The sequence below is a fragment of the Streptomyces sp. TRD_SC_5 genome, assembly GCF_056836825.1.
This window is the reverse complement of sequence record NZ_JBWZZS010000002.1, coordinates 285543-339777: the sequence shown is the minus strand read 5'-3', so window position 1 is coordinate 339777 and position 54235 is coordinate 285543. Positions and strand designations below refer to the sequence as shown.

58 protein-coding genes and 3 pseudogenes (1 of these 61 running past the window's edge) are annotated in these 54235 nt (G+C 67.3%); 23 read left to right on the top strand and 38 right to left on the bottom strand.

The genetic code is table 11. The features are described from left to right. Positions 1–783: 783 nt before the first annotated feature. The 8 genes from AC1P0E_RS33760 to AC1P0E_RS33725 all read right to left on the bottom strand — a co-directional run bounded on the left by AC1P0E_RS33760 (position 784) and on the right by AC1P0E_RS33725 (position 7141). Positions 784–1008, bottom strand: coding sequence for a hypothetical protein (locus AC1P0E_RS33760; RefSeq protein ID WP_482746286.1), 225 nt, complete (start codon positions 1006–1008; stop codon positions 784–786). A gap of 187 nt (positions 1009–1195) precedes the next feature. Beyond that, entirely contained in the window at positions 1196–1927 is a 732-nt protein-coding gene (locus AC1P0E_RS33755; RefSeq protein ID WP_482746285.1) for a hypothetical protein, read from the bottom strand. Positions 1928–1961: 34 nt separating this feature from the next. Beyond that, entirely contained in the window at positions 1962–2114 is a 153-nt protein-coding gene (locus AC1P0E_RS33750; protein ID WP_482746284.1) for a hypothetical protein, read from the bottom strand. Then, positions 2107–2544: a hypothetical protein gene (locus AC1P0E_RS33745; RefSeq protein ID WP_482746283.1), complete on the bottom strand. Its 438-nt coding sequence runs from the start codon at positions 2542–2544 to the stop codon at positions 2107–2109. Before AC1P0E_RS33745 ends, AC1P0E_RS33750 begins: the two co-directional genes overlap by 8 nt. Before the next feature lie 105 nt (positions 2545–2649). Beyond that, on the bottom strand, positions 2650–3927 hold the full coding sequence (locus AC1P0E_RS33740; protein WP_482746315.1) for a relaxase domain-containing protein: 1278 nt from the start codon (positions 3925–3927) through the stop codon (positions 2650–2652). Further along, a complete protein-coding gene (mobF, locus tag AC1P0E_RS33735; RefSeq protein ID WP_482746282.1) occupies positions 3819–4535 on the bottom strand; it encodes a MobF family relaxase in 717 nt (238 codons plus the stop codon). The genes AC1P0E_RS33740 and mobF overlap by 109 nt, the downstream gene beginning before the upstream one ends. Positions 4536–5025: 490 nt before the next feature. Further along, positions 5026–6042, bottom strand: coding sequence for an ATP-dependent DNA ligase (locus AC1P0E_RS33730; RefSeq protein WP_482746281.1), 1017 nt, complete (start codon positions 6040–6042; stop codon positions 5026–5028). A 67-nt stretch (positions 6043–6109) separates the two neighbouring features. Continuing rightward, positions 6110–7141, bottom strand: a complete 1032-nt coding sequence (locus tag AC1P0E_RS33725; protein WP_482746280.1) for a hypothetical protein — start codon at positions 7139–7141, stop codon at positions 6110–6112. Between the two features lie 373 nt (positions 7142–7514). Here AC1P0E_RS33725 and AC1P0E_RS33720 point away from each other — a divergent pair, with 373 nt between their 5' ends. Further along, positions 7515–8342: a hypothetical protein gene (locus tag AC1P0E_RS33720; protein WP_482746279.1), complete on the top strand. Its 828-nt coding sequence runs from the start codon at positions 7515–7517 to the stop codon at positions 8340–8342. 169 nt (positions 8343–8511) lie between these two features. Here AC1P0E_RS33720 and AC1P0E_RS33715 read toward each other — a convergent pair whose 3' ends face one another. Then, a complete protein-coding gene (locus AC1P0E_RS33715; protein ID WP_482746278.1) occupies positions 8512–10044 on the bottom strand; it encodes a restriction endonuclease in 1533 nt (510 codons plus the stop codon). A 293-nt stretch (positions 10045–10337) separates the two neighbouring features. Here AC1P0E_RS33715 and AC1P0E_RS33710 point away from each other — a divergent pair, with 293 nt between their 5' ends. The 3 genes from AC1P0E_RS33710 (at position 10338) to AC1P0E_RS33700 (ending at position 14893) form a co-directional block, all read left to right on the top strand. After that, on the top strand, positions 10338–11492 hold the full coding sequence (locus AC1P0E_RS33710; RefSeq protein WP_482746277.1) for a ParA family protein: 1155 nt from the start codon (positions 10338–10340) through the stop codon (positions 11490–11492). Further along, a complete protein-coding gene (locus tag AC1P0E_RS33705; RefSeq protein ID WP_482746276.1) occupies positions 11489–12646 on the top strand; it encodes a ParB/RepB/Spo0J family partition protein in 1158 nt (385 codons plus the stop codon). Before AC1P0E_RS33710 ends, AC1P0E_RS33705 begins: the two co-directional genes overlap by 4 nt. A gap of 276 nt (positions 12647–12922) precedes the next feature. Then, positions 12923–14893, top strand: coding sequence for a hypothetical protein (locus tag AC1P0E_RS33700; protein ID WP_482746275.1), 1971 nt, complete (start codon positions 12923–12925; stop codon positions 14891–14893). Positions 14894–15099: 206 nt separating this feature from the next. On the opposite strand, the gene AC1P0E_RS33695 is transcribed toward AC1P0E_RS33700, so the two are convergent. The 4 genes from AC1P0E_RS33695 to AC1P0E_RS33680 all read right to left on the bottom strand — a co-directional run bounded on the left by AC1P0E_RS33695 (position 15100) and on the right by AC1P0E_RS33680 (position 17146). Then, positions 15100–15291, bottom strand: a complete 192-nt coding sequence (locus tag AC1P0E_RS33695; RefSeq protein WP_482746274.1) for a hypothetical protein — start codon at positions 15289–15291, stop codon at positions 15100–15102. 141 nt (positions 15292–15432) lie between these two features. Next, positions 15433–15678 (bottom strand): type II toxin-antitoxin system RelE family toxin, encoded by a 246-nt coding sequence (locus tag AC1P0E_RS33690; protein WP_482746273.1) that lies wholly within the window; start codon positions 15676–15678, stop codon positions 15433–15435. Next, positions 15675–15950 (bottom strand): hypothetical protein, encoded by a 276-nt coding sequence (locus AC1P0E_RS33685; protein WP_482746272.1) that lies wholly within the window; start codon positions 15948–15950, stop codon positions 15675–15677. The genes AC1P0E_RS33690 and AC1P0E_RS33685 overlap by 4 nt, the downstream gene beginning before the upstream one ends. 530 nt (positions 15951–16480) lie before the next feature. Further along, on the bottom strand, positions 16481–17146 hold the full coding sequence (locus AC1P0E_RS33680; protein ID WP_482746271.1) for a GGDEF domain-containing protein: 666 nt from the start codon (positions 17144–17146) through the stop codon (positions 16481–16483). A 624-nt stretch (positions 17147–17770) separates the two neighbouring features. On the opposite strand from AC1P0E_RS33680, the gene AC1P0E_RS33675 reads away from it, so the two are divergent. Beyond that, positions 17771–18211 (top strand): glycine-rich domain-containing protein, encoded by a 441-nt coding sequence (locus AC1P0E_RS33675; RefSeq protein WP_482746270.1) that lies wholly within the window; start codon positions 17771–17773, stop codon positions 18209–18211. Further along, entirely contained in the window at positions 18208–18858 is a 651-nt protein-coding gene (locus tag AC1P0E_RS33670) for a nucleotidyltransferase domain-containing protein (RefSeq protein ID WP_482746269.1), read from the top strand. The genes AC1P0E_RS33675 and AC1P0E_RS33670 overlap by 4 nt, the downstream gene beginning before the upstream one ends. A gap of 110 nt (positions 18859–18968) precedes the next feature. On the opposite strand, the gene AC1P0E_RS33665 is transcribed toward AC1P0E_RS33670, so the two are convergent. Both AC1P0E_RS33665 and AC1P0E_RS33660 read right to left on the bottom strand, forming a co-directional pair. After that, a complete protein-coding gene (locus AC1P0E_RS33665) occupies positions 18969–19595 on the bottom strand; it encodes a hypothetical protein (protein WP_482746268.1) in 627 nt (208 codons plus the stop codon). Between the two features lie 224 nt (positions 19596–19819). Next, positions 19820–20113, bottom strand: coding sequence for a hypothetical protein (locus AC1P0E_RS33660; RefSeq protein ID WP_482746267.1), 294 nt, complete (start codon positions 20111–20113; stop codon positions 19820–19822). Between the two features lie 25 nt (positions 20114–20138). Here AC1P0E_RS33660 and AC1P0E_RS33655 point away from each other — a divergent pair, with 25 nt between their 5' ends. Next, a complete protein-coding gene (locus AC1P0E_RS33655) occupies positions 20139–20276 on the top strand; it encodes a hypothetical protein (RefSeq protein WP_482746266.1) in 138 nt (45 codons plus the stop codon). 32 nt (positions 20277–20308) lie between these two features. On the opposite strand, the gene AC1P0E_RS33650 is transcribed toward AC1P0E_RS33655, so the two are convergent. The 15 genes from AC1P0E_RS33650 to AC1P0E_RS33580 all read right to left on the bottom strand — a co-directional run bounded on the left by AC1P0E_RS33650 (position 20309) and on the right by AC1P0E_RS33580 (position 33284). Beyond that, entirely contained in the window at positions 20309–20542 is a 234-nt protein-coding gene (locus AC1P0E_RS33650) for a hypothetical protein (protein WP_482746265.1), read from the bottom strand. A 90-nt stretch (positions 20543–20632) separates the two neighbouring features. Beyond that, complete coding sequence (locus tag AC1P0E_RS33645; RefSeq protein WP_482746264.1) at positions 20633–21040, bottom strand: Pycsar system effector family protein; 408 nt, start codon at positions 21038–21040, stop codon at positions 20633–20635. Between the two features lie 241 nt (positions 21041–21281). Next, the gene (locus AC1P0E_RS33640) at positions 21282–23444 is read right to left on the bottom strand and encodes a hypothetical protein (RefSeq protein ID WP_482746263.1); all 2163 of its coding nucleotides are present in this window, start codon (positions 23442–23444) and stop codon (positions 21282–21284) included. After that, positions 23444–24544 carry a hypothetical protein gene (locus AC1P0E_RS33635; RefSeq protein WP_482746262.1) on the bottom strand — a complete coding sequence of 367 codons (1101 nt, stop codon included), beginning with the start codon at positions 24542–24544 and terminating at the stop codon, positions 23444–23446. The genes AC1P0E_RS33640 and AC1P0E_RS33635 overlap by 1 nt, the downstream gene beginning before the upstream one ends. A 125-nt stretch (positions 24545–24669) precedes the next feature. Beyond that, positions 24670–25989, bottom strand: a complete 1320-nt coding sequence (locus AC1P0E_RS33630) for a hypothetical protein (RefSeq protein ID WP_482746261.1) — start codon at positions 25987–25989, stop codon at positions 24670–24672. A 5-nt stretch (positions 25990–25994) separates the two neighbouring features. Then, the gene (locus tag AC1P0E_RS33625; RefSeq protein ID WP_482746260.1) at positions 25995–26270 is read right to left on the bottom strand and encodes a hypothetical protein; all 276 of its coding nucleotides are present in this window, start codon (positions 26268–26270) and stop codon (positions 25995–25997) included. A 1-nt stretch (position 26271) separates the two neighbouring features. Continuing rightward, positions 26272–27327 carry a C40 family peptidase gene (locus tag AC1P0E_RS33620; protein ID WP_482746259.1) on the bottom strand — a complete coding sequence of 352 codons (1056 nt, stop codon included), beginning with the start codon at positions 27325–27327 and terminating at the stop codon, positions 26272–26274. 118 nt (positions 27328–27445) lie between these two features. Then, on the bottom strand, positions 27446–29077 hold the full coding sequence (locus AC1P0E_RS33615; RefSeq protein WP_482746258.1) for an FtsK/SpoIIIE domain-containing protein: 1632 nt from the start codon (positions 29075–29077) through the stop codon (positions 27446–27448). A gap of 236 nt (positions 29078–29313) precedes the next feature. Then, positions 29314–30426, bottom strand: a complete 1113-nt coding sequence (locus AC1P0E_RS33610) for a hypothetical protein (protein WP_482746257.1) — start codon at positions 30424–30426, stop codon at positions 29314–29316. A gap of 36 nt (positions 30427–30462) precedes the next feature. Next, positions 30463–31215, bottom strand: coding sequence for a hypothetical protein (locus AC1P0E_RS33605; protein ID WP_482746256.1), 753 nt, complete (start codon positions 31213–31215; stop codon positions 30463–30465). A gap of 29 nt (positions 31216–31244) precedes the next feature. Then, complete coding sequence (locus AC1P0E_RS33600) at positions 31245–31418, bottom strand: hypothetical protein (RefSeq protein ID WP_482746255.1); 174 nt, start codon at positions 31416–31418, stop codon at positions 31245–31247. Next, positions 31411–31599: a hypothetical protein gene (locus AC1P0E_RS33595; RefSeq protein ID WP_482746254.1), complete on the bottom strand. Its 189-nt coding sequence runs from the start codon at positions 31597–31599 to the stop codon at positions 31411–31413. Before AC1P0E_RS33595 ends, AC1P0E_RS33600 begins: the two co-directional genes overlap by 8 nt. Before the next feature lie 115 nt (positions 31600–31714). Beyond that, the gene (locus AC1P0E_RS33590) at positions 31715–32014 is read right to left on the bottom strand and encodes a hypothetical protein (protein ID WP_482746253.1); all 300 of its coding nucleotides are present in this window, start codon (positions 32012–32014) and stop codon (positions 31715–31717) included. Continuing rightward, the gene (locus tag AC1P0E_RS33585) at positions 32011–32556 is read right to left on the bottom strand and encodes a WhiB family transcriptional regulator (RefSeq protein WP_482746252.1); all 546 of its coding nucleotides are present in this window, start codon (positions 32554–32556) and stop codon (positions 32011–32013) included. The genes AC1P0E_RS33590 and AC1P0E_RS33585 overlap by 4 nt, the downstream gene beginning before the upstream one ends. Before the next feature lie 176 nt (positions 32557–32732). Then, positions 32733–33284: a hypothetical protein gene (locus AC1P0E_RS33580; RefSeq protein WP_482746251.1), complete on the bottom strand. Its 552-nt coding sequence runs from the start codon at positions 33282–33284 to the stop codon at positions 32733–32735. Between the two features lie 433 nt (positions 33285–33717). Here AC1P0E_RS33580 and AC1P0E_RS33575 point away from each other — a divergent pair, with 433 nt between their 5' ends. The 8 genes and pseudogenes from AC1P0E_RS33575 to AC1P0E_RS33540 all read left to right on the top strand — a co-directional run bounded on the left by AC1P0E_RS33575 (position 33718) and on the right by AC1P0E_RS33540 (position 42311). Then, positions 33718–34467, top strand: coding sequence for a GntR family transcriptional regulator (locus AC1P0E_RS33575; protein WP_482746250.1), 750 nt, complete (start codon positions 33718–33720; stop codon positions 34465–34467). A 264-nt stretch (positions 34468–34731) separates the two neighbouring features. Then, entirely contained in the window at positions 34732–36045 is a 1314-nt protein-coding gene (locus tag AC1P0E_RS33570) for an NsdA family TPR-like regulatory protein (RefSeq protein WP_482746249.1), read from the top strand. A gap of 10 nt (positions 36046–36055) precedes the next feature. Next, positions 36056–36604 carry a GNAT family N-acetyltransferase gene (locus tag AC1P0E_RS33565; protein WP_482746248.1) on the top strand — a complete coding sequence of 183 codons (549 nt, stop codon included), beginning with the start codon at positions 36056–36058 and terminating at the stop codon, positions 36602–36604. 92 nt (positions 36605–36696) lie between these two features. Further along, positions 36697–36981, top strand: a complete 285-nt coding sequence (locus AC1P0E_RS33560) for a helix-turn-helix domain-containing protein (protein ID WP_482746247.1) — start codon at positions 36697–36699, stop codon at positions 36979–36981. Positions 36982–37672: 691 nt separating this feature from the next. Further along, positions 37673–38053 carry a hypothetical protein gene (locus AC1P0E_RS33555; RefSeq protein ID WP_482746246.1) on the top strand — a complete coding sequence of 127 codons (381 nt, stop codon included), beginning with the start codon at positions 37673–37675 and terminating at the stop codon, positions 38051–38053. Continuing rightward, entirely contained in the window at positions 38053–39285 is a 1233-nt protein-coding gene (locus AC1P0E_RS33550) for a hypothetical protein (protein ID WP_482746245.1), read from the top strand. Before AC1P0E_RS33555 ends, AC1P0E_RS33550 begins: the two co-directional genes overlap by 1 nt. An 87-nt stretch (positions 39286–39372) precedes the next feature. Beyond that, on the top strand, positions 39373–40779 hold the full coding sequence (gene dnaB / locus AC1P0E_RS33545; protein ID WP_482746244.1) for a replicative DNA helicase: 1407 nt from the start codon (positions 39373–39375) through the stop codon (positions 40777–40779). Positions 40780–41031: 252 nt separating this feature from the next. After that, positions 41032–42311 (top strand): annotated as a pseudogene (locus tag AC1P0E_RS33540) (IS701 family transposase). 318 nt (positions 42312–42629) lie between these two features. Here the strand turns inward: AC1P0E_RS33540 and AC1P0E_RS33535 are convergent. The 3 genes from AC1P0E_RS33535 to AC1P0E_RS33525 all read right to left on the bottom strand — a co-directional run bounded on the left by AC1P0E_RS33535 (position 42630) and on the right by AC1P0E_RS33525 (position 44506). Next, the gene (locus AC1P0E_RS33535; RefSeq protein ID WP_482746243.1) at positions 42630–42842 is read right to left on the bottom strand and encodes a hypothetical protein; all 213 of its coding nucleotides are present in this window, start codon (positions 42840–42842) and stop codon (positions 42630–42632) included. A gap of 72 nt (positions 42843–42914) precedes the next feature. Continuing rightward, positions 42915–43964, bottom strand: a complete 1050-nt coding sequence (locus AC1P0E_RS33530) for a hypothetical protein (RefSeq protein WP_482746242.1) — start codon at positions 43962–43964, stop codon at positions 42915–42917. Between the two features lie 359 nt (positions 43965–44323). Beyond that, complete coding sequence (locus AC1P0E_RS33525; protein WP_482746241.1) at positions 44324–44506, bottom strand: hypothetical protein; 183 nt, start codon at positions 44504–44506, stop codon at positions 44324–44326. Between the two features lie 224 nt (positions 44507–44730). Here AC1P0E_RS33525 and AC1P0E_RS33520 point away from each other — a divergent pair, with 224 nt between their 5' ends. Beyond that, positions 44731–45180 (top strand): hypothetical protein, encoded by a 450-nt coding sequence (locus AC1P0E_RS33520; protein WP_482746240.1) that lies wholly within the window; start codon positions 44731–44733, stop codon positions 45178–45180. A 5-nt stretch (positions 45181–45185) separates the two neighbouring features. Continuing rightward, complete coding sequence (locus AC1P0E_RS33515) at positions 45186–45833, top strand: hypothetical protein (RefSeq protein WP_482746239.1); 648 nt, start codon at positions 45186–45188, stop codon at positions 45831–45833. A gap of 253 nt (positions 45834–46086) precedes the next feature. Here AC1P0E_RS33515 and AC1P0E_RS33510 read toward each other — a convergent pair whose 3' ends face one another. From AC1P0E_RS33510 to AC1P0E_RS33500, 3 genes and pseudogenes are all read right to left on the bottom strand, one after another. Next, positions 46087–46890: a hypothetical protein gene (locus AC1P0E_RS33510; protein WP_482746238.1), complete on the bottom strand. Its 804-nt coding sequence runs from the start codon at positions 46888–46890 to the stop codon at positions 46087–46089. Positions 46891–47016: 126 nt separating this feature from the next. After that, a pseudogene (locus tag AC1P0E_RS33505) lies at positions 47017–47444 on the bottom strand (endonuclease/exonuclease/phosphatase family protein); the annotation flags it as partial. A gap of 293 nt (positions 47445–47737) precedes the next feature. Then, entirely contained in the window at positions 47738–47893 is a 156-nt protein-coding gene (locus tag AC1P0E_RS33500; protein WP_482746237.1) for a hypothetical protein, read from the bottom strand. A 275-nt stretch (positions 47894–48168) separates the two neighbouring features. On the opposite strand from AC1P0E_RS33500, the gene AC1P0E_RS33495 reads away from it, so the two are divergent. From AC1P0E_RS33495 to AC1P0E_RS33480, 4 genes are all read left to right on the top strand, one after another. Then, positions 48169–49341, top strand: coding sequence for a hypothetical protein (locus tag AC1P0E_RS33495; protein ID WP_482746236.1), 1173 nt, complete (start codon positions 48169–48171; stop codon positions 49339–49341). A gap of 186 nt (positions 49342–49527) precedes the next feature. Next, positions 49528–49839 carry a DUF6247 family protein gene (locus AC1P0E_RS33490; RefSeq protein ID WP_482746235.1) on the top strand — a complete coding sequence of 104 codons (312 nt, stop codon included), beginning with the start codon at positions 49528–49530 and terminating at the stop codon, positions 49837–49839. Positions 49840–50065: 226 nt separating this feature from the next. Continuing rightward, on the top strand, positions 50066–51109 hold the full coding sequence (locus AC1P0E_RS33485) for an ISL3 family transposase (protein ID WP_482746234.1): 1044 nt from the start codon (positions 50066–50068) through the stop codon (positions 51107–51109). A 98-nt stretch (positions 51110–51207) separates the two neighbouring features. Further along, positions 51208–51666: an ISL3 family transposase gene (locus AC1P0E_RS33480; RefSeq protein WP_482746233.1), complete on the top strand. Its 459-nt coding sequence runs from the start codon at positions 51208–51210 to the stop codon at positions 51664–51666. Between the two features lie 41 nt (positions 51667–51707). On the opposite strand, the gene AC1P0E_RS33475 is transcribed toward AC1P0E_RS33480, so the two are convergent. Then, complete coding sequence (locus tag AC1P0E_RS33475) at positions 51708–52121, bottom strand: DUF6086 family protein (protein ID WP_482746232.1); 414 nt, start codon at positions 52119–52121, stop codon at positions 51708–51710. A gap of 134 nt (positions 52122–52255) precedes the next feature. Here AC1P0E_RS33475 and AC1P0E_RS33470 point away from each other — a divergent pair, with 134 nt between their 5' ends. Continuing rightward, on the top strand, positions 52256–52738 hold the full coding sequence (locus AC1P0E_RS33470; RefSeq protein ID WP_482746231.1) for a GNAT family N-acetyltransferase: 483 nt from the start codon (positions 52256–52258) through the stop codon (positions 52736–52738). 76 nt (positions 52739–52814) lie between these two features. Then, a pseudogene (locus AC1P0E_RS33465) lies at positions 52815–53581 on the top strand (transposase). Positions 53582–53691: 110 nt separating this feature from the next. Here the strand turns inward: AC1P0E_RS33465 and AC1P0E_RS33460 are convergent. Then, positions 53692–54235, bottom strand: the 3' portion of a protein-coding gene (locus AC1P0E_RS33460) for an FG-GAP repeat domain-containing protein (RefSeq protein ID WP_482746230.1). Its footprint extends 314 nt past the window's final position; the window shows 544 of its 858 coding nt (coding positions 315–858); its start codon lies off the right edge, out of view; the stop codon is at positions 53692–53694.

The window sequence follows — 54235 nt, the reverse complement described above, 5'->3', positions numbered from 1 at the left end:
TGGGGATGGTGCGCGCACCAACCGGCCCGTGGTGCGCATCGCGGCGCGCGGCGCGCTTCTGGGTAGCGCGCGACGGCTCCGTCGCAAGGGCCCGGATCAAGCGAAGTCCTTATATCACACACCCCCTTGACCTCGATCCCTCCGAAGTCCCAAATGCGCGCTATGTAGCGCCTGGCTGTGCGGCAGGTCACACAGAATCGGCGCGAGGGCGGGTCCGGTGCGCGCACTTCGGGGTGGCAGCCGAGCGGTGCGCACCGGCTCGAGCAGACGGTGCGCTGGGTGCGCGCACCGAGCATGTGGTGTGCGCACCAGGGCCCGCCGGTGCGCGCACCACGGTGCGGTGGCCGGCGAGTGCGGCACCCCACGATGCGCACCGGTCCGGTGGCCGGGAGTGGACGACATCGTCGGTGCGCGCACCGGTGCGCACGACGCTGTGCATCGTCATCGCCGGTGCGCATGATGCAGTGCGCCGGTGACATCGAGTGGGTGCACCGGGTGTCGGAATGTTCCACTCTCCCACCGGCCAGTGCTCCCGGGAGTGGAGTCCACTGCCACCCAGTGGACATCGCGGTGGAGTCCACTCCCACCCGGATGCGCGCCACGATGGGCTCCACTCTCCGGGCGGTGCATCGTCGGGCCGCACATGCGGTCGCGGTTTGCGCCGTAAAGATTCAGCTGCCGTAGCCGAGCCCGCCAAAACCACGGGACTTCCCCAATTGGGGAGGTCCCGGTCATCACGAGGGGCAGGCCGCCCGGACGAGCAGTGGGGCCCGCCGTGTCGGCTCACCCTTGGCGACGTCGGCGCAGACGCGCGGACCGCCACGGGTTCGGTCGGCCGCCGGGGTACTGCCGTGAGCGGCGCCGGACGGGCGGCGGCTTCGGCGACGCGTACAGCGCCGCGCGCAGCCGGCTCGCGTCGGCGAGCTCCTCCAGTCGCTCCAGCCGCTCCGGCGAGATGTACGTCGGGATCGGGTTGACCATCGGGGCCTCCGTGCTTGGGCGGGTCATTCCCCCGCACCCTCGCCGGTCTCCGCCGCGCCCAGGGCGTGTGCTCCGGCCGCGTCCCGACGGCTGGCGCGGCGACTTCGCCGTCCGTCCCGCAAGGCGGAGCGCGCGCTGGTCCGGCCTTCCGGGAGGCACACACGCGGACGCCCCACGAACGACTGGTCCGTGGGGCGTCTGGAGGCGGCGTCGGTCAGCTCTGCTGCATGGCCTTGAGGTCGCCCAGACTCAGCTCGTTTGTGCCGCGATCGGCCGCGCCGCTCTGGGTCCAGGCGAGGATCGCGGGGTGAGCCTCCTCGTACGAGGCGCCGGCGGCAGTGTGCCGGCCGTCGGTGTCGGCGAGCTGGGTGAGGTAGGCGGCCAGGGCGCCCGGGCCCCCGCCGTTGTAACCGACGCTGTACCCACGCCCCTCGCGCTGCGGGAGGAGCGACAACACCCCTTTCTCCGTTCGGGCCCAGAACAGGCTGCGGCCAATGTAAAAGCGGCTGAAGACGTCGTCAGGGCGCAGGGCGACCGGAGCGAACGTCCGGTAGCTCCACTGATCGGTGCCGCCCTCGCCTCGGTGCTTGAAGTGCTCGCCGACGACGGGCAGCCCGAACTCGGGGTCGTAGAAGGTACGGCGGCACAGGCAGCCCGAACCGTTGATCGCCGAAGGGCTGCTGGGATCCTCGGTGACGCACGGGTGGAACAGGGCCGGGATCTTCGCGCGCTCCACAAGCATGCAGTGCATGGCGTTCGGCTCGCACCGCACCAGTCTGCCGAGCCACTCCTGGAAGTGCGGTGTCACGGTCTGCTGCGCCTCGATCTTCACCTCCGCATTCAGCGACGACGTAGCAACACTGAAGCGCGGCTCGGCGTAGAGGACGAAGTGCATGAAGCCCTTCGTCGGGTCGGTCAGGTTCAGGTCGACTGGCTGGTAGGTCACGGGGCGCTCCAATGCGGACGTGCTGGAGGTGGTGTCAGGAGACGCGGTGTTCGGGGCGCAGGGTCAGGCCGCGGTCGAGGAACTGCGCGGTGTCGTCCGGTCCGAGACCGAGGGCGCGGGAGACGGCGGTGCCTTCGTCGTCGTGGACGAAGGCGAGCAGGATCTTGCGGCTGGCAGGGTCAGCCATGGTCCGGCGGGCGGCTTCGACGGTGTGGGCAACGCAGCCGGTGGTGCCGTCTTCGACGATGCCGGCGCGTCTTGTCGTCCCAGACGTTGAGCTGGAGGTTGGCGCCCTCGGTGGAGCAGTCCTCCTTGGAGTCCGCACCGAGCACGCACCGCCCGAGCATCGCGGCATGGGCGTGGCGCTGGAGGTAGACGGCCGTGGCCAGGAGCCGGTCGACTTCCTTCTCCGTGTTCTCGCGGGCCTTCTCGGGGCTGACGAGCGAGGTCTTCGGGTCGTGGGGCTGCACCCGGATCTTCAGCGCCGCCAAGCTGCGGGCGAGGTCGTCGGCGACGCTGAGCAGGCCCACCAGGTTCACGTCGCCGCGCCGGCGGGGCGGCGGCAGCTCGTCGGGGTAGCTCTCCAGCGGTTCCAGCGGTTCGTGCAGGTCGGTCAAGGTTCCTCCCGTGCCAGGTGCCAGCGCCCCGATTCTCAGTCCGGTCCGCCGGGGCTCGCGGGCGAAGTCGCCAATCGGCCACGCGCTGGCCGGTTGGCGTCCCCGTCAGTGGTCGCGGCCCGCTCCCCTGCCCTGATCGGGCCGGGGCGTGTGGTGCTGCTGCTGGCTGGCAGGGTCGGCCGCGTCCTTGGTCGGCTGCTTCGGCTGCGGCCCGTCGACGATGGTGCGGCTGCGGGCTTCGGCGGCCTTGGTGAGGGCGGCCAGCCGAGCGAGGTTTTCCGGTGTGTGCAGCCACGTCGCGGGATCGGTCGTGCGGCCCTCCAGGTACTCCTCGGGCATCGCGGCCTGCTGATGGACGTGGACAGCGGCGGCCTGCTGCGCCGGAGTGAGCGCGGCGTCCCGGTCCGGGTGGTCGACGGCGTGCGGCGCCGCCTGGTCGTGGTTCTGGTCGTCACGCGCGGCGGCCGATGCCGTCGCGGCGGGCGCTTCGTCCCGCGCGGAGGAAAGGATCCGGGCGTCGCGGATCGCGTTCTGCAGGGCGAGGCTGGCGACCCGGGCGCGCTCGTACCGGCTCGACTCCCGCGGCGGCTTGCCGCCGGTGCCGGCGATCCACCACCGGTGGGGCCAGGCGAAGTCTGCGGTGTAGGTGAGCTGGTCCGGCGCCGGGGCCCGTCGGCCCTTCTGCGGCACGGTGAGCTGACGGGAGTGCCGGGACAGGGCCGCGTCGGCGATGTAGTCGTCCAGGCCGCGTGTGAACGCACGGCCGCGCAGGGTTTCCAGCAGGTGCCGGCGGGCTTCGGCCAGGACGTGGCGGCGAGCGAAGGAGTTGCGGACGGTGAAGACGATGGCGGCGACGTCGACGGCGGCGAGCGCGGTGTCCACCCTCGGGCCGACCCGGGCCCGGATCGCCTTCCCGGCCGCACGGCATCGCTCCAGCAGCCCGTCGACCATCTCCTTGCCGACGCGCAGGATCGCGGAGGTGCGCCACCACGCGCGCAGCTGCTCCAAGGGCTTGGGGTTCTTCTTCGCCCGGCGGGTGTCCTGCGCCGCCCACCAGCCCAGGCCGTTGCGGCCGCGCTCGCCGGGCAGCCGCTTGTGCTTCTTGACGTACTTATCGGTGATGCGCTCCAGCACCGGCGCCATCTGCTCGCGGTGGGTGGAGGACCAGTCGATGAGCTCCTGGTCGACGCCGGCTATCTCCATGACGGGGCGCAGGCCGGGCGTCACCTCCCGGGGCACGGTCGCCAGCCCGAGTTCCTCGCACACCTCGGTCGTCATCGTGAGGGTGTAGAGCGTCCCGGCCGCCACCACGTGCTGGTAGAGACGGACCGTGTCCAGCGCGTACCAGGAGCCGTCCGGGCGCTGCGCCCGGTTGAGGACCAGACAGTGGTCATGGAGTAGAGGAAAGCGTCGCGGTTGTCCCAGTGCCGCCACTTCGCGACCACCAGGGCGGGTGCCTTCGCGCGCTGACGGCCCGACGACCACCGAGTCTGTGCGACCTCATCCTCGAGCCAGCGCAGTGCGGTGGCGATGGCCCGCTCGTGCGCCCGCTCGATGACCCGCCGGGTGTGGTCGTCTCCCAGCGCCCACAGCACGATCAGGGACGCCTGCGCCCGGAAGGTGTAGTCGAGCGCAAGCAAGGGGGTCGCCTTGCGTCGCTCGATCTCTTCGACCGGCTGCCCCAGGGCGGTCGCCAGCCGGGCCGTCTCCAGGTCAACACCGTCGTCCAGGAGCTCACGCTCGATCCTGTCGGCGTCCGGGTGGCGGAGCTGCCCGAAGACCAGCTCCATCTGGCGCTCGGTCACCGTCTGCCCGGCGGTGAGTCCGAGCGCGGCCAGGCCGCGCCCCATCCACACCCCGGGCGGAAGCCCGGCCTTCTCCAGGGCGCCTTTCAGTGACTGGCCGACCGGACGACGGCCGTCCCCGAAGGCGACCCCGCGCACGTAGTAGCGCCACGCATTTCGCCTCTGAACCTTCGCAACACTGAGCATCCCGGCAGCGAACACCGGCTCTGACCTGCAAAAACAGCCCGATCCCGTGAGGCGGGAGGGTTCACCGAAACTTCACGGCCGATCCCGCCGGGCGGGCATCCGCGGCGACGTCATGCCCGCCAGGCGAACACCGCCTGGTGCCAGGCAAATGCTGCGCGACGACCAGCCCCACGCGCCTGACACGCCCCGAAAACCGCCAACAGACGACTCCACCGTCGAGAAGCGCATACCTACGTACCGCTCCCCCACCGACCGACCAAACACGCACCGCCCAGCACCACGTCACCGACCCTCTTCACCACGAGTAGGCCACCCACCGCCCCCGGCGTCTTCGAGCTGACCGGGGACGGCAACGGACGGGCGACTTGGCAGTACGGGCCCGAGATAGTTCAGGGCGTGCAGCACGTCGTCTGGCGCAGGATCGGCACGCACGACATCCTCACCGGCCCGTGACGCTGCCCGGACCGTATCGGGAGCGGCGGGGGGGCGGTCAGCCGCTGGAGGGCTCGGCGCCCGCGCCGAAGGGCGGGACGTCCGTGACGGCGACGTCCAGCCGGAGCCGGGCGAAGCGCACCGGGTGCCGCCATGATCCGCGCTCCTGCGCCGTGTCCACCATGATCTCGGCGACCAGCGCCGGTTCGACGAGCACGACGTCGAGCGGCGTCCGCGACCCCCAGGAGGTCGTGAACCGTACGCCCTCCCACAGGTGCCGGGGCCCCGCTGGTGTCAGCCACTCAGCCAGGTCGCGAGCCGCGTCAGGCAGCAGCGGCGTACTGCGGCCGACCGGCTGGAGCGCCCCGGCCTCGTTGAGGCGGCCCAGCACGAGCGTCTGCGGTCGGCGCATGGTGCCGGTGATCGCGCCGATCACCGCCTCGGTGGTGTCCCGGCGGCGCACCTTGTAGAGCGCGCGGGCTCCTGGCAGATACCTCTGACCGCTCCCCCGGATCACCAGTCCTTCGACGCCGGGCACCTGCGTCCAAGAGGTCAGCCACTCCTGCGCCGTCGCCACCTCCGTGGTCTCGGGGCAGAGCGTCCACGGGGCATTCAGCCCGCGGTCGGTGAACAGCTGCTCTAGCTGCGCGCGCCGCTCGCCGTACGGGACGTGCAGCAGCTCCTTCCCGTCGAGCTGGAGGAGGTCGAAGGCGATGAAGTGCGCCGGCATCTCCTGGGCGAGCCGCGCGGCGGTCCGGCCGCCGGAGACGGCTCGCCGCTGGAGCGCCTCGAACGACATCTGGCCCTCCACCCACACGATCAGCTCGCCATCGAGGACCAGGCCGTCGGGCAGGTGGGCGGCCGCGTCCACGAGCTCCGGGAAGCGGCTCTGCATGAGGCTGCCCCGGCGGGACTGCACCAGCAGCGGACCCGGCGGTGGCCAGGGCGTGAAGACGAGCGCCCGGTAGCCGTCGAACTTGGGCTGAAAGCGCAGCTCACCGGGCAGCGCGCCCGGCGCGGGCACCGTGTCGCGGGCCTGCGCCAGCATCGGTTCTACCGGCGGCCGAAGCACCATACATCCGGTCTACGGGGTGCCCGGTGGCTCCGCGACCGGGGACGGCCAGCGGTGGTGACCGACTGGCTCAGGCAGCAGACGGTTGGCCTGAACGACCATGATGGGCGGGCAGGGCCCGCTCAAGCCATGCCGGTTCAGCCCCGGCTGCGACCAGCCGTTCGTACACGTCCGAGACGTCGTAACCGGCTCTGGTCCGGCGGAAGTGGATGACGACCTGGCCGCAGTTGCCCTTCGGGTCGAGGGTGAACCAGCAGGAGCGCTCTGCTCCCCCGTCGCAGTCACACGGCTTGCAGGCGCAGGAGTCCCGCTTCACCGCCAGCTCCATCCCCCATTTCGGGTGGGTGAGGTGCTCGATGACCGCGTCGTGGTCGACGGGGACGCTGTGCTCGTAGCGCAGTTCGAACTTCCAGCCCAGGCCGTGCTGCCAGTAGCGGACACAGTACGGCTTTGTCACCGTATGGAAGAGGGCAATTCGGCGCAGCAGGCCGCTGGCGACCCATGCCGCCCCTGCTCGGTCTTCCCACCAGGTGGAATCCTTCGCCAGGTAGCCGAGCTCGGCCTGGGTCAGTTCGGGTGTGTCCCAGAGCGGGTCGAGGTGCTCGTTGCGGCAGCGGGCGCGGTGGTCGGCGAGGATCGAGCGCCACTGCGTCGGTGTCGGTCCTGTGAGGGTGACGTGGGCATCGGTTCCGGCGAGTCCGAGATGGAGGCCGGCCGCGTCGATTCCGCGGAGCCTGACACCCACGATGCCGCCCGGCCCCTCTGCCTGTTCGTCGGCGCCGGAGTACTGGGTGGGCAGGAGCGCTTCGAGGCAGTGCTCGGGCAGCCGGTGGTTCGGCCCGAGCTTGGGGTCAACGGCTACGGCCAGGTGATCGGTTGCTGGGCGGACGTGTGCGACGCCAGCGGGGTGGGCGCAGTAGTCGATCGTGCCGCCCAGACGCTCGAAGACTGCGGCCTCCAGGCGGGACTGGTCGGGGCCTGCGTGCGGTACTGGGTGGTGGCTGACTGCTGGCCTGAGCTGCTGGAGACTGGCTTGGTGGCTGTTGCCAGTGCAGTGGGAGCGGTAGCGGGCCTTCTGCGTGAGGACGCTTCCGTGACTCATCATCATCCCGATCCGCGCACCGTCCGACCCCGGCGCGCACAGGCTGGTGTCGAGCGTGGTCTGGTGCGCTGGGTGTTCTCGGGGCGGAGCCTGGCTCCTTCACGTCCGCAGCGAATGTGGCGGCGCCGGGTCGGACGGCGTACCTGCGGGCGATGGCCTACCTGAAAGGCCGCCGAGCAGCATCGTCCAGCGCTCGGACAGCCAAGTGCGTGCGCGCCGAAGGGCTCCGGAACACCACCCGATCGGGCCCTTTTTCAGCGGAGTGACGTGTGGCGTGTGTAGAGGGTGTGGGGCACCCGCTTCGCGAGTGTCAGATCCACCATCGCGATGAGCGCGACCGTCTGCTGGCCGGGCAGTTCAGGGACGACGCGTCATGCCTCAATCCTCACGCCGTTTCGCCGCCAGTCAGAGGCTGCGATACACCGGCGAAAGTTCCGGCGCGGCAGCACTCGGGATTGCCCGGGGCTCCCACGGCATCGGCTTGGATCACTGCACGCTGGCGCAGCGTCGTCTGCGCTTCCTTCTGGCTCTTGGTGTGCTCAACCACGGCCTGTGTCAGGCGTGGCCCGGTGAGGCTCCGCAGAACGACCAGTTGGCCCTCGTGTGTGCAACTCCGTACAACGCCGTCCGCTGGCTGGTGCCCACCGGCCGGGAGGACGCCGTAAGGAAGTTGCCCGGGCTGCGCCTGGAAGAACAGATCGGTGATACGTACCGGCTGCGTCACCTGCCGACCGGAGCTTCCATGTCGGTCACGGCGCAGACCAGCACACGTCCTGACCCTTCCATGGGCTACGGCGTGCCGGACCGGCGCATGTGGCGCGCCAGCACGCCCGTGAACGACGCCGAGCGCGAGGCACTCGCTGATCTGCCCATCGCCGTTCCCGCCGCCGAGGCCCTTCTTGCCGGACTGTTCGTACGTCTTTGCCTGAGGGATCCGGCAGGAGCCTGGGCAGTGGGCAGCTTCATCGACGACCCATTCAACCGCAAGCGGCCCCGTGTGAACCGCACAGCCTCACGTCGGCTGTGGGGCAACGGCACACGGTGGGAGCTCGAATGGGGTTCCTACTCCTTTGAGGAAGACCTCGTGTCCGCATTGACCGACCCTCTGGCTGGACTTGACGGGGCGAAGCCAGTCAGGGTCCGGAGCGGTTGGGACATCAGACTGGACGACGCACTTCTAGCTCTCAGACCGCGGCGGTAGCCGGTGTCCCGTCTCAGTGAAGGTGGACCACTGGGAGGGCCTGACCTGCGGTGGTCCAGCTATAGCGAGACGCGCATCGCCCCAAGGTCTCGCTCGACGCGGACCAGCTCTGTCCGCCAGCACGATTGCCAAGCCGTCATCAACTGCGGCGTATCGCGCGCTGGGTCGGCTATCGGAGGCCGACCGCGCGCAGCGCCGCCTCATTGCCCCTGTAGGGGTAGTTGTGGCCGTGTTCCAGGCTGCGCTGGATCAGCTGCCCGGTCTCTTTGTCGGCGTGGAAGATCGACCAGCTGCTGCAGGCTTCGCAGATCTCGCAGGTGAGGAACGGGCGGAGCGGGTGGAGGTTCTGGTCGCGGTCAGCGAGGTAGAGACTGCCGGCCTCGATCCGGTCGGCGCTGGTGACGACCATGGTCGCGGTCGGGACGACGGGGTGGTCGCCTGTGAGCCGGCGGTAGCCGACCGTCTCGTTGGCGCTCAGGCGGTCCCAGTTGACCGAGGTAACGTGGAGCAGCGACCAGTCGGCGAGGAAGCGGGCGCGTTCGAACAGCAGGGCCAGGTCGGCGAAGGCTTCGGCAAGGGCACCGGCGGAAGGCAGCGGCTCGTTGGCGCGGCCATGGGCGTGGTTGTTGCGCCGGCCCGCGAGGCGGGCGGCGGCCTGGTCGGCGTCGGAGCCCTCGACCAGAAGGGCGGCGAGTTCGTGGAAGGGGTGGTCGGCGTGCAGGCCGGCGGTGCCGGTCGCGGACGCGGCTTGCTGGAGTATCCGCGTCCAGTCGCCGAATGCCGGGCCGCCCGGCTGAGCGGAGATCTTGTTCTTCAGGCTCCTGAGCGCTTTGGAGCTGATGCCAGCCTCCTGCGCGAGGCTGGCCACGAGCAGCGCGCAGAAGCCGAGCAGGGCCTCGGCGGCGTCGAGGACGGCTTTGTAGGCGCGGTCCCGGTCGTCGGTGCTCATTCGGGCCTCGACCTCCCGCCAGCGCTGCGCCAGCGGGTAGGGGAAGCGCGTGCGGGCGATGTAGCCAGGGTCATCGAGCTGGGCGGCGGCATCGGCCCGAAGGCGGATCAGCTGGCCGGCGCGGATGATCGAGCGGCGCGCCTGCACTTGGTCCTCGCTGTCCCCGAAGACGTTGTCGGCGAGGCTTTCGGCCTCCTGGTGCCAACGGGCCATCTGACTGCCGGCGGAGTCCAGTTCGCCGAGCGCCGCCGACAGCGCGTCGTCCCAACCGGGGACCCGGAGGCTACGCAGAGCGCTGGCCGTGATCCTGAAGTGGCCCTTAAGCGTCGTGCACAGCGAGCGGAGTTGAGGGCTGGAGCGCAGGAACGCCGTGATCAGTCGGAGATGGCTGGGATCGATGGTGACGACCGGGCGCAGGATCAGGAGGGCATGGGTCACTGCGGAGGGAATGCGGATCTGTCCGACGAACCTCAGTCTGGGTCCGCGGTGCCCGAAGAACTGCGGCATGAGAACGTCGCCCGCCTGGACGAGGTTCGCAGGTGGGGCATCGGTCAGCCACTGGCCATCGTCGAAGTCGGAATCGCCGCTGAGGTCGGGATCGACGATGAACAGGTCCCAGGGCCACAGCAGGCGGACGTGACCTTCCGCCCTCCGGCTCGTGATGATTTCCGCGAGTTTGATTGGGCGCGGGACGATCACCTGGAACAGGTCGCCGAGCAGCGGGCCAGACGCGGATGCCTGACCGCCGGTCATTGCAGGATCCGGCACGTGCTCCCCCTCGCATGTGAAGTGCCGCAATCCTAGACCTGGCTGGGGCGCCGACGTTCGCGCCGGCCGTCGTCGCGTGATCCTCCGGCAGGGTGCGCCCGGAGGCCCGCCAAGCCCTCACGACCTGCGGTGTCTCAGTCAACCCGAGTCACAGAGGGCAGATAGTTCGGGTTGAACGAGACTGGCCCGCCTTCACCGAGACCGGACAGCCGGGTCGTTTCCCCGGGACCCTGGGGTGTTGCCTTACCATCACACACAAGGTGAGTAAGGTACCTCCCATGACCGCCCCCTACAGCCCGGATGACCGGGAAAAGGTAGTTGCAAAGTTGCCTGCTGCGCTCCGGCAGGAACTGAAGGTCCGCGCAGCTGAGTTGGGCGTGGACATTAAGGATGCCGTCACCGAAGGGGTCCGCGCCTGGCGAACCGAAGAGTCGCCCCGTGCGCAGGTGGATACCTCAGGCGGCGCTTCGTTCGCCACGTACCTTCCCACTGGGCTGTACGGGGAGTTCAAGGAGGACTGCAAGTCGCGCGGCATTGCCTTCAACCAGGGCATCGCCCAGTCGATCCGCTTGTGGCTCGACTCGCACCCTTCCCCCCGCCGCATTTCCCGCACGACTGGCGCCCGGCGCCTGATTTTCGGGAATCAGAAGGGCGGCGTCGGCAAAACGGCAACGTCCGCCGGCGTAGCTGAAGCACTCGCGGAAGCTGGCCAGCGCGTCCTTCTGATCGACTTCGACCCCCAGTGCCACCTGACGAAGCAGCTCGGTTACCCGATGCTCGACATCGACGACCCGAGCTTGGCCAAGCACATGCTGGGTGAGGGCAAGGGCAAATTGCGCGACCTCCTCGTCCCGATAGAGGAGGGAAGCTTCGGCGGCCGACTCTTCTTGCTGCCCGGCTGCAAGGACGCCTTTCTACTGGACGCCAAGCTGGCAACCACCCGGCACGTGCGGATCAAGGAGACGGCCCTGGAGAAGGCGCTCGAGCCGCTGGAGAAAGAGTTTGACTACATCGTCATCGACTGCCCACCCAGCCTCGGTTACTCCATGGACACCGCGCTGTACTACGGCCGCACGCGTGACGGCGAACAGCCCAACTCCTCCGGTGTGCTGATCCCTGTCCTGGCCGAGGACTCCTCCGCAGACGCCTACGACATGCTCTTCGACCAGATCGAGGACCTGACCGCCGACCTGGACATCGACATTTCCAAGCTCGGGTTCATCGTGAACATGTACGACAGCCGCAAGGGCTATATCGCCACCTCTTCTCTCGACAGTTGGAAGGCCATCGGAGAGCCGCCGGTCCTCGGTGTTATCCCAGAGCGCAAGGAGCAGCGTGAAGCCGCCCGTCTCAAGCAGCCGCTGTTGACTTCCGCTCCTGACTGCGAGCAGTCCGAGGTCATGCGCACGATCGCCCTGGCGGTGAACGGATGAAGGCCGCGGATCGGCTGGGCACAGGTTCCTCCTTCGGTAACGTGCCGCGCGGCCGCAGCGCCCGGGGTCGCGCCAAAGCCATCACTCAAGGCGATGTGCCGGCGTACGAGCTCGTGCGCCTGCGCCTGAACGAGGTGGCCCCTACTCCTCTTAATCCCCGTCGAAACTTCGGGACTGATGAGGAGATGACGCGCTTCGGTGAGGAGCTGCGTACCGCGCAGCTTGCCGCGTGCGTCGCTATCTCCCGCGAGACGTACGTGGGGCTGTGGCCTGAGCACGCCACGCAGATTGGTGACACAGCCTTCGTCCTCGTCAACGGAGAGCGCCGATACCGCAGCGCCCAGCACGTGGGACTGGACGCTCTCGACTTCGTGGTCCGCAACGACCTCGCGGCCTCCCGGGAAGAGTTCATCAACTTCCTGCTCAAGGAGAACCTCGACCGTGAGGACTTCGACGTCGTTGAGCGTGCCCGTGGTGTTCAGGCCCTCGTTGCTGTCTGCTCCGAGGACAACGAGGCAGGTGCCCGGACCCGTGCCGCTGAGCGACTGGGCATGTCGAAAGCGTGGGTGACCAATCAGCTCGCGCTCCTCACCCTGCCTGAGGACATCCAGGAGCAGCTGAGTTCTGGTGTGCTGCCGGAGCGGGACGGCCGACTGCTGGCCCGCTATTTGAAAGCGCACCCGGAGCTCGACTCAGCCCAGCTACTGAAGCACCTCGCAGCAGCACGAGAGCAGGAAGCGCAGTCCAGGCTGGAAGAACGGGCCCTGCTGCAGGCTGCGAAGAAGGGATCCGTGTTGACCGCGGTCAACACGGACGCGGCACCGCCTGCGCCCTCAGCCGACCCCCCGGTGTTGACCGCGGTCAACACGCCTTCCGCGGCGCCTCGTCCGGAAGGCCAGCCGAGCGAAGAGGGCACTGTGGCCATCACCACCGGCCCGAGCAGAGTCCCCAGCGTCGGACCGACCCCGGACGTTAGCTACGTCCCGCCTCAGGTTCAGCCGACCAAGAACCGAGACACGGAAGCAGTCAACTCCGCCAAGACTCTGCTCGAGGAACTCGGCGCCAGCCCCGCCGAACAGGCCAAGGCCATCGCTTCAGCCTTGAGCAGCACGGCTCTGGAAGAACTCGTGTCCGAGCTTCACGCCCACCTGTAGGCCCCCGTCTTCTGTCCCCTTGGCCGGGGTGGGGTGTGTTGACCGCAGTCAACGCACCCCACCCCGGCCACATCTTTTGTGGTTATCGCCGTTCAGCCCACATCACCAAGCAGCCAGAGATGGCGCCAGAGCCGTCTTGTTGACCGCGGTCAACAAGACGGGACCACGGGAGCTCTAGCAGGGAGAATCTCGCTGCCGAATGTCAGTGATGGGCGCGATGATGGGCGCCCCGCCACGTCACCGCGCCGGCTTGCGGCCGAAACCGAGGAGCCGTACATGACCGATTCGCGCCACCGCTTCCGGCTGTCATTCGAGCTCATCGCTTGTCTGGAATGCGGTGTGGACCGTCTTCGCGGTCAGGTTTGCGCCGACTGCGGGTCGCGCCCGGCCTCGTGGGAGGTCGATCAGCGTGCCATGAACCGTCGCTCTGCGGCCGATGCAGTGGCTACGTTGCTGGACAGCGCCGAAGTGACGCAATACGTCGGGTCCTTCGGCCACCTGGAGATGGCGCAACTTCTGTCACGGTTCGAGGCGTGGCTCTCCGCATTTCTTTCAGCAGTACGCGCCGTCAGCGAGGCGGTGCCTGGGGCTGAAGCCCTCCTGCGAGCGGCTGTCCAGGAACTGGTCGCTGACGTAGCGCTGACGGCGTCAGCACCTCGGCGCCGGCCGTGCATTGCAGTAGTGGACACAGCCCGTGAGCTCGCGGGGTGTCTCGTCGAGATGGCTCGCGCCTACTTGAGAGCACTGAGTGCTTCCGTACCTCTGGAGGCTCAGCGCCACGCCACGACGGCTCTACAGCATTTGGATGCAGCTGAGGTCTGTCTGAAGCAGTACGGCGTGGCGATGGACCTGTTAACTGCTCTGATCGGCTCAGAACGCTTGGAAGACCAAGTGGTGGTTTTGCTACAGGAGTCTATGAGTCGCTTTGGGGCTGCTGACTTGGTCGACCTAAGCGCGCGAGCGGAGGTCGAATTGATTGACGCGACGGGTGCAGCATCTGGCCCTGGGCATGGCGTCGGCCTCCACTTCGCTCTGCAGGATGCAGCAGTCTGCACGTATGGAGACAGAAGCCGTTTCCGCCAGGTCGTCGTTGACAGCTACCGGCTCTTCGCTCAGAACCCTCAGTTGCTATCCGCCATGGCATCAAGCCCACACTTCGTGGCTGACCTCGAAGCCGCATTGCTCGACACCTTCGATGCTTCAGCTCAAGCAGCACACGCTATCGGTAGCGGCATATCCCGCCAGGCAGCCCGTTCAATCGTCACCATTGCGTCGAGCTTGGTCGAAGGACCAGGCCAACTGGTTGCCATCGCACTGTTCGCCGGCACGGGACGCAAGACTCGGCCCTACGAAAAGCTGCGCCAGGACGACGCTACCGGGCTACTGCGCAGCGCCCGCGGCCACGAAGACCTGGAGCCGCTGCTCACCGGATTCAACCTAGACCTGCGCAACGCTCACTCTCACGGACTGGTGCGGTACCAAGAAGACGGAGTTACGACAGACATTAAGAGTGGCGCCATGTTCCTCGGGTGGGAGGAACTCATCGATGAAGTCCTCACGGGGTGTGAAAGCGCCACGGGCTGCCTGGTCGGCTTGATGCATGCACTCAGCCAACTTGGAGTGTCAGTGACCCGCGCCGATGGCTACCGTGCCATGGGGATCACACCGGGCAGCCTGCTCAGTGCCGCACTCACGGCGATGGGATGCTCCGCGGTCACCTTGGACGAGCAACCGGACTCGTGGACCGTTCATCTCTCCGCACCCTCCTCTGCTCAGCTGACCGTTCTGATCGCTGGAATCGCTGCGCTCGTCCCAGACGGAATCTCCACGCTCACCCTGGATGCCACTCGCCCTGACGGCCGACACGTCCTGAGTGGGCCGACCGCCCTGCTGAAGCCCTTCGTTAACGCCCAAGATCCTGACGGAGACACATACGGGATCGCAATGGCACGCCTTCAGCGGATATGGACTCATAACGGAGAACCGTGCATCGGGGAGGATGTCGTCCGCTGCTGGGCCGCCCGTCAGGTGGCAGCCGCCTACCTGAAAGACGAGACCCGGAGCATCCCGCGGCTCCGCGCGCTGCGGAGTCTCGCCCGTGACGTCGGTGACGCCGATCTCACGGATTCCCTCACCGCAGCTATTCGGTCAGCCCGCTTGGGTGACGATGTGGACTCCCGCACCGCTGCTTTGACGGACCGACTCGCCGTGTGGGGGAGCGCCTCTTTCCCATACGACCCGGTGTAGCGACGCGTCGTTCACTCAGCGCCAAGGTTCACCCCCCTTCCGTAACCCGGCGTCTCAGCCGCACGAGAAAAGAGCCCAGACAAGACCAGGACGGGCCTGCTCTGCAGCCAAGAACGACTTCGTGTTGACCGCAGTCAACACGGACGGGCAGCCAGCCCTCTCCGTCGTCTACCGACGATCAGATTTTCGATCTACCTATTCGGTCATCAGAGCTGCATGCCGTACTCCATCTCTTGGAGTATGCCGAGATCGCGGGGAGCACATTCGGCCCAGATGAGTTCGTTCCCCACCTGGTGACCGACCTCAAACAGCGCCTCGGCCAGGACCGCAGCAGCGCGCATGAGCATCGCCGGGCTGCTGCGTACGCGGGCGAAGTGAAACAGCGGATCGAGGACCATGATTTCAAGAAGAGGTTGGAAGAGGAGTAGCTCGCGCGACGGCGCCCTCCACAGGCGCACAGGTCGGTAAGAAGCTCATTGAGCAAAAAAGAGCCCCGTCCTCCCCTGCCAGGGGAGGACGGGGCTCTTCTGGGCCGCGTATTAGATGTAGACGACGCGGACGACAGTGACGGTCAGGATCGGCGGGCTGACGTAGTAGCGGATAACGACCCCCGCCACGACCGCTTCACGCCGGTCCGCGTCGTCCTTTACGGGGGCGGATCCCTGTGCGTACGGGTCCGTCGCGAGGCGTTGCATGGCGGTGTCGAAACGAGCCCGCAGCGCCGGTTCCATGGCGTTGCGGGCTTGGTCTGCGGGTGGTGCGTATTGGATGCGGTAGCGGCTCACGCCACCTCCGGCCGGTCGGTGTCGGCGGGAACCGCGCCGATGTCCTCGCCGCGGGCGAGGCGCTCGAAGAGGGCGTCGTCTTCTTTGTCGGCAGTGGTGCCGGCCAAGGCCCAGCGCACGAGGGCGGCGGGGAGGTCGGCGGCGGGGACGTGCTCGATCTCGCGGTCGAACGCCTCAGCCTGGCCGGGGGGCATGGTGGCGCGGATGGTGGCGATAGTGCCGGGCAGCTCCACCAGGGTGCCGCCGATGACCGTCTTGAGAGTGGCGTCCACGAGTGCCTCCTTAGCTCTTGTGGCCACGGTACGCCGCCCCGCCGTGCGGGCGGAGCGCAACGGAGTCGGTCAGGGTGCCTTGGCGTCGAGGGTGTCGCCGATGATGACTTCGGGGGTGGGGTCGTCGGCGGACCTGGCCGGCGTACTCGGGGCCGAGGGGCAGATCGAGGGGCGATTGCATGGGGTGTCCTTACTCGGGCAGGCTGTGGGTGCCCCGGGGATGGCTGGCTGGCGACTTGCTGGTGACGGAACAGCCCGCCCCGGGGCATTGCTGTGTTCAGGCGTGATCGCGCTTCTTGCGGGGCTTGGGCTCAGCGTCGGAGACGAACCGCACCTCGGTCGGATGGGCGGCTTCCAGTCTTCGGCGCAGACCTTGCGCACCGCCTCCCCCTTGTGGGAGCGCAGCGGGGTGGGCCGGTCGCACAGAACACACGACGCGTCTTCCCACCGGTTGAAGTGGCAGCTGTCGCGCCAGACGAGCAACCGCTGCCCCGAGCCCGTGACGGGTGGGTGCGGTTGCCGGGCCGGGGTCATGCTGCGGCGCTGGTCGGACGGGCGTGGGTCCCGGGCCGGCCTTCGCGGCGGCCGTTGACACTGCGCGCCTGTGCGTGGTGAGGGCGCGCCTGGACGACGACGCCCTTCCGCTTGCCCTCGTACATCGCCGCATCGGCCGCGCGCATCAGCACGGCCAAGTCGTGCGAGCCGACCGTGTCCGGGGTCGCAAATCCTGCCGACACCGCGAGGGGCAGCTGCTCGCCGTCGTAGGTGACCGGCTGGGCAAGCAGGCGGGCGAGGTGCTCCAGGCGCAGGGCCTGGTGCCGGGGCCGGATTCGAGTGACGGCGGCGAACTCGTCGCCTCCGAGCCTGCCGACCGTGCCACGCTTGCCCACCCATTCGGTGAGCCGGGTGCCGATCGCGGCGAGGGCGGTGTCGCCGGCGGCGTGCCCGAAGGTGTCGTTGAGGGCTTTGAAGTGATCGGCGTCCGCGAGGATCAGAACCGTGTCGTGCAGGTGTCGCTCGAGGATGCGCTGCGCCCGCGTAAGGAAGGGCTCGCGGCGCAGGGTGCCGGTCAGCAAGTCGCGCTGGGCTGCGGCCAGACGCCGGTGGAGGACGACGGTGTGGGCGGTCCATCCGGCCAGCGGCACGGCGGCCGCGGTGATGTGGAAGTTCTTCCTCGGTAAGGCGGGGCTGGTCATACTGGGGGCTTCCTCTCGTACTTGCTACGGGATGGGAAGCCCGGAACAGCCGGCGTACGTGGGCAACGGAAGACGGCTGTTCCGGGCATTGCGCTGTGCGGGTTCAGGCGGCCAGCTGGTGTCGTGCCGGCGGGGGAGCGATGTAGCTGGACGGGTCGGCCGGGGTGCCGTCGTGACACTCCAAGCAGCTGTCAATCGAGGTCGGTATTGGCGGAGAGCACTTGTTCCGTGACGGTCGTATCCCTACGACACATGAGTCGCCGGCATGGGGAACGGCGCAGTTCGGGGCCACCATGGCGGACGCCGAGCGGCCCTGGTCGCGGCCGCGCACACCGTCGGGCTGCAGCGACCACGGCCAGGGTGGCGCGGGGGACGACGCCGAAACTCCGATTCGTCGTCGATCGTTCCTGCCCGAACGCCCTTCCAGTTGCCTGGCCTCCACAGGGGTGATCTTCTGAAGGAGGGGAGGTCCCAAGAGAGGCTTCCATGGGACGTTAATCGCGACCTCGATCGGCGTCGCGAAGGTCACGGATGCAAACGCGTATTTTCCCGTTCTGCGTGCCGCCCCAAGAGACCGCATGGGCGGAGCGCCAAGGCTTCGAGGCCACCACATGGAGTTCAATCATGAGCATTAGCCAGCCCGATCTCTGGGCGCGTATCGAGTCGCTAGATCTGGCGCCTATTCGAGAGTTCGTCACTGAAGGTGGTTTCACATCTGTCGAAGCGGAACGAATGGAAAACGACTACAGAAAATTCCTCTACACCATTGGGGCCTACGGTGAGGGTCAAGTCCCCTCACGCGACATCGACCAGTACTGGCACGAGCACGTACTACAGACCGAGAAATACGCCGCAGATTGTGACCAAATCTTCGGTCGATTCCTGCATCACTCACCCTTCAGTCGAACGCAAGCGCAACGCGAAGGCGAATGGAACGGGCGAACGAAGGAACAATTGGTGGCAGCCTACGAAGAGACAAGGCACCTCATAGAGACGGAGTTTGAAGAGCCCTTTTATGGCGAGTGTGCACGCTGTTGCACATCTCTACATGGACTGCATCGATGAACATCGCTGATTGGGGCGCCCTTGGCGAACGCGCGCGCACACAACTCGACATAATAGACGAAGTCGAAAGAGCCTGTGCGAGGGTGAACACGGTTGCGTGGCTCGCTGGCGGTTGGGCGGTCGATTTCCATGCCGGCACTTGGACACGCCCTCATTCCGACTTGGATTATGTCGTTAAGATGGAGCACATCCCCCTCGTGACACACGAACTCGTGAAATTGGGCATGAGGACGTTTCACACCGATGAGCCAGGGGACTGGCCTGTCCTTCTTCGAAAATGGGAAAGGATTACGATCCTGCCGCTAGTTGCTGATGTCACCCAACACAAAATGCACATCGAGGGATCATGGTCGTCGAAGTGCTGGCCTAACGAACTATTTACACCTCGACCCAGCGCCAGTCTCATGGGGATTTCGGCGATGGTTTTGGATGCGGGAGTCATATACGACATGAAATTGAGCACGCCATCGGAATTCAAAGATTTCAGGGTCGAGAAGGACGCGCATGATGCGCGACTTCTACGCGAAGCGCTCTCCTGTTCGTCGACCCGAATCTCAAAGGCGACCAGGCTGTCCGATTCCTCGGCCCCGGCGGCTTGTGGCAACAGTGGCTCCAGGATGCGTCCCACATGCAGCTCTCATTCGTAGGCTTTGCGCCTTCGCCGACGATGCGGTGACGCGACATGACGGCCTCACTCCTGCTCGCCGGTCTGACCTTTCCCAAAGGCGGCGAGCTATGGGCCAGCGAGACCACCACTTCAGTTCTGCTTGCGGGTGGCGATGTAGTCGAACCAGTCGCGTCTGGCGTATCCGGACCATCGGGTGGCGTTGCTGATGCTGGTCGCGGTGAAATCGGCGAGGACCGATGCCGGCAGGTCGGCGGCCAGGGCGAGGCGGGCGCTGTTGCGGCCGACACGGGGTGTGATTCCGTGCTGCCGGAGTTTCAGGCTGAGGTAGGTGGCGCCGAGAGGGCGCGCGGGCTCCTGTCCAGGGAACAACCATGGGGTGGTGCTGGCCGTCTGGTTGAGCTGCCAGCGTTCTTGGCATAGGTCGCGTAGTGCGCGGACCAGCCGGGCGACCTTGGGAGGCAGTGGAATCCGCTGGCCGTCGAGGTCGAGGGTTGCGGCTGTTTCGTCGTCGACGAGGTCGTGCACTGTGAGTTCGAGCAGCTTGGTGGGCTGGAGCCCGAACAGGAGCGTGAGCTCGCCGGCCGTGCGCACGTCGATGGGCATGGTGTCGTCGGTCAGACACTGGTGCAGTTGGTCTGCCTGCTCCCTTTCTGTGGCTGCGCAGGGTCCGCAGATGCCGTGGCCGTCGTCGGTGACGCCGAGTTCGGTTGGGGCGTGCGGGTCGGCGTCGACCAGGTCCTCGTCCTGGCCGCCCATCACTTGCCCCAGGGGCCGGGCAGTCGGCGGGGCGGGAGCGGGTAGCGGGGCCCGGGCAGCGTGGGGCGGGGTCGGCCTGTCCGGCGGCGGGGGGCGCGGTGGGATCATGGAGGTGCCTCCCTTGCAGGGGCAGAGGAGCGGGGCGTGCTCGTAGCCTGGGGAGGCTCGCGGGCACGCCCCATTCGCGTGTCGCGCCTGTGCTGGTGTCAGCCAAGCGCTGCGCTTCAGAAGGGCGGTTCGTCCAGGACGCTGGTGTGGCGTCGATCCTCAATCGAGGTACGGCGGATCCGCAGTCGCCAGTCGCACGGCACCGGGTGACCTGGAGCGGTGTCGAGTTCGTCGAGGATGACGACAAGTGCGTCCTGGTCGGGCAGTTCGACATCGATGTAGGTGCCGCAGGCGCACGGTGCGATCAGGGTGATCGTGTGGACCATGTCGCCATCCTCGTCGTGGCCGACCTGGGTGAGGCTGTAGTGCAGCCACCATCCGCGGCTTCCGTCGGTGGAGCCGAGGGCCACGACCGCTGACGACGGCGTAGAGGGTGTGGGGGAACAACCAGGCAAGGACGGCGTCGGCCTGGACGGCGGCGTGGCGGGCGGCCTTGTCGCCACGCGCGTACGGCTGCGGCAAGTCCAGGGAGCGCATCTGCTGGTGCAGGGCGATGACGGGGGCCGGCGATAACCCGGCAGAAGTGGGGCTGGCAGCGACGTCGGTCATCGGGGCGTCTCCTTCGGGTCGGGTGGCAGCAGCGGCCGCACCGTCTCGGTGGCGGTGCGGGACGGCGCCGGGTCGGTCCGTCCGGGGGCGTGGGCGGCTTCGCTGGTGCCGCACAGCTGGTAGCCGAGGAACAGCCCGACGCAGAGGAACACGATGTGCCGGTTGCGCCGCCACCAGCTGGCGGGCGTGGGCGCGGTGAGGATGCCGATCACGGCAGGCGACTTCGCCAACAGAACTCCATGACTTGGATACGAGTCCGGCCGCCCACTCCATGGGATCGGAGTGTGCGGCCGGTTGTGGATGTGGTGGGACTGGCGGCTTTACAGGGCGCCGGCGGCCGCGGCGGTGAGCAGAGCGAGCGCGGCGAGGATCGTGTCGACCGCGTGCCGCAGCCTGGTGTACTTGCGCAGCGCGATGCCCGACAGCACCTGGACCCGGGCGGCACGGCTGTCACCGGTCATCGAGGCGCGGATCTCGTCCTGGTCCAGCTGCGCCCAGTACGGGAACGACGCACGATCCGATCCGCCCAGACGGGGCCGGACCACCAGGAGCAGCAGCACGGCCGCCACGCCCAGGGCCAAACCGGCCAGGGCACCGAAGCCTTTCGTGACGAGCGGCAGCTGCGCATCGGCGGCGCTGGCGAGGCCGGCCAAGGCCGCGCCGCTGAAGGCGAGTAAGAGCGACGCCTTGCTGTCGGTCCTGGCTATCTCTTGGCGACCGAGGCGCAAGCGCTGTCCAGGTTCCGCTCCGTGCCCGTGTCGGTGAGGGTGTTCGGTTCCACGGTGGCTGCTCCTTGAAGGCAAGGGAATGGGAAGGGCGTATCGGTAGCGCGGGCCGGTGGGCCTGGTCCGCCGCCGGACGCCACATAGGGCGAGGCCGGAGGCGGGGCAGGACAACCGGACGCAGAAGAGGGCCCGCTCTGCGGGCCCTCTTCTGTACGGGACGGGTAGCGCAACACGCTGTGGAGACTCAGAGGTAGGAGGGCAGTTTCTTCCCGGTCTCTGCGTCGTAGGCGATTCCGGTGGGGGACAGGCGGACCGTTTTGGATGTTGCTCGGGAGCCTTCCTTCCAGGTCTTTCCGCCGACCGCTATCCGGACGGTCACGTCAGCGAGAGGATCACTCACTGGCAGCACGATTTCAGGAGCATGGGCGTACCGTCCGGATTCCGGCTGGCTGACGGCTTTCTTACCGTCAGCGTCGAGCCGGAGATACTTCGCATTCGGTTCGAAGGGTGCGCGCAGTTCCACGATGACGCGCTTGTCCTTGGTCCAGTGAGCGACGACATCGGCGTTGACACTGTCGATGTCGAGTGCTGCTCCTGACCTGCCTTTGTACGCTGCGGCCTTCGTCGTGCGTTCCTCGCTGCGTTGGTCCGTTTCGGCGTTCTGCCATACAACTGCGGTGGCGAGGGCCAGGGTCGTGACGGCGGAGATGCAGAGCCAGGTGCGTCGACGCGTCGATGGGGCCGGCGCGTCGTTGGGCACTGTTTCCGGTACGTCGGTGGACGGCTTGGGCCCTTGGTGCCATGTCGGTGTCGTGTCGGCGTCGGCCGTTTCGCTCCACCATTCGACGTCTTTGCCCATACGCGTGACGGTAGCGCGCAACCGGACTGCCTGGTCAGGGCTTCCGCAGAGTTCCGCGACCCGGGCCCGGGTCGACAACCACGACGCCGCCTGGTCGGAGTTGATCCCATGGGCGGTGATGTCCTCGCGCTCACCAAGGGAAGCAAGGTCGGCGGCCTCGGAACACCGGCCTTCTCTCGCGGCTTGCAGGGCGTCTTGGTGCCGGGTGTCGACGACGTTCGGAGGCATCTCCCAGTCCCAGACCCCAGCACCGTCGCTGAGGTCCTGTTCGACGGGGGCCGGTAGATTTTCGCTGTGATCGTCGTCGTAGTCGCTGCTCTCGTCAGGCTCCGTCGCAGCTGTCTCCGTGGTTGCTTCGACGGCGACGGCGCCTGCGGCTTCCTGTGCCTTGCGTCGCCTCGATGAGGTATCGGTGAGCCTGGCTTCCTCGCCGTTGAGCTTGGTCGCGATGATGTCCACAAAGTGCGGGCCGACCTTCCAGACGGCCTCTCCCTGGCCCAGGTTGGGAATCTCGTCGATGGCCCATTGCGGCAGTCCCAGCAGCCCACCGACAATGGCGGCTTCTTCCGGACCGAGGCGCCCGATGTGGAAGACCTCGCACAACCGGGCCAGGTCTTGCGCCGCACCGGTGCCCAGGTCGGACAGCGTGTGCATCAGCGCATCGAGCGACAGCCCCAGCTTCCGGGAGTTTTTCAGCAGTCGCTGAATGAGACCGGCCGTGGCGGGGGACTGCAGGATCTGCCACGCCTCTTCCAGGACGAGGTGTTTGTGGAGGGCGGTGGACTGGCGCAGCCACACATGCTCCGCCCAGCACGACACCGCGGCCATGAGGGAGGGGATGGCGGGGCTGTTGCGGTCGAGGCGGGAGAAGTCGAAGGAGAGCATCGGCAGGTCGGTGGGAGGCAGGTTGGTGTCCTGGCCGTCGAACAGGCCGCGCAGCGATCCTTCGGTGTAGCGGGACAGAGCCAGTGCCGCACCCTCGCCCCATCCTTCGATCTTCCCCGCGGGCCACCGGCCGTCCTCGGGACGTACCAAGGCACCGACCAGCCCCGGCAGGCTGGTGGCCTTGGGGTGGTTGAGGGCGTGCTGCAATGCGTGGGTGGACTGGGGGGTGAGCGCTGCGGGTTCGACGGCGAGGATCAGCGAGCGGATCAGCTGCTCGCGCACCTGAGGCGGGAACAGCGTCGAGCACGGGTTGAGTGTGAACTGGCTGGCATCGATGACCAGGCCGCCCACGTTGCGGGTCAGCGGCGACCACTCGCCGGCCGCGTCATCCTCCCCGAAGGAGTCGATGACGACGTACTGATCGTCGTGGTCGCGGATTTCCCGGTGCGCGCGTGTCTTGCCGGTCGTCGATTTGCCCGAGCCGAGACCTCCCATCCCAAGGCTGTTCGTGGACGGCAGGATCGCCGTATCGGTCAGGACGGGCGAGAGGTGAAACGGCCGTCCGTCCAGGCAGGAGCGCCCGATCAGGATCCCGGGGAAACTGGTGGAGGACGCGACCAGGGGTGCGGTGATCGCGGCGTGGGTGGAGGGCAGACGGATCATCAGAGCACCGCCCCTTTCCTGGTGGAAGCTCCATGCGGGCTGGTCATCACGTGCGCGCGGTGCTGCTGGCCGGTGAGCCAGTCGAGGTTGATCCGGTGCCGGTCGGACGCGACGGACGTCGTCCATCGGGACTCGGTGACAGCCTGAGGGCTGTCGCCCCACACCGTGAGGTAGGCGTCCACGTCCACCAAGTTGTCGCCCTGGACGAGTGCGTCACGCCGGGTGCTGCTGGCGTGCGCCTGCGCTTCCTGCTTGACCTTGTCCGTGGTGTACGCCGCGGAAGCGGCGTCCGACCATTTGACTGACCGGCGGGACTGGCCTGCCGTCAGCGGCCGGTACAGGACGGCCAGAGACCTTTCCGGCGGGAACTCTTTGGGTGCCTTGCTCCTCGGATCGCCCAGGATCAGCAGCCGCATGAGGTCCCCTTCCGTCTCATCGGGCCAGCGCGTGATCCGTGCGGTGGCCGCGTACCGGCCGTCCTCGAGCGCGACCCAGCCCGGCCCGCGCTCGGTCACCAGTGGCACCGGCTCCGCTTCCACCGGCATCAGGACGCCCAGGGCCTCGAACTCCCCCTCGATGGTGTCGAGGACCCGGTCGGGGGAGCCGACCAGGCCCCGGGGGATATGCACGGAAACCGTCTGTGTGTGGGCGGTGTACTCGCCCCTCGTCGCATGGTGGGTGACCTGAACCTGAATACCCGAGCCTCGCGCCTGGCCGCCTGCGAACGTCAGCGCGCGAGCGAACGCCTCGTGAAAACCGGCCCGGCGGCGCGGGTCGTGCATGGTGCCGTGGTCGGGGTAGAGCAGCCACGTCCTGGTCGTACCGGGTGCACTGGTCATGGTGCGGGGCACCGTGCGCTCCCGTAGATGCCGGTAGCCGACAGTGGCCCACCGTGCGATCGAGCGGGGGCCGGGCGCCAGGTTGAGCAGTGCGGCAGCCGCACCAACTGCGCCGAACGTCCAGATGGGCGGCGGGGTCAAGATCGCCGACATCAGCACGGCGCCCCCGAGCCCGGCATTCGCTTTGGTCAGCAGGGTCTCGGCAGGGCTGAGTCCACGCTGCAGAGCGGGGACGCGATATCCGGGCGTCAGGGAGTACACGACAAAGCCTCCTTCAAGTACGGGTCGGCCGGGATCCCGGCCGGGCGGACCAACCGCCTGGCCCCGGTCCTCGCTACCGCCGCACAGCGCGACAGCGAGGACCGGGGCCAGGAACAGTCGGCTTCTTACGGGGTGGTCGGCCCGCTGGGCGGCCGGTTGGGCGTCGGCCGCGGGTTCGGTGCCGGGGCCGGGCCGGGGGCCGGGCGGTTCGGCGCCGGGCTCGGATTCGGCCCCTGGGCACGGCGGTTGGCAGCCTGGGGCTGTGTGCCGGGTGCCTGGGGCTGGCCGGAGGCCCGCGCCTGCCGGCGGGCCTGGGTGAGCTGGGCGGTACGGGCCGTATCCCGGCCGATCTTCTCGGACATGGACGCGGTGGTCAGCCGTCCCGGCCGCTGCTGCTGCTTGATGCCGTAGGCGGCGAACAGCACACCGCGGTCCTGGGACGCAGCGCGACCAGGGGTGTCCACGGTGCGGGGCCCGCGCGGGGTGGTCTCCTGCTCGTAGACGTCCGGCGAACCCGCTCGCACGACCGCCCGCGCCAGCGGGTTGGTGGTGTTGCGCTCCACCAGCCCCCGCGCAGCACCGGCGATCTTGGGCCCGAAGTACGGAACCCCATGGAAGATCATCCGCAGCATCAGTGCGTCCGCGAAGATCAGCAGAACAGCGTCCATGACCAGCGCGCCGCCGAATGGCTTCACGAACGGGCCGACCAGCAGCAGCGCGAACGGAGCGAACATCAACCCCAGCAGCCGCTGCGCCCACCGCTTCACGGCCGTCATGTCGCCCCCGCGTGCCAGGGATGCCAGCACCAGAGGAGCCATGCACACGAACACCAAGATCCCGAGCTGACGCGTCATGAACACCAGCGAGGCGAACGCCAGGGCGACCACCAGCGCAGCGATGATCACCAGAGTGCCCAGTGGGTTACCAGCATCCGCTCCATGCTCCAGATCTTTCTTAATCGCACCGAAGAGAGTGCCTTCGTCGCTGTCGAACGCGGCCGTGAATCCGGCGCTCACAGCCGTGTTCAGCATCGTCACGGCCCCCGGAACGGAGGCCATGCCGGCGACAGCCACCAGAGTCCACCCGGTTGAGGCACCCATCTGTTTCAGCCGGGGTGTGCCCTGCCATGCGGTCAGGGCGCACACGACGATCACGCACACGAAGATCGCCACAGCGAGATGCTCACCGAGCCACAAGAACGGCTGGTATAGCCCGCTGTCGGCTTTCTCCGGTGCCCACGCGTCGTTCGGTGCGACGAGCCCGTTGATCTTCTCGATCAGGTATTCGGCGAGGTCTTTGACGTGGTCGGAGGCACCGTCGGTGAGCCCAACGCCGCCGTCCCCATCACCGCCGGGAGGCTCCCTCGAGGACCCGTCCCCGGCGCAGTAGTCGTAGGCCGGCGTGCCCTCCAGGAGGTCACACGGGTCCTTATCCTTGTCCGGCATCCGGCTCAGCCCTTGGCCGAGGTCACGGTCGAGAACAGGGTCCCGCCGTACAGCGCGAGGATGACGGCGACGAACAGGGTGCCCACCGCCAGGCTGCCCTTGCGCAGCGCACCCTTCGGGTCGTTCGACAGCTGGAGCAGCATTCGCACCGCGATCACCGCGATCACCGCGGCGATGCCCTTGGTGACCAGACCGCCACCGGTCAGCCCGATCGTGTCGAAGAAGTCCTTGAAGCCGACACTCAGGTCTTTGCCCTCTGCGAGGGTGATGAACTTGGGCATGTCAGATCTCCTCATTGTTGGTGTGCATGGGGCGTGCGACGCCGAACAGGTCGGTCATGGAGTCCAGAGGGGAATAGCGGACTTTGGTGCCGGGCCGGGGGGCGTCGATCATCCAGCCGCCGCCGACGTAAATACCGACGTGGTGAATGTTCGTGGCACTGGTTCCGTAGAAAACGAGATCTCCGGCGCGAACGTCTCCCGGCTTGACGGGCTTTGACGTGGCATATTGCTGCGCTGCCGTGCGGGGCAGGGAAATTCCGGCCTTCGCGTAGGCGTAGAGCGTGAGCCCGGAGCAGTCGAAGCCCTCGATGTTTGCACCGGAGCGGCCTCGAGGTGAGCAGCAGCTTCCCGTACTCTTGCCGCTCGCGTTGCCTCCGCCCCACGAATACGGGGCGCCGATCTCGCCTTTCGCCGCGTTGACTGCTTTTGCGGCCTGTCCCGTGGTTGGGGTTTTCCCGCCACCCGAGGGCTTGTTGGCGAGTGCTGCGGTGATGAGCCGGACGTAATTCTGCGTCTCTTTATACGGGGGGATGCCTCCGTACTTCGTGACGGCTCCGCTTCCGGCGTTGTAGGCGGCGATCATGTTGTGCTGTTTGTTTCCGGGAACATCTTTGACGTCCTCGGAAAGGGTGCACAAGTATTTCGCCGATGAAGGGATCGCGTCCTCGGGGTTCTCAGGATCACGCTTACCGTCGCCATTACCGTCGATTCCGTGGGTCTCCCACGTGGACGGCATGAACTGTGCGATGCCCTGCGCACCGACCGGCGAAGTAGCGGTCGGGTCCATATTGGATTCCTGTGTGAGGAGCGCGGCGAGAAGGTCCGAACTGACCTCGGGGCAGGTGTTCCCTGCCTCCTCAATCAGCGCCCGGTATTCGCTGGGGACAGCCAGGCTGAGCCCCGTTCCTATGGGGTCGTCGCCGGCGGCCTGCACGAGCGCGGCCACGACGACGGCCGCGGTCGCTCCTATCCCGATCGTGACCGCTGCAGAGGGCCTCAAGAGCGTTTCCTCTCCTTCCTGGGTTCTTTTGTTGTTTTCGCAGGTCAGGACCGTCATCTGTATCTGCCAGAGGTCTGCCGGGGATCTGCCGGTGTCCGCCGGGCATCCGCCGGACGGCAGATGCTGGCGGATGCCCGGCAGATCCCTGGCAGATGGTCCGGCAGATGCAGGCGGGTCACGAACCGGACATCAGGGCGGCGGTGAGGTCGGCGAGGTGGTAGCCCCGCACACCCTTTTCGTCCTTGCCCGACGGAGCGCGCAGCAGAGCGGCCAGTTTCCTTCCCTGCATGACCGGAGCGGTTTCTGTGACCCCGAGGCCGGGGGCGAGTTTCGACGTGGGCAGGAATTCCACGCCGCTTTCTCGCATCAGGTCGACCGCCTGTTTCAGCGGGGATACCGGAGCCTCTTCGATCGTCTGCTGCTGGCGGGCCTGTACCTCGTCTACTGCTTCCCAGATGAATTCCTCCGGGAAGTCGAAGCCGCGGATGAGGGTGGAAACACCGTGCGCGAACAGGACTCCCTGACCCTTGATGTTCGAGTCAAGGAGGGCCGGGTTGATCGGAGCGACCGTCTCGAAGTACGTGTCACCGAGAGCGACCTTCGCAGTGCCTTCGGATGCCACGTACAGGCACAGCCGGTACAGGAACTGATCCCGGACCATGACCGGAATGGCGTTCTGGGACGGGCGCTGAGTCATCAGCACCGTAGAAATCCCCGACTCCAGGCACTTCGCGACCAGAGCGCGGCTCTTTTCCGCGATCCTGCGCGCCTGTTCCTTCCCTGCGGTCGATCCGTCGTCGGCGAAGAAGTCAGCAGCTTCGTCAACGATGAAAAAGACCGGCCTGAATTTCGGCGCCGGACGCCTGTTCCGGGCAGCGTCCTGCATCTCTGCGTAACGCTTGTCCGCGCGCCCGTTGAGCTCGTCGACCATGTCTTCGTATACGGCCGGATCGTCGGACGCCTCGTATCGGACGGCGATCTTTTCGAACCTAGTCAGCCCGCAGAATTTCCCGTCGAGCAAATACAGGTCGAATTCGCCGTATGCGATCAGTAGGCAGGTAATGAGCCCGTTGACCAGAGTCGTCTTTCCCATCTGGGTCATTCCGGCAACCAGCAGCGACGCCTTGTCGAACGTCGGCGCGCCCGCGAGCCCGCCGACGACGTCATGCCCGAACGGCACCCCGTTAAATGCGCCGATCTCCTGCCGGGTGGGCGGGGTGAACGCGGTGGTGAACGGCGGCTCGTTGAGTACCAGCAGCCGCACGCCGCGCTCGTTGAGGCGGCTGCGTTCGAGCTTGGTGTGCAGCCGACTGACGCCGAACATGCCCGCGACCTCTCCGAGCCGCCTCTCGACATGCACATACGACCGGCCCTCGGGCACCAGGAAGTCGTAGCCCACCCCGGTCCTCACCGGGGTGACGGTGACGTCGTCGGCCCGGATGACTTCGTCCTTGCCAATGGCTCCCGCCTTCACCAGCGCGGATGTCAGTTTCGGATGTACGGGGACGTCCTGGTCGGCCATCTCCGTCCCGTCTGCCACTTGGCCGGGCGCCTCCTGCTTCAAGGCCGTGGCGGGCTGCGGCTCGCGCATCCAGAGCCGACTGAGGCCCGTTTTGAGCTTCCAGGCTCCGTAGCCGAGGGCGACCAGCGCCCCGGCGGTGAGCAGCACGGTGGCCGGCCAGGACAAGCCGAGCTTGTCTTTGATGGCGGCAAGAACACCGAAGGCGATGACGAGGACGCCGATGGCGCCCGCGGCCTGCCCGTACATGTCCTCGTCAGCCTGCTGTTGCTGTTTCTTCTTTCCCACACCCCCTCCTCTCGATCTTGAGCGTGCGAGCATATCTCGAACGCACATTCGGTTCCGTGTGGTTTTCCGTGGTGCTCGCCGGGTCTGCTCCCTGGTTCTGCGAACGCAGTTGTTCGCTCGCCGGGTCACTCACCGGGTCTGCGCCGGTCGACTGCGTGTTGCTGGTTCCGGCAGTCGCAGCAAGGGCCAGCCCGCGGGGTGCGGGCTGGCCCTCACTGGTGGTGCCGGACGTGTGCTCAGGCGCCCGCGTCCTCTTCCTCGCTCTCGTCGGCGTCCTCCCCGGCCCCCTCGCCGGTCCCCTCGTTCGCCCTGAGCGCGCTCCACTCCTGGCGCACTCGCTCCTCGCTGCCGACGAAGCCGGCGCGGCGGAAGCTGTCGCGGGCCTGCCGGTAGGACAGGGGCGGGTCCTCGGAGTAGCGCAGGTGGCGCAGGACGACGGCCATCTGAGCGTTGGTCAGCGGCTCGCCGGGGACCGGGACCGGCACGCCCGTGACGGTCGCGATCTCCTGAAGCGTGACGGTCTGTGCCGCCTCGCGTGACGGCTTACCCGGCGCACCCGCGTTGACCTGCGTGCCGGTGGTGGAACGGCTGATGGCGATCGCGCCCTGTCCGGCACGGTCCGCCGTGCCGGACAGGGCGGGGGCGGTGGGCGTCCACTGGCCAAGTTCCGGCAGGCGGATCTCCGCAACGGACGCTGGCAGAACCTTTTCCGTGACCGTCTGCGCGGTGGCCTCAGCCTGCCCGTGCAGCTTTTCGGTCATGGTCTGCTGTGTCTTCAGTACCGACTTGCGGTAGGCGGTCTCCGCCTGGGCCACCCGCTTCTCCAGCTCGGTGGCCAGCTCCAGCAGTTCGACGCGGTGCGCGGCCTCCGCCTCCATCTCCTCCAGCTGGTCGGACACCTGCTGTCGCTTGGCGTCGATGCGCTGTTGCGTGCCGGCCGACACCTTCCGCCCCAGGGACGGAAGGGCGATCCACCACGCGAGCTTGGTCGCGATGATGGCGATCGGGGTGAGGACGACGGCCAGGTCGAATCCGTCGGACCGGGACAGGATCAGGTCGGTCGTGGGGATCGCCGCGTTGACGGCCGTGAGGGCCAGTCCCGCGTACTGGACGCGCCGGGTGCGCTTGAGGTTGTTGCCGGCCAGGATCTCCGTCGCCTGGAAGACAACCCACAGCGCGTCCAGGGCGCCCACGGTCGGCACGGCCCACCCGCCGAACTTCGGTTCAAGGATCTGGTAGCTGACGGCCACCGACAGGATGGCCACGCCCAGGGTGACCACCCCCAGGACGCTGAGCACCACCCCGCGCGGGGAGGGCTTCCCGTCGTGCCACTTCTTCTTCTTCTCCACGCTGTCTCCGTTCTCCGTACGGGTGTGTGGCGGTCTTCAGCCGATGGCGGCCGTGCCGGACAGGCGGCCCACCTTCGCGACGTGTGCGTCCTGCTGCTCGATGACGCGGCGGGTCTGCTCCTTCAGCGGCGGGCTGGTGTCCCAGTCGCTGTAGTAGCTCTTGCCGTAGTCGTTGGCGTCCGTGATGTGCCAGTCCGTGGCCTCCGGGTATCCGGCGGCCTTCAGCGCGGCGTCGTGGCCCAGGTCGGCGTAGAGGTGCTTGTGGTGGACCTGGGCGATCTCTTCCGCCCGCTTGTCGAAGGCGATGGCGGCGGCCTTGGTGCGGTCCTGGGCGTCGACCAGGCGGGAGACCGCGGACGGCCACTCCTTGGCGGCATCGGGGGTGCGGAGGTAGTCATACGCCGTGCCCAGTGCCTTGATCTCGTGCTGGTAGGTCTTCCAGCGGCCAGGCGCGTCCTTGACTACGGCCTTCAGGTCCGCGACGTAAGCGGCGTCCTTCCACTCCTCCCGGGCGGTCTCGTACAGGTTGGACAGGACGACGCCTGCCTTCTGCCGGATCAGGTGTTCGGCCTCGTTCTCCGACTCCCTGACGTAGCTGAGCTTCGGGTCGTCGTGGGTGGCGGGCTTGTACGGCTCCTCCTCCCGTCCCGTGAACGGCTCGAACTCGAAGCGGAGTCCGTAGGGCTGGGGGTCGACCTTCTTCAGGTACTTCGGGAGGTACGGCTGGAGACGGGCGAAGATTTCGTCCAGCTCCTGCGGGGTGATCTGGAAGCTGTAACCGAGCGGCATGGTGGTCTCCTTCGTTGAAGGGCGGGCGGTCAGCGCCGCTGGTGGAGGCGCTGGAGGTAGGCGTCCTGGAGCCGGGTGAACCGCTCAAGCAGCGGCGTCCCTGTCGGGCAGGAGCGGCCGGTGTCGCAGGCGGTGCAGTCGGCGCGGTGAGCGGCCCAGGTGCGGTGGGCCGTCATGTAGCGGTCGTACAAGTCGTCAGCCACGGTTGTCTTTCGAGGCGGGGTGGATGTCGGTGACGCGGTGGCCGGCCTCCCACGCCCTGGCGGCCGCCGTCGCGGCGACCGCGAGCAGAGCGCGGGTGATGGGGTGGGCCAGGCCGCGTACGGCGATGGCCCGGGCCGCGAGGTACTGGGCGGCCCGGGCCATCCGTATCGGCGGGTGCATATCGGCTATTGCTTGCCGCCGCACTGGCACGGCTCGTGCCGCACCGACTGGTAGACCTTGCCGTCCGCGCCGACCTGGTTGACGGTCACTAACTTCGGCGGGTGCCCGCAGGAGCTCACGGGGCCACCGCCATTACGCTCGCGCCGGTGGTGGCCGGTGCGACAAACTCGCCGCACCGGCACCTCCAGAAGCCGCAGATGGGACACGCGTCGTTCGCCTTCAGCGGCTGAGCGAGGGTCAGGAGCGGGGGCCGGGTGTACCCGGGGGCCATCTCCTCGAGCGTGCGGCGGGCGCGGTGCCCGACGGCGCGGCGGTCGCCGTCAGCAACGAGGTGACGCACCAGGCGGTGAAGCCGGACAACGCCGTCGCTGCTGCCGGTGACAGCGGGGCGCTGGGTGAGGGTGACGCTGGTCATGCCGCCTCACCCCAGCCGGCACGGGTGCGGCGGGCGGTACGGATGTACTGGACCTGCGAGGCAAGTTCGCGGACCCGCAGGTTTTGCACGGCCTGTGTCGCGGCCTGGCGGCGCTGGCCGCCGGCCTTGTCCGGGTTCTTGATGGCCTCGCGCCGCAGCTGCACCGTGAGGTCCACCAGCTGGCGCCACTCGGGATCGCGGTCTGCGGCGACCGCGGCCGCCAGGCGCTCCGCCTGCTTACTACGGCTCGTGGCCAGCTGCTGGCCGGTCATACCGCCGCGCACCAACTCGTCGCTTGTGGAATCGCCGTCGCCGTCGCGCAGCGCCAGCTCCCGGCACGCGTTCAGCACCGGGCAGCCCTTGCAGACGCGGAGCAGCTCGCGGCTGCGGGTACGCCAGACGCCGATGCCCTCGCCGTCCTCACGGAACCACTCGCCCGGGTCCAAAGAGCCGGGCTGGGCGCAGACGGCACTGGTGTCGACGGCGGACTGGAGTGCAGCCCGGCGCGTGTGCCGGGCCTGGGTGGATGTCATCCTGTGCATAGGTCGGGATCCCTTCAAGTGATCGACCTGCATGGACGAACCCCCAGGGCCCTACACCTTGGGGGTTCGTCGCGTTCGGGGCCCCTGTTGGCCCCTGGCTGACTGCCGGTACGAGCAGCCACGGCCGCGCCCACCAGCGGTGGGCGCGGCCGTGGTCGTTCGTCTCACGGATCGGTTCAGGCGGTGCGGCTCAGGTGCTCGCGGGCGATGCCGGTCATGCGGGCGGCGAGCTGGCGGCCGGCGTCGCAGGGAGTGCCGCTCTTGCACGGGGTGCAAGAGGCGCGGTGCTCCCGGAGGGCAGTGCGCAGTTGCCCGTAGATCGGCGCGGCCGGGGCGACGGCGATCTGGACGGTACGGCGGATCAGCTGACGCAGTTCGATGACGACCACGCAGCGGCTGGAGCCGAAGCGGCGGCAGCGGGCACAGTCGTCCGCGAGGTGCTCGGTCAACTGCTCGCGCGGCGACCGGGTGAGGGCGGGCATCTGGCTGGCGGCGGGTGCCGTCTGCGGGCGGGGCTTGCGGGTCGGGCGGGTGGTGCGGCGGCTGGCGGCCGTGGTCTCAGCGGCGAGCAGCTTCTCGCCCCACTGTTCGAGGGTGATGTCGATGTCGATGCGCTGCGCGCTGCCGGGGCAACGGCGGCCGGTCGACGGCTTCGGGGTGGTATTGGGGTCGTCGCGGTAACGGCGGGGCCCGTCGGCCGGGATAGCGACGCCGTCGCGGTGCGGCATGATCATCGACCTCTTAAGGCGATGCCAGGTATGGCAGTCGGGGCAGACTGCCATGCGTGGCTCACCGTCGCGGAGGCCGAGGTGCTCGGGGCGCATCGTGCCGACTTTGATGGGGGCACGTCCGTTGTGACGCATCATCTCTCCCTTGCTGTTGCGTTCTCCTTCGGTCAGGCCCTCGTCGTGAACGGCGAGGCCCTGACCGGCGGGCAGCGCAACGGCTGCGGGTGGCGCAACTGGCTGTGGCTCCGGGGGACCGCGTCGTGCTTGTCACCCCGGCCGGCGTGTAAGCACGGACAGCCAGACTTATGAAGTTGAGGGATGTAGGCAGCTACCCTACGTAAGGGCTAGCCCTTATTTAGGATGGGGCTAGCCCCAAAGTTTGTCAATAGGAGATAGCCTTTATCCGATGTCGTTTCGCTGAAGGGAGGTTGACGTGCGCGGATACCGAGAGCTAGCTGAGGAGCTACGGCAGCGGATCAACGATGGGGAGTTCGCTTCGGGGCAGACCCTGCCGCGGATCGTCGATCTGATCGACGAGTACGGACTTTCGCGCCAGACCGTGCGGGACGCCATCGGTGTGCTTGCCGACGAAGGTCTGGTGGTCACGATGGGGAAGGGTGGAACGATCGTGCGCAACCGTACGCAGGTCCGCATCCGGTTGAGCCGATACTCCCGAGTGCTGAGCTCTGGAGGCACTAAGGGACCTTGGGAGACAGCCTGCGCTGAGCAGGGGCTTGTTGGGCAGATGAAGGTCGTACACGTGGCGAGGGGCGAAGGCCCCGAGGACATCGCCGGCCTACTGGCCGTACCTGTCAACTCCGAGCTGGTCCACCGCCGCAGGTACGCCATGATCGGCTCCGATGACGTGGTCCAGGTCCAGGACGTCTGGTACCCCTCCGACCTGGCCGACGAGGCCGGCATCTCCGGCGAAGGGAAAGTCGTCGGTGGTGTGTTCGCCGCACTGGCTTCCGCTGGACATGTTCCGAAGACGGCGAGCGAACAAGTGAACTCGCGCATGCCGACCCCCAGCGAGGCCACCCAGCTCAAGATCAGTGGCAAGGTCCCTGTTGTAGCTGTCCAGCGGCTTACCAAGGCCGCCGACGGCCGAGTGCTCGAAGTGCTTCGCTCCACTGCGCCGGCTGACCGGGTCCAACTCACATATGACGACCTCCCCTTGCAGTAACGGACACTGCGGCACTCCCCCACGGCGATCGCACTGAACAGTTCTCCAAGCATCGGTCTCGGCTTCCAAGTCGGTCGGCTTCTGAAAACTTGCTGATCACAACCGTCCGATGAGCGAGCATGACCGCACGAGGTCCTGTAGCGGACCGCTCCCGGACATGAAGCGGACCGCTGTAGGACCAGAGCAAATGCCCTGCTGCTTTGGCGCTGCCGCAGCGTGAAACTGAGGCACGCAGAGCACGAATTCGTGACTCGGGGAGGATCGGTGGCCAGCCGCCAGGAAGATCCGCGCACCATGCTGGAGTTCCTGCTACACCAGCAGGACCGCACGCTTGAGGAGATCGTCCGTGACTTCGGGCGTATCGCTGAACAGCTGAACGAGGACGTCACACTCAGCACTCGGCACCTGCGGCGGCTGGCCAGCGGCGAGCGGACCAACACCACCCCGGTCATGCGCCGTGTTCTGCAATCGATGTTCGGTAAGCCGCTGAGCGAACTCCTGGCCCCATGGGACGGGCTCGCACCAGCGGTGGACGGACCTACCGGGCTGATCCTTGCGACTGGACAGCCCACTGCGGACAAGGAGCTGATCCAGATGGCAGCACGAAGGGCCAAAAGTTTCGCCCTCGCGGCAGGGCAGACAGACCTGACCTCCGACGTGATGGAGCAGGTGCACGCAGATGTCCAGCGACTGGCAACGGACTACCCGCAACGGCCGCTCTCCGAGCTGCTCCCGGACCTCATCACTACTCAAGACACGGTGTTCACGCTGCTGGAGCAGCAACGCCGGCCGAACCAAGCGAGGCAGCTCAGCTTCCTTGCCGGAGTCACGGGAGGACTGCTCGCGAAGGCGTCGCACGACTTGGCGGACCCGCACGCCGCCCTTACCCAGGCCCGGACGGCGTTCGTCTGCGCCGACAACGCGGATCACAACGGACTGCGCGCGTGGATCCGCGGGATTCAGTCCCTGGTCTCGTACTGGGCCGGCCGGACACGGGAGTCCGTCCGCTACGCCCAGTCCGGCGCGGCATTCTCTACGAACAACACATCCAGCGTGTGGCTGCCGATGAACGAGGCCCGCGCATGGGCGGCACTCGGCAACGCGAACGAGGCGCGGGCCGCAATCGAGCGAGCCGAGAACGCCTGGGACACAGTGCAGGATGACGAAGTCGATGAACTAGGCGGCCTCTGTACCTTCGGGCAGACCCGCCAGATCTACTACGCAGCCGAGGCTTTGTCGTGGCTCCCGTCGCAGGCTGCGGCTGCGGGCGACTACGCAACCCGGGCCGTTGACGCGTACGAGGACAGCTCGTCTCCCGAGTGGGCGTTCGGCGACCAGGCCGGCTCCCGCAGCGCCTTGGCCATCGCACGTATTCAAGCGGGCGAGCTCGAGGGCGCCGCTGAGTCAGTCGCACCAGTTCTCGCGCTCGCTCCCGAGCAGCGGATCAACGGCATCGTCCACGCCGCACAACGCGTGCACACCGCTCTACGCAACTCGCCGCTGGCAGAGGCTGGTGCCGATCTACAGGAGCAGATCGAAATCTTCACCCGCACGCCGCTCAAGTCCCTGCCCCGCTAGGAGTTCTCCGGTGCCGTACCCCATCCGAATCGTCGGCGACAAGGTCGTGCTGCGCGAGTTCACCCCGGCCGACGTAGATGACGTACTCGGAATCATCGGCGACGACCGAGTCACTCGGTGGCTGTCGTTCGATAGCCGCAGTCAAGACGAGGCCACCGCAATGATCAAGGGGACTATCGAGCGCGCTCAGCAGAATCCGCGAACCGAGTTCTACCTAGCGGTGACGCCCCACGAGAGCGAGGACCGGGTCGTCGGCTTCGTACGAATCGGTTTCGCCGGCGTCAAGGCCGGCAAGCTGGGCTACGCCACCGCAGCAGGAGAATGGGGCCGCGGTTACGCCACCGACGCGGCCCGGACACTCACCACGTACGCCTTCCAGGAGCTGGGGCTACACCGGGTCAGTGCAGCGATCGGGCCGGAGAACACAGCCTCGATCGCCATGGTGGAGAAGCTCGGTTTTGCCAAAGAAGGTGTCCTGCGCGATCACGTGTTCACCAACGGAACGTGGCGCGACAGCGTGCTGTACTCAGTCCTCGCGCACGAGTGGCGCATCCAGTGACACGCAGTCAAGTGACAAGCCGAAAATGCCGGTACAGGAGGACATGATCCGGTAGTGTCTGTGTAGCGTTCGAGTAGTCAGGGGAGGTTCATATGCCGCAAGTTGTTTCTGAAGCTGTTCAGTCGTTGCTGAGTCGCGCCGCCAGTCTGCCCGCCCAGGAGGCATGGGGGCGTCTGCGCCGAGCTGGCGGCCTTACTCAGTCCGAGGTGGCGTCAGCGATCGGGGTCCACAGGGTCCAAGTTGCTCGCTGGGAGAGCGGCAAGGCCGAACCGCGCCCGCCACACCGACAGGACTACGCCCTGCTACTCCAAGGCCTTGCAGCCAGGCATCCCGCAGCCGCCGGGAACCAGCCTGCGGAAGGAGCGGACGTGTCTTAGTCGACCGCTCTGCATCTCGCGAAATGCGAAGCGGCCCCCGCCTCTGACAACGGGGACCGCTTTCTAGCAATCGACTCGAAGGACTTCCAGGAACCCGAGTCGTGAGCAGCGAGGTGACCTCGTCTGCCGGGTGATGCCCGTGAACCTGTGAGGGTTCGCGTGATCACCTACCCCAAGGATAGGGATCGCCGTCAAGATAGCCAGCACAGGGGGCTTTTTATCCCTGATTGTCTGGTCACATCCGCTGCTCGCGGCTCCCCGACCAGGGGAGACCCACCACATGTACTGCCAGCTCCACCCCCGTCGCCGGCCTCCGGTCGCGACCGCGGCAACTTTTTCCGGCCGGAGTGTCACACCGGTTGCCGGATCCGCACCTGTAGCAGGTGTGAAGCCCTCTTTTGCTACCGCCGCCCCGGCCGCCCCCGCCGGGCCTGTCCCGCCTGACGGGATGCACATCAAGGTTCCTGCCCGCCCCACGGGAGGAACGGCCCTTCCTCAGCCCACATCGGCCCTGCCCCCATGCCGTCTGCTGCAGGGTCGGCAGATGCGCTCACATTTCCGGGTCTTGGCATGTCACACGGATGCCGCCGCCGACACCTCTATGGGCATGACACCCCGTATTGATCACACGCCGTCCGCTTCCCCCACCTCTTCGTCCGGAGTCCGTCCGTGCGCTCTGAGGGGTGACCCGATGAGCAACTACGACTCCTACGACCCGTACGAGGATGAGAACCACCAGTACTGGCCCGGGGACGGCGTCCCCGGCCCTTACGGCGGTCCTCAGACCTCAATCTCTGATGCGGTGATGGTGAACGCGCAGATCAGCGCGCTCAGCTTCCGTGTGCACTGCGTGCTGCGCGCCGTGGTGAGTGACACGAAGAGGTCGACCGCGCCGCAGGCACTCCCGATGGCACGGCTGCGCGAGACAATCCCCGGCACCGACGGGGCCCCGATCACTGCCGAGGAACTACAGAGCGTCTTTAGCGAGCTAGAAAGCGCTGGCCTGCTCGTCCCTGCATCCACGGCATACATCGTGCCGGGCAGCGCCCAGGGGCCGGAGGTGGCCCGGTGATGAAGACGCAACAACTGGACGACCCGGCAGACCTGGATGAGGCCCTTGAGCTTTCCCTCGGTCGACGCGCGCCGTTCACGCAGCTCGGCGACTGGGTGCTGCTGTCGGGCTCAGACTCCGATGCCCGGACCTTGTACTGGGGCCTGTCAGCCCACCTCAACGTCGTCCGGGACGATGATGAGGTCTGGCCGGGTCTGCTGTCGCTGGCGCGGATTCTCGGGCTGAAGAAGCCGGAGAACGTGTCGAAGTACATGCTTCAGCTGGAGGTTATCGGCGCTATCGAGGTGATTCGCACGGCGATCGGGCTGGTGCGGCGCAACCGGTACGTCATCCATCAGACGCCGCCGGCCTCCCACACGGGCCCGCAGTCGACCGCCGAGTGGTACGCGTTGAACCGCGGCCCGAAGGACGAGGCACCCGAGGCGCGCAAGGCACGCGAGGCGCAATTCGACGCATGGCTGGCGGCGGTGCGGGACGGCCTGAAGGCGCACTGCGACAAGGTCTCCAAGGAGCGCGCGGCGGCGAAGAAGGCGAAGGCCGCGATGCCGCGGGTCGAACTGTTCCGCGCCCCCGTCCTCAATGATTTCCGTACCCCCGCTTCCGGGGGTACGGGTCGACCTGCGACGACGCGCAAAACCGCAGGTCGTTCCGTACCCCCGCGCCAGGGGGTCCCGTACCCCCGCGCCAGGGGGTTGAAAAAGACCAAGAAGAACAAGACCAATCTCTCTCTGGTCCCGGCTGTCACAGCCGCACAGGCTGAGACAGCTGAAGGCCGGAAGACGAGAGAGATCAACGCTTCGCGCGACACGACACCTGCACCTGCGGATGCGTCGGTGCCGCATCCGCGACCCGAGGCAAAGTCGTCTCATCAGCCTCAGCTGCCGCTTGACCTTCAACCGGTCATGCAGGCGTACATCACGGCCTTGGGCGTGTACCCGACACAGGGCATGGCTGAGCAGCTGCGTCAGGACGCCTTGGAGCTGCTGAAACTGAGTTGGCCGGTCGAACACGTCGCCAAGCTCGCCAGCCAGCTGCCCGGCTTGGGGTACTCCAGCCTCGCCAAACACGCCGGGCACAATCCCCCGCCAGCACCGAAGGCTGCGTCCCGGGGTGCCTCCCTGCCCTGGTGCACCGAGTGCGAGTCCCCGGACTACCGCTGGATCGCTCCAGAGGACGGGCCCGCGAAGCGCTGCACTGCCTGCAACCCCGCTGTCGCTGTCGCGGCCCCCTGACGTCCCCGCACACAAGTGCGGGCCGCCCCATGCCCGGGGCGGCCCGCGCGATCAACCACATCCGCGCTGACGGAATTGGAGACCGGAATGACCACGGTACGCAACGACTTCCCCGACGACCACGAGGGCGCAGCCTCCGAACTCCACCGCGGCAAAGTTCCACAGCAGCGTCACTTCGAGCGGGTGCCCCCGCAGGACCTGGATGCCGAGCAGTCAGTGCTGGGCGGGATGCTCCTGTCGAAGGACGCGATCAGCGACGTCGTCGCCGGGCCTATGAAGCCACATGACCACTACCGTCCCGCGCACGAGACGATCCACCAGGTGATCCTGAAGCTCTACGTCGACGGTGAGCCGGCCGACCCCATCACGGTCGCGGCCGAACTCACCAAGACCGGCAACATCGCCAAGGTTGGTGGGATCTCGTACCTGCACACGCTGGTGCAGGCCGCGCCGACCGCGGCGAACGCCGAGTACTACGGCGAGATCGTCCACGAGAAGGCCGTGCTGCGACGGCTTGCCGCGGCGGGCGGCAAGGTCCAGGCGATGGCATACGCACAGGAGGGCGAGGTCGCGGAGATCTCCGACGCCGCACAGGCTGAGATCTACGCCGCCACCGAGGTATCCACCGCACAGGACCCACAGCGCCCCGGCGACGGCAGCCTGGGCAACACCTTCGACACACTCGAGCACATCGAGAAGCGCAACGGTCAGATCACCGGCGTCAGCACCGGCTTCTCCGATCTGGACTCACTCACCCAGGGCCTTCAGCCCCGCCAGGTCTGCGTCATCGCCGCCCGCCCCGCCATGGGCAAGTCAACCCTCGCGCTCGACTTCGCCCGGGCCTGCTCCATCCGCGACGGCCTGCCCAGCGTGTTCTTCTCACTCGAGATGGGCATCGGCGAAATCAACATGCGGATGCTCTCCGCCCAGGCCCGCGTCGGACTGCACAAAATGCGCAGCGGCACCCTCACCGAGGCCGACTGGGAAGCCCTCAAGCGCAAGCAGCCGGAAATCGCCGCCGCTCCACTGTTCCTCGACGACTCAGCGGACCTGACCATGCTGCAAATCCGCTCCAAGTGCCGCCGACTCCAGCAGCGCCACGGGCTGAGCCTGGTGATCGTGGACTACCTCCAGCTCATGGAGTCCGGCAAGCGAGCGGAGAACCGCCAGGTCGAGGTCTCGCAGATCTCACGCGGACTGAAAATGCTTGCCAAAGAGCTTGAGGTTCCGGTCGTAGCGCTCTCCCAGCTCAACCGCGGCCCCGAGCAGCGCACGGAGAAGAAGCCCATGATTTCCGACCTGCGCGAGTCCGGATCGATCGAACAGGACGCCGACATCGTCATCCTGCTGCACCGCGAGGACGCATACGACAAGGAATCGGCCCGCGCCGGCGAGGCGGACCTGATCGTGGCCAAGCACCGCAACGGGCCGACAGCAACGATCACTGTCGCCTTCCAAGGCCACTACAGCCGCTTCGTCGACATGGCCGCGTAGCCGACCTGCCTGCTGTGGGGTCTCACGAACCGTGTCCTAATCTCACGGCCGATGTCCTATCGGCGTCCGCTCGTGAGACTCCGCAGGTCAGCGGCTCGCGCCCGGCGACCATGCCGAGGATTTGGATACGGTCGTGAGACTGAACGGCTGGACAGGGCGTGAGACTTCACGAGAAGCCGCAGGTCACGGCCTCGGCCTAGTAGGACTCCGTTAGGTCTTCCGGTCCGACCTGTTCCTGGGCATGTTGGGTGTGTGGATGCACATGAAGTGAACCGTGTACGGGCCCAGTTGGCGTTCTACGTGGCAGATGTGTTCGCCTCGGTGCCGCGTAAGGATCAGCGGGCCAAGGGCGACTGCTACCTGCGGGGACTGATGCTGGACGGTCGCCGCAAGTCGATCCAGGCCATGGCTGCTCGGCTGCGGGACGGCAACGAGCAGAACCTTCAGCAGTTCGTGAACCAGTCCACCTGGGATCCGGTGCCGGTGCAGCGTCGGATCTGCGAAAGGATGCTGCCGCTCATCGCCCGACGGCCTGGGTGATCGACGACGTGTCGGTACCCAAGGACGGAAGAATGTCGGTCGCCGTGGCCCCGCAGTACTGCGGGGCCTTGGGTAAACGCGCCAATTGCCAGGTCGCGGTAAGCGTCCACGCTGCCACCGACACCGCTTCCTGCCCGCTGCAGTGGAGGCTGTTCCTGCCACGGGAGTGGGAAGCGGACAGCGACCGCAGGGCCGCCACTCGTGTCCCGCCCGAGGTCACGCGTCGCGAGAAGTGGCGGCTGGCGTTGGACATGCTCGACACGCTGGCCGACTGGAATATGAGGCCGCCGGTCGTCGTGGCCGACGCCGCTTACGGCACCAACGCCCACCTGCGGACCGCTCTGGCGGACCGCGGCATCAACTACGTGCTGGCCGTCCGCGCGGACGTGACTGCCCACCGGTTCGACGCGGAGCCCGAGGCGCCGGACCGCAACGGGCCGGTCGGCTGCTGGCCCCAGCCTCGTTATCGACAGCCCGCATTGTCGGTGGCGGCCCTGGCCGCCGGTCTTGAGCCACAGGCTTTCACCGCCGTTGCCTGGCGGCACGGCTCGCGAGGGAAGTTACGGTCCCGCTTCGCCGCCGTGCGTGTCCGTCCTGCGGGCAAAGCCGTCGAGCGTCCGATCAGGGCCGCTGCTTCGGCCGAGCAGGGCTGGTGGGACAGGGTCCTGCCCGACTGCTGGCTGTTGGTCGAGTGGCCAGAAGAGGCCGCGGTCCCCACCGATTACTGGCTGTCCAGCCTGCCGGCTGACACCCCGATCGCCGATCTGGTCCGGCTGGCCAAGGTCCGCTGGCGCATCGAGCACGACTATCGCGAACTCAAGCACGGCCTGGGCCTGGACCACTTCCAAGGCCGTTCCTGGCCCGGCTGGCACCACCACGTCACCCTCGTGACCGCCGCCCACGCGTTCCTCACCGAGCAGCGTCTGGCCCCAAAAGCGCCCGAGCCGGACTCACTCTCTACCAGATCCTCGATGCTCTCCAGGACACCTTGAGGTGCTGGACCGGCATCTGCAGCACCTGCCAACAGCCCCTGCCCAGAAAGCCACAGACGGCATCAAGATCGAGAAAAACCTAACGGAGTCCTACTAGGGCACGAGCCGCGAGATCCTACACCTCTGTCTCAAGCCTCACCGGACGGGTTCGAGCAGATCAACCGTGTGCCGTTTCCAATGGAAACGGCACAGTCGAGATCGGGGCGCGGGGAGCTGGGTGATCCCGTGGCCTGCGGCGGGACCGGAGCGTCTGGGCACCAATGGCGTCTTGGCCAGCCACCAGGGCCATCAGGAACTGCTGGTCGATGCTCGCGTCGTTCACGCGAGCAGGGGCGTGGGATCACCCGCTCCTGCCGGATGCACTTCCAGGCCGCCGTCGGCGTTCAGCACCGGTCGGCGGCCCGGGTAGGTGCGCCTCGCTGTTTCCAGGTCACGCTCGTCGAAGTCGCCGACGAAGACGAGCACGCCGTGGAGGAGCTCAACTTTCTGCGCGCTGGTGGGCCACCGGGAGAGCAACGCTTCCGTGGTCATGGGGGCTGCTGGTGGCGGTAGGTCCGGTCCAGGCATGCGCGGTCTTCCCTCGGTCGGTCAGTGAACGTGCGGCTACCGCAGTTGTTCCGCTCGATACTGCTGGTCGTGGTGCTGGACTGCTTGCTGGGGAAAGGCCCGGGGCATCCAGGCTTCTGGTGCTCCGGCCTGGCGGAGCGTCTTGATCTGCCGGTCGTAGTCGCGTCCTTCGGGGCTGGCGTGGACGCGCAGGTAGAGAGGGTCGTCCCTGCCGGTGATGTGGCCGTCGAAGTAGAAGGAGCAGGTGTGGTTCCACTGGTAGGGGGTGTCCGGTTCGGCGCAGTGGCAAAACCGGTGCGACAGGTTCACCGGGAGGCCCCATTCGGGGTGGCATAGCCGCTGCAGGAGCTGGTCGTGCCAGACGGCCCGGGGGTTGGCGGTGCGGGCGTCGATTTTCCAGGTGTCGCCGTCGTCCCAGCACTGAACGCGGTAGAAGGCGGTGACGGTGTGGAAGAGAGCGATGCGCCGCAGCAGGGCGCTTCCCACCGAGGCCCGCCTGGCTCGGGAGCGTTCGAGACTGGGACAGGCGTCGAGGTAGGCGGATTCGACGGGATCGAGACTCGGGGCCGTCCAGAGCGGTCGCAGGCCGTTGCCTTCGCACCAGTGCCGGTGCCGGCGCTCGACTTCCTCCCAGCGCTCCGTCAGCCCACTGGGCAGGGCGAGCACGAGACCCGCTGCTTGCCTGAGGCTGTCCAGCATGTGCAGCCGCAGTTGCCAGCCGCGGGCCTCGATGCCGCTCACCCGAAGGCCGGGGATCCCGGGCAGATCGTCGCTGCTGCCGGGGGCGGGAGCCGCGGGCAGCAGCCGACTCAGACAGTGCTCGGGAAAGGAGTACCGCTCCTGACCGAGGGAGGGATCGAGGTGCAGGGTGAGGGACGTACCGGTGGTGGTCACTGAGGCGATGCCGAACGGATGCGCGCACAGATCCGGAGCCGTGCCCAGTTGCTCCAGGAGGCGGCCTTCGAGCAGCGCCTGCGCCGGTGCGGCCGAGGGGGCTGGGTGGCTGGTGCGAAGGCCGACGCGGCGAGATTGCCCGGTGCACTCAGCCCAGTAGCGGAGTTTGCGGGACGAAGCGGTGCGGCTCACGGCAGTGCCTTCCCGACGTGCCGTGGCCCGATCCTGGCACGCCAATGAACACTGACGAGCTGCTGTTCCTGATCTCGGTGGTGCAGGCCGGTGCAATGCCACGCTCCTTGCGTTCCGGTACGCCGGATCGGGCGGCGGTCGGAACGTGGCCCGCCTCGGGCCATGCCCGCTCATGATGCGGCAGAACCGCGGCGCAGGGCGGACGACATCGTGACGGGTTCACCCAGATGGCGTCCGCGTCGGCCAGGTGCTGCTCACCACCAGCCGCCGCGCGGCCGGGCCGCGGCCGGCCGACGACCGGGGCCGCGAACTCGGCCCGACCCGGCGTTCACCGATGGGCGGGCCAAGGGAACGTGCGGCTATCCCCAGTCCCGCAGGTTTCGTTTCCGCTCGTTGAACCGTGCGGCTCGGCGAGGGGCTTGGCTTGCGTCGGGTGCGCTGCCGAGCGCGAGGACGGGATCGGTGACCTGGTAGGTCACCCGGTAGGCCAGGACATCCAGGGCGGTCTCCAGCCATTCCTCCGCGCGGCGTGGGGGAGCCATGGGCCCGAGTGCCGTGGTGAACCACACGGGCAGCAGGTCGGTGCCGGTGAGCGCGTCGGACAGCCGGCTGCGCAGGCGTACCCGCAGCTGGGTGTGCGCACGTTGGCCGGCCTCGATGACAGCGGCCGACCTTGCACGGCGGGGTGGCGCTATGTTGGCGAGGATCCCTCACTTGGCGTGAAACTCATATGACATGCAGTCATGGGGTGTGTCAGGGTCAGGTCATGAAGAAGATCGCATCGCTGGCCGCAGCGAGCCTCGGGATAGCTTCCATCCTCATCGGCCCCGCTGCTTCCGCACACGCCGCCGTGCCTTACTGGAACAAGGCCGAGAAGTGTAAGCAGGAGGACTGGCAGGGCCGGGACATACCCACGCGCGTCGGCAACCACGAACTCGGCTGGAACCACTTCTCGGGAAAGCACAACATCAAGAAGTGTCGAGTGGTCAACGGTCCCATCAACGGCAGGCCGGATGTCGTAAGGGGTGCACGTCTGGAGTACTGGGGTTACGCCATCAACGGCAGTCGGCAGGTCAAAATTGTCGTCATCGCTCAGTACGCGCGCAAGACGGCCGACGGGCGGTACGACGCGGGTCGCGGCAAGAAGATCGGCGTCATTACCGCCTATTGTGCGAACGTGCCTCGCAACAAGTGCCCCAACTGGGTCAATCAGTGACTTCCATGCATGAAGAGTACGAAGAGATCGCGGAGCAGCAGGCGGGCATCACCCGCCTGCTGCTCCACCACGTCAGCTCGCCGCTCGTCGGCACTCAGTACGTCCGGGGCATTCTCCCGGTACCGCCGCCTGCCGAAGCCATTCGCGTTGTGACCGGCAGCAAAGCCGCTCACACACCGAAGCAGTTGACTGCCTACGAGATTCCTCTCCGCGTGGAGGGCGAGCTGCTCACGGGGGATGACATCGCCGGCATCCTCCGCGCTCTGCACAGCGGCACGCGCGTCTACCCCAGTGACAGCATCAGCACCGTGATGGGCATGACCCTCGTCCACGTGCACCCCGCGACCGTACCCGTGCCCGCTCCGGCCGCGGACGACAACGCCCTGATCATCCTGCGCACCCTCGCCATTCCCTACACGGAAGAGGAGCCGGACCCGCGCCTGCAAGGGTTCCTCTTCCTGGATGAGGACCGGCTCCGCCTCTACCTCGACGCCGAAGACCTCCCTGGCGTGACCGCCGTGGACGTGCGGCCGTCCGGCGCCCTCACCGCCCTGCTCGCCGCCTTGCCGAACTTGATCAACGAAAAGCAGCGGATGACGGAGACCGGCGATGACCCTCACTGCTCCAACGTGGTCGACCTGACTGACTGGTGACCGACGCTGAAAAGATCGCCGGCGGGCATCACCTCCGTCGGGTCTTTGCCGCTGACAGGCATCGGTGCCCAACGCCTTCGCCACCCTGGTTCCATCCCAGCGGCCTATGCGAGGGCGCGAGCATCACTGACTGTTGCCGGTCTGCAACCCCGGCTACTTGGCCGATTGACCAGGGGGCCGGGCGATGAGGGCGTTGACATCAACGAAGGCCGCCCGGCACCTGCTGGGCGGCCTCCACTCGTCTGTGTTCCGTCTACCGCCTGGTGCGCAGAAAGGTGCGCCGGGCGGTGACGAGCTCGCGCCACCGCACGCGGGTGGCCTGTTCGCCGTCCAGCCATTGCGGCGCCGTATGCCCGGCGGGCAGCGGAAGATCGGCCATGAAGGCCGCGATGTCGACGTAGTACGCGAAGTCCTCGCCCCGGGTCTGTTCCCGCAGGCGCGAAATTGTGGCGGCCAGCGCGTCATGGTCGTCCAAGACGGCCTGGTGGAAGGCGAGGGCCAACTCGAGGGTGGGTGTCGTGGAGGTGAGGCCCGCGACGTCAAGCTCGGTGCGCAGGGCGCGCACACGGTCTTCGAGCCCGGGGCTGCCGGCGTCGCGAATGAGAGCGGCGATGGCCGCATTGATCGTGGACGCACGCAGGTCGAGGTGCGCGAGGAGCTGGTCGGCCAGGTCGATTTCGTCGTCGGCCTGGTGGGGGTCGAGGAAGGCGACGGCGAGGGCGCGCAGGGCCTGGTTATGGGCGGCCTCGCCGGACTTTGCGTGCTGTTCGGCTTCGAGGCGCCCGGCCAGGTAGGCGGCGGTCGCGCGGGCCGGCTCTCCCTGCACCCACCACACGTCGCCCAGGACTCGCTGGTGACGCCCTTCCCAGCCGAGAGTTTGCGCGGCGGCGTACGTGGTGGGGAAGTCCCCGGCGAGGCGTGCGGCTTGGGCCAGTCCGCGCCGGGCGGCTGGGGCCAGGCGGCCGCCGCCGTCGGCGACCTGCTGGTAGCCGCGGCGGGATTCCGTGCTGCTGTGGCCGATGTCGCGCAATGCCTTGGCCCGGTAGTAGAGGGCCATCTCGTGCAGCTCGGTAGGCAGCAGGTCGGAGTCGATGACGGTGGTGAGCCGGGTGACGGTGCGCCTGCGGTGTTCGCGTTGCCGGCGCGCCAGGGCGCTGAGATTGTTGTCACCGGGACCATTCCCTCAGTGCAGTGTGATCTTGCCGGCGACCGGCAGATGGTCGCTGCCCGGTGGCGGGCAAGGTGCGGATGCGGCCGACGGTTGCAGAGCGGGCCATGACCTGGTCGATCCGGGCCAGCGGGAAGGCAGCGGGGCAGCTGAAGGCGAAGCCCCGCTTCGCCACGTTCATCCGTGAGGTCAGCGGGGCCAGCCCGCGGTCATCGACCGTGCCAATGAGGTCGCCCAGCAGGATCACTGTTCTCACCTTCTCAGCCGCGACGGCCTTGCCCAGCAGGCCGGCGCTCTCGTCGCGCCGGGAGGATGCGAGGCCGCTCGCCCGGACACGGACCGAGGGCAGGTGCGCGACACGCCGCGATCTCGCCACGCGGCGTGTGCACCACGCCACGCAGCCCGCGACTCCAGGACCCAGCGATCCCCTGCGGTTTGACGTCCTGTCCGTCTGCTTGAGCGCGGCTCTTGGCGGGGTGAGCGTCGAACCACGGGGCTGGCCGATAAAGATGTCGTCCCGGCGAGGGCCGGACCGATGAGTGGCACTCAGACCGGCGGGAACTGCGCGCCGGGTGCCGCGGGAGCGGGCTGAACGTGACCGGCGTTGGCTGCCGGTGAGGTCAGACGATCGGGACTGGGGGGCAGCCATGGCGGTAGCTCGCGGTGTCGGAGCTGGTAGGCCGGATCTGCTAGTGACAGCGTGCCGACCTGGTGACAACTACCGCGCTTTGGCACATCAGCGTCCCAGCCATACCGCGCCCCCTACGGAGCCGGCGATGCCGGTCGCGAAGGCGAGGAGTGGGTATGGGATGCGCTGGACTGTCAGGCGGAGCCCGCCGACCCGCAGGTCGAGGATGGGCTGCTGTCGGGTCGGGCGGTGCTTCGTCGGCATGGCTGCTCTCCGTTCGTCTCACCCCGGAATGTTTGGGGCCTGACCTCGAGCTTCGGCAGATTCAGCCGTTGCGGAAGTGGGAACACCGTGTTCCCGGGCAACTGGCAACGCACTGCTCGGTAGCACGACGCTGAAGAGCCGACGCCATGGATTTGGCCTGACCACGTGTCACGGGAGCCGGAACGCGGCATCATGCAGACTCGGGTCGAGGAGGACGCATGAGCGTAAATCCTGGTAGAGACACAGTTCTCCGGTATGCGACGGCCCTCAAAGCTATGGTGCAGCCTCTTCTCCAAGCAGGTTTCACGCAGCGGCGGCTGGGCGCCGAGGCCGGCTTCTCTGCCGCTGCTGTGTCCCGGTTCCTCAGCGGAGAGCGAGTTGCCCCCAAGGCGTTCATCGAAGGGCTTGTGGACTTCGCTGCCCGCGAGAGCGTTCACCTGTCAACTGACTTTGAAGAGTTGCGGAAGCTGCGTGAATGCGCTGAGAAAGAAGGCTCCACCACGGCCAAGCTCCGACAGGCGCAAGAGGAGATGACGCGGCTGAAGTCCAAGCTTGTAGAAGCAGAGAAGACCGCGCAGCGCAGGCGAGAGGTCGCCGTACAGGAAGCCATCAAAGAAGTGCGCCAGGACACCGCCCGGCAGTTGGCCGCCCTGGAGCAGAATCTGCAGGACATTAGCGAGGAGCTTGCTCGGGAACGGCGGCGCGCGGAAGCAGCCGAAAATCTGCGTGCGACGATACGAGATCAAAAGCGGCGCCTGAACAGCGCCAGTGATCTCGCGCGCGAGATGAACGCTGATGTGGAACGCCAGCAGGAAGAGATACGACTACTACGCAAAGAGATCGAAGTCTTGCGCCGGCAGGTCAGTCGACTCACCGAAGAGAAGACTGTTCCCGGGCTGTCAACGCAGGCCAGCGTCGTACGCTCCGCCATCCAGACCAGCACCCGCCACGCCGGGTCAGATGCGGTGCGGGCGGCTTCACACCCTGCTCAGAAACAACCGGTGGTCCGTGATTGGACGGAGCAGGCACGGCAGCCGCACGCACCTATGCCTACCTCGAGCCCATCCCCTAGCTCCAGTAAATACTCAACGTCCTCGAAGATTGCATTAGGTTTCTGCGGCCTTCTATCTCTTTGCCCTCCCATCTTTGTCTACTTAAGCGGTGCGGCCTTCGCAGCATCCTCCCCAGAAGGGCTACCGTTATGGAAGCGGCCTCTGGTGCTAGTGGGCCACCTCCTCTTTACAATTGTGGGTTGGTGCATTCTGAGCGCCATCGCCTACTTTCCGGTCTGGCTCACAGCAAAGGAGGAGATCGAGGAACTAGGTGAATTCTTGCTCGGTATCTCAAGTGCGCTCTCAGCTATAAGCTTTATCGTGGGTTTCTGTCTCATTCTCGTGAGCAGATTAACTGAGTCTTTTCAGTGGTGGCAGGACGCCCTTAGCATCTAGCATCAGTGGCTGAGCACCTATTTCTAGCTCAGCCGACAAAAGGTGGCTCTGCGGTGTATCTCATCGCTGGCGACTCGTGCCGGGCCAGCCAACCTCCAGCAGCTGCCAGACGCACGGAGTCCGTCTCCAAAGCGGGTGAGGCGCGCGTACCGTGACGGTACGACCCGTCACCGGGAGGACCAGCCGATGAGCGCGCAGCCCGACCACGCACCCGTCACGCCGTACGCGCCCGCGCCGGGAGCTCCGGCCGAACTGCTCCACCAGCTGCGCGCCGACCGGCGCGCCGCGCAGTGGGTGCCGGCCTTCGAGCGGGAGTGGGCGGCCGCCCTGGAGGATTCCCGCCGGACGTTCTCCCTCGGCGGGCTGTACGAGGTCGTCCAGGACTGGCAGGGCCGACTCGCCCACGCCCCGGCCATCGACGCGTTCGTCGCCTCCGGCTACGACGACAGCGAAGCCATCGACATGGCGGAGCTGCGGGGAAGGCGAAGGCGCCGGTGAGCGGACAGCCGTACGCGGTCCGCTTCTCCGCACCGGCCGCGAAGGTCCTCGACACCCTGCCCGAGCACGTCGCGGACACCGTGTGTGGCTTTATCGAGCAGTAGTGGTTCTGGCTCACTTTCCGTGAGGCGTGCACGGTGAGTGATCGCTGACGCTCGGATGAGACGCTGGGACGTTGCCCGAAAATCATCGCTGGTGACCTTGGTGTGGCTGACAGTTCGGCGTCATGGAGGAAACGACGCTGCGGCTGAAGGAACTGCTGTTCCCGTCGATCGCGGACGTGGCAGTGCTGTCGGTAGACGTGAACAACGAGGCGATACGCATCGAGGTCCGCGTGACGACGATCGGCTCGGAATGTCCGGACTGCGGGAGTTGGTCGAGCCGGGTGCACAGCTCCTACCTACGGTTCCCAGCCGATGTGCCTACTGCGGGGCGACGGGTGGTCGTCTGTCTGCACGTCCGCCGGTTCTTCTGCCCGAATGCTTCGTGCGGACGGCTGACGTTTGTCGAGCAGGTGCTGGGGCTGACCCGACGGCACAGTCGGCGGAGCGAGCGCCTGTGTCAGGTGCTGGCCGCGGTCGGCCTCGCGCTCGCAGGCCGGGCCGGTGCACGGATGGCCCGGGTCTTCGGAGTGCCCGTCAGCCGCAGCACCGTGCTGCGGCTGGTCGCCGCACTGCCCGAGCCGCAACCTCCGGCCCCGCGGGTGGTTGGCGTCGACGAGTACGCCACGCGAAAGGGCCGCGTCTATGGCACGGTCCTGGTCGACGTCGAGACCCGACGCCCCGTGGACCTTCTGCCTGATCGTGAAGCATCCAGCCTGGCCAGGTGGCTCGCCGAGCGGCCCGGCACCGAGGTCGTCTGCCGGGATCGAGCTCCCTTCTTCGCGGAGGGCGCCACGGCCGGGGCGCCCCAAGCGGTCCAGGTCGCCGACAGGTGGCATCTGTGGAACAACCTCGGCGAGGCCGCCGAGCGAGCCGTCGCCCGCCACCGCCAGTGCCTACGCGTCCCGGCCCCCGAGCCTGTCGGTCAGAGGGCCGAGGAGTCCCCCCGAAGAGACACCGGACTCGCCGTGGCAGAGCCAGCGGTTCGCCAACCGCATCCGGGCCAGGCACGCCACCGTCCACGCGATGCTGGAAGCCGGCCACAGCCGCCGCGCGATCGGCCGCCAACTCCACATGACCCACCGCACCGTCAAGAGCCTTGCCGACGCCGCGAGACCCGAAGACCTCTTCCGCGGCCAGTGGCAGTACAACCGGACCTCCGCCCTTGACGCGTACAAGCCTTACCTCGACGAGCGCTGGGACGAAGGCTGCACCAACGCCTGGAAGCTCTGGGAGGAGATAATCCCACTCGGCTACCAGGGCAGCTATGGCATCGTCAGCGCCTACATCAGGAAGAAGCGCACCTCCCCCCCGTCCGGTCACCGCACAGCCGCCAGCACCCCGGGTGGTGACACGATGGATTCTCAGCCGTCCGGAAAACCTCACCGAGCTCGAAAAGCTTCGGCTCAAGGCCGTGTTGGCCGAGTGTCCCGAGCTCGATGCACTCGCCGGTCACGTGCGGTCCTTCGCCCGGATGCTCACCGAGCGCCAGGGCGCACGGCTCCCGCGGTGGCTCGACGCCGTCCGCCAGGACGACCTGCCCAGTCTCCACAGCCTCGCCGCAGGCATCGACCGAGACCGCGACGCCGTTATCGCTGGCCTCACCCTGCCCTGGAGTTCCGGTGTTGTTGAAGGACACGTCAACCGAATCAAGATGCTCAAGCGCCAGATGTTCGGCCGAGCCGGCTTCGATCTCCTCCGCAAGCGTGTCCTGCTCTACACGTAGGGCCACGTTCCCGAGTCGCCAGAAGTGCTGGCAGATGAGGCTCAGGGCGCCATGTGTCGGACGAGCTCCCGTGACTTCTGCTGCAGTGCGGCTGTCCACTCCTTTGCATGGGGGTCCGAAGCCGTCTTGAGATAGTGGCTCTCGGCGCGCTTGGCCACCTGCCAGCTCACCTCGATGTTCGCTATCTCAGCCAAGGCCAGCACCGTGGCAACGAACCCTTCGGACAGGGTGGCCATGACGGCGTGCCTGGTTTTGCTATGCCAGGCAAGCAGGGCATCGACGAACGCTGCGAATGCGATGGGGTCGATCTGACACTCATCAGCTTCCATGGGGCCGATGCCCGATGGCAGCCCCACTTCGGCTTGATAGACGGTGACCTGGCTCATGAACAGCCGCGACGCCCCGTTGGACGGATTCCACAGGGTTCGGTCGCCCAAGTCGTAGTACTGGCTCACGTCAGCCTCTCACTGCTGGTCATAGGAGGTCGACATTACGTTCAGTCAGCCCTCCACGGAAAGTGAGCCAGAACCCCCTACTCACTGATGTAGCCAGTGGACTGTTCCACGAGCGTCGCGGCAGACTCGTCGCCATGGTGCACCTGCGGGTTCTCACGACAAGCGACTGGCCGTTGTGGCGGGAGGTTCGCCTCGCCGCGCTGGGCGAGGCACCGCACGCCTTCAAGTCTCGGCTCGCGGACTGGCACAGCGGCGGGGAGGAACGGTGGCGTGCACGCTTGGCGATGCCGGCCACCTACAACATCGTCGCGTTGCTGGATGGCCGAACAGTCGGGATGGCCGCCGGCCTACCTGTGGACAGCAGCGCATGCGAGCTGAGGTCGGTGTGGGTCAGCCCCCAGGCGCGGGGCCGCGGCGTCGGAGACCAGCTGATAGCGGCAGTCGAGACGTGGGCCTGGCAGTCGGGTGCTACAACGCTGAAACTCGCGGTGATCCCGGACAACGAGCCTGCCGTCGCGCTGTATCAGCGCAACGGCTTCGTCGTCACGGGAGAGCTCGGAGAGCTGTTGTCCGACGGTGTGAGCAGGGAACGCGTGATGGTGAAGGCGCTTCGCTGACGGGACGACATGCGAGCCGGACGGATCACGCCGCCCGCTGAGACAGGGCAGGCCGCCCTGATGCGACGATCCCTGCGTGGCTGGTGTGACCACGGCGTCGGAGCCGTCTTGGATAGCCCCGTTCACCGGGCTGAGCCCGCGCTGTTTCGCGAAGCTGGTGACGGTTCTGCGGCGTGAGGGTGCGGGTGCGGTCCGCAGGGGCCGCCCTGGGGCCTTCCTCTGGAGGACCGGGTACTGCTGGTGGCGGCTTACTGGCGGACGAACTTGACGATGCGCCAGCTCGCTCCACTCTTCGGGGTCTCGAAGTCGGCGGCGGGCCGCATCATCGATCATCTCGGGCCGATGCTCGCCCTTCAGCCCCGCAAGCGGTTCGCCAAAGACACCGTGCTCATCGTGGACGGCACCCAGGTACCCACTCGCGACCGCGCCATCGCGACGCAGTCGAAAAACTACCGGTACTCCACCAACCACCAGGTCGTCATCGACGCCGACACCTGCCTGATCGTCGTGGTCGGCCGGCCTCTGCCCGGCAACCGCAACGACTGCAAGGCATGGGATGAATCCGGTGCTAAAACCGCCGTCGGCAAGACGGTGACGATCGCCGACGGCGGCTACCCAGACACCGGACTCGTCATGCCGCATCGCCGCCGCAAGGGCGAAGACCTGCCCGAATGGAAGGAAGCCCACAACAAGTCCCACAAGCAGGTCCGCGCCCGCGTCGAGCACGTCTTCGCCCGTATGAAGACCTGGAAGATCCTCCGCGACTGCCGCCTCAAAGGTGACGGCGTCCATCACGCCATGCTCGGCATCGCCCGGATGCACAACCTCGCCCTCGCCGGATAGGCGAGCCGCCCGCACGGCGGCCAACCACGCCTGAGGCCATTTAGAGATCATTTACGGGACAGCCAGATCAGTTAGTGGTGCTGGCCGATGAGGTTGACTCGGCCGTAGTCCTAGCCGGTGGCGGGGTTCCAGCCGCCGATGGGGTTGTTGAACGCGCCGTCGGGCTTGGCGGTCCAGGTCCATGTCTTGAGGCTGCCGTCGGTGTAGTCGTGGAGGGCGGCGAGGTCGTCGCGGCCGTCGCCGTTGTAGTCGCCGGCGACCATTTTCATTGAGGGGTACCAGAAGCGGCCTGCTTCGGTGTTCCAGGCGGGCACGGGTGCCTTGAAGCCGCCGTCCTTGGTGCTGAGGCTGGTGAAGGTGTGGATGCCGTCGTGGCCGTCGGCGTAGTCGTACCAGGCTGCCACGTCGTCGCGGCCGTCGCCGTTGAAGTCACCGGCGTGCAGCCCGGTGCGGGCCCAGTCGCCCCAGGTGGTGTCGGTCCAGGCCTGTGCGGGGGCGGAGAAGCCGCCGTCGGGCTTGGTGAGCAGGGTCCACAGCTTGACGGTGGTGTTGCCGTAGTCGTAGAGCACGGCCATGTCGTCGCGGCCGTCGGCGTCGAAGTCGCCGGTGACGAACTTGCTCTTGTTCACGCTCCACTCGGAAGTGGTTCCCGTC

What these genes read in the sequence shown, in the direction of transcription:
- AC1P0E_RS33760 (WP_482746286.1), bottom strand. Translation starts at nt 1,008, where the DNA reads ATGACCCGCCCAAGCACGGAGGCCCCGATGGTCAACCCGATCCCGACG.
- AC1P0E_RS33750 (WP_482746284.1), bottom strand. Translation starts at nt 2,114, where the DNA reads ATGGCTGACCCTGCCAGCCGCAAGATCCTGCTCGCCTTCGTCCACGAC.
- mobF (WP_482746282.1), bottom strand. Translation starts at nt 4,535, where the DNA reads ATGCTCAGTGTTGCGAAGGTTCAGAGGCGAAATGCGTGGCGCTACTAC.
- AC1P0E_RS33730 (WP_482746281.1), bottom strand. Translation starts at nt 6,042, where the DNA reads ATGGTGCTTCGGCCGCCGGTAGAACCGATGCTGGCGCAGGCCCGCGAC.
- AC1P0E_RS33725 (WP_482746280.1), bottom strand. Translation starts at nt 7,141, where the DNA reads ATGAGTCACGGAAGCGTCCTCACGCAGAAGGCCCGCTACCGCTCCCAC.
- AC1P0E_RS33720 (WP_482746279.1), top strand. Translation starts at nt 7,515, where the DNA reads ATGCCTCAATCCTCACGCCGTTTCGCCGCCAGTCAGAGGCTGCGATAC.
- AC1P0E_RS33715 (WP_482746278.1), bottom strand. Translation starts at nt 10,044, where the DNA reads ATGACCGGCGGTCAGGCATCCGCGTCTGGCCCGCTGCTCGGCGACCTG.
- AC1P0E_RS33710 (WP_482746277.1), top strand. Translation starts at nt 10,338, where the DNA reads ATGACCGCCCCCTACAGCCCGGATGACCGGGAAAAGGTAGTTGCAAAG.
- AC1P0E_RS33705 (WP_482746276.1), top strand. Translation starts at nt 11,489, where the DNA reads ATGAAGGCCGCGGATCGGCTGGGCACAGGTTCCTCCTTCGGTAACGTG.
- AC1P0E_RS33700 (WP_482746275.1), top strand. Translation starts at nt 12,923, where the DNA reads ATGACCGATTCGCGCCACCGCTTCCGGCTGTCATTCGAGCTCATCGCT.
- AC1P0E_RS33695 (WP_482746274.1), bottom strand. Translation starts at nt 15,291, where the DNA reads ATGGTCCTCGATCCGCTGTTTCACTTCGCCCGCGTACGCAGCAGCCCG.
- AC1P0E_RS33680 (WP_482746271.1), bottom strand. Translation starts at nt 17,146, where the DNA reads ATGACCAGCCCCGCCTTACCGAGGAAGAACTTCCACATCACCGCGGCC.
- AC1P0E_RS33675 (WP_482746270.1), top strand. Translation starts at nt 17,771, where the DNA reads ATGAGCATTAGCCAGCCCGATCTCTGGGCGCGTATCGAGTCGCTAGAT.
- AC1P0E_RS33670 (WP_482746269.1), top strand. Translation starts at nt 18,208, where the DNA reads ATGAACATCGCTGATTGGGGCGCCCTTGGCGAACGCGCGCGCACACAA.
- AC1P0E_RS33665 (WP_482746268.1), bottom strand. Translation starts at nt 19,595, where the DNA reads ATGGGCGGCCAGGACGAGGACCTGGTCGACGCCGACCCGCACGCCCCA.
- AC1P0E_RS33640 (WP_482746263.1), bottom strand. Translation starts at nt 23,444, where the DNA reads ATGATCCGTCTGCCCTCCACCCACGCCGCGATCACCGCACCCCTGGTC.
- AC1P0E_RS33630 (WP_482746261.1), bottom strand. Translation starts at nt 25,989, where the DNA reads ATGCCGGACAAGGATAAGGACCCGTGTGACCTCCTGGAGGGCACGCCG.
- AC1P0E_RS33625 (WP_482746260.1), bottom strand. Translation starts at nt 26,270, where the DNA reads ATGCCCAAGTTCATCACCCTCGCAGAGGGCAAAGACCTGAGTGTCGGC.
- AC1P0E_RS33620 (WP_482746259.1), bottom strand. Translation starts at nt 27,327, where the DNA reads ATGACGGTCCTGACCTGCGAAAACAACAAAAGAACCCAGGAAGGAGAG.
- AC1P0E_RS33605 (WP_482746256.1), bottom strand. Translation starts at nt 31,215, where the DNA reads ATGCCGCTCGGTTACAGCTTCCAGATCACCCCGCAGGAGCTGGACGAA.
- AC1P0E_RS33595 (WP_482746254.1), bottom strand. Translation starts at nt 31,599, where the DNA reads ATGCACCCGCCGATACGGATGGCCCGGGCCGCCCAGTACCTCGCGGCC.
- AC1P0E_RS33590 (WP_482746253.1), bottom strand. Translation starts at nt 32,014, where the DNA reads ATGACCAGCGTCACCCTCACCCAGCGCCCCGCTGTCACCGGCAGCAGC.
- AC1P0E_RS33585 (WP_482746252.1), bottom strand. Translation starts at nt 32,556, where the DNA reads ATGCACAGGATGACATCCACCCAGGCCCGGCACACGCGCCGGGCTGCA.
- AC1P0E_RS33580 (WP_482746251.1), bottom strand. Translation starts at nt 33,284, where the DNA reads ATGCCGCACCGCGACGGCGTCGCTATCCCGGCCGACGGGCCCCGCCGT.
- AC1P0E_RS33560 (WP_482746247.1), top strand. Translation starts at nt 36,697, where the DNA reads ATGCCGCAAGTTGTTTCTGAAGCTGTTCAGTCGTTGCTGAGTCGCGCC.
- AC1P0E_RS33555 (WP_482746246.1), top strand. Translation starts at nt 37,673, where the DNA reads ATGAGCAACTACGACTCCTACGACCCGTACGAGGATGAGAACCACCAG.
- AC1P0E_RS33550 (WP_482746245.1), top strand. Translation starts at nt 38,053, where the DNA reads ATGAAGACGCAACAACTGGACGACCCGGCAGACCTGGATGAGGCCCTT.
- dnaB (WP_482746244.1), top strand. Translation starts at nt 39,373, where the DNA reads ATGACCACGGTACGCAACGACTTCCCCGACGACCACGAGGGCGCAGCC.
- AC1P0E_RS33535 (WP_482746243.1), bottom strand. Translation starts at nt 42,842, where the DNA reads ATGACCACGGAAGCGTTGCTCTCCCGGTGGCCCACCAGCGCGCAGAAA.
- AC1P0E_RS33525 (WP_482746241.1), bottom strand. Translation starts at nt 44,506, where the DNA reads ATGGCTCCCCCACGCCGCGCGGAGGAATGGCTGGAGACCGCCCTGGAT.
- AC1P0E_RS33520 (WP_482746240.1), top strand. Translation starts at nt 44,731, where the DNA reads ATGAAGAAGATCGCATCGCTGGCCGCAGCGAGCCTCGGGATAGCTTCC.
- AC1P0E_RS33515 (WP_482746239.1), top strand. Translation starts at nt 45,186, where the DNA reads ATGCATGAAGAGTACGAAGAGATCGCGGAGCAGCAGGCGGGCATCACC.
- AC1P0E_RS33510 (WP_482746238.1), bottom strand. Translation starts at nt 46,890, where the DNA reads ATGGCCCTCTACTACCGGGCCAAGGCATTGCGCGACATCGGCCACAGC.
- AC1P0E_RS33500 (WP_482746237.1), bottom strand. Translation starts at nt 47,893, where the DNA reads ATGCCGACGAAGCACCGCCCGACCCGACAGCAGCCCATCCTCGACCTG.
- AC1P0E_RS33495 (WP_482746236.1), top strand. Translation starts at nt 48,169, where the DNA reads ATGGTGCAGCCTCTTCTCCAAGCAGGTTTCACGCAGCGGCGGCTGGGC.
- AC1P0E_RS33490 (WP_482746235.1), top strand. Translation starts at nt 49,528, where the DNA reads ATGAGCGCGCAGCCCGACCACGCACCCGTCACGCCGTACGCGCCCGCG.
- AC1P0E_RS33485 (WP_482746234.1), top strand. Translation starts at nt 50,066, where the DNA reads ATGGAGGAAACGACGCTGCGGCTGAAGGAACTGCTGTTCCCGTCGATC.
- AC1P0E_RS33480 (WP_482746233.1), top strand. Translation starts at nt 51,208, where the DNA reads ATGGCATCGTCAGCGCCTACATCAGGAAGAAGCGCACCTCCCCCCCGT.
- AC1P0E_RS33470 (WP_482746231.1), top strand. Translation starts at nt 52,256, where the DNA reads ATGGTGCACCTGCGGGTTCTCACGACAAGCGACTGGCCGTTGTGGCGG.